We start from the raw sequence: 57,671 nt of genomic DNA, 5'->3' as shown, positions 1-57,671 counted from the left end.
ATCCGGAGAAGCCGAAGGACAAGGCGCACAACACGCAGCTGTGGCGGCCCTTCCTGGACCGGTTGGGGGCGCAGGTCGAGTTCACCTACGTCAACGACGTGACGGCGTCGACGCGCCCCTTCCTGGCCCGCACGGCCGTCGTGTCGCATGACGAGCTGTTGTCGGTGTTGGAGCAGTCGAGGTGGTGGGATCCCTCGCGGTTTGAACCGCATCTGGCGTATCTGCGGAGTCTCGACGCAAGCCAGATCGCCGACTGGGTGTTGCTGGTGCCGTCGCAGACCGCGACCGGCGCGTTGCAGGCCTCCGTCGGCGGCTCGGTGCCGTTGTCCCTGGCCCGCCGTCGCCGTCGCCGTCCCCCGTTGTTCGGTGCCGTGTCCGAGTCGTTCCACCGGCAGACCCCGAAGCGCATCGCGGGTTTGGCGGTGCCGGGGCCCGACCCGGCCGCGGAGGCGCTGCGGGGCCCGGGGCGGGGCGCTCTGGTGCTGTATCCGGTCGTGGAGGCGGATTCCGCCTCGGCGGCACGCGAGCTGGTGCGTGCGGACGGGTCGATCCGCCCGGAGGACCTGGTCATGGGCTTCCTGATGGTTCCGCCCCCGTCTGCGGAGGGGACCGGGCCGGCCCGGGTGCGCTTCCGCGCGCGCAATTCCGAGAAGGCGGGACAGGCCGTTGTCGACGTCGACGGGGCCGGCCGTTGACGGAGAATAGGAGGGTGGAGACCCTCGAAACGACGCCGCAGACGCGCGCCCGGATGAGCCGCCAGAAGAGCCGCGACACGCAGCTGGAGCTGAACCTGCGCAAGGCCCTCCACGCGTCGGGTCTGCGCTATCGCGTGCACCGGAGACCCCTGAAGGGCATACGCCGCGAGGCCGACGTCGTCTTCGGCCCGGCAAGGGTCGCCGTGTTCGTCGACGGCTGTTTCTGGCACGGCTGCCCGGAGCACGCCACCTGGCCCAAGAACAACGCCGAGTTCTGGCGCAACAAGATCGAAGGCAACCGCGTCCGCGACGCCGACACCGACGCCCGCCTCGCCGCCGCCGGCTGGCTCGCCGTCCGTATCTGGGAACACGAGTCCCCTGCGGAGGCGGCGGAAAGAGTCCGCACGGCAGTCGTGGCGCGGAGGACGTGACAGGCCGTCTGCCCGAGTGGCGTGGGAAGTTCACCCCGGGGCTGGGGAGTTGTCACGGGAGTGCGGGGGAGGGTGACGTACCGTTAGGTGATGGTGTCTGATGCGTTGCGGCGGGCGTTGGTGGATTCGGGGGATCCGGATCCGCGGCCCTTGCCGGTGTGGGTGGCGGAGTTGCTGTGTCGGGTGGAGGCGCCGCCTCGGCTTGCTGCGCATTTGCGGTTGGTGCACGACGTGGCGTGGCGGCTGGTGGGGTGGGTGGAACGGGCGTATCCCGGGTTGGAGTTCGACCGGGAGGCGGTGTTGTTCGGGGCGGCCACGCATGACATCGGCAAGGTGGTGCATCCGGAGGAGTTGTCGGGGCCGGGGCACGCGCACGAGTTGGGCGGGTACGAGCTGTTGTACGACAGCGGTGTCGCCGCGGAGATGGCGCGGTTCGCGTGTACGCACGGGACGTGGGCGCAACCCGGCTTGCCTGTCGAGGACTTGCTGGTGTGCTTGGCCGACAAGGTGTGGAAGGGCGTACGGGTCGAGCAGCTGGAGAACCTGGTCGTCGCCCGGCTGGTTGCGGCCGAGGGCGGGCGGCGGGAGCCGTGGGAGGTGTTCGCCGGGTTGGACGACGTGCTGACGGACCTGGCGGTGGATGCGGACATGCGGCTGGCGTTCCAGGCCCGGCATCCGGTGGCGGGGGATGCCGTTCCGCGTTGGTAGACGTCCCACCAGCCCCCACCCCACCCGACCCGACCCCCACCCGCCCCGGCATGATGCTTCAGACCGAAGTGGTCCTCACCTCCGGTCTGCCGTATGACCAGGCGGCCGACGACTACCTCGCGCACCATCACCTCGCGGCCGGCAACGGCTCGCTCATGCGGGCGGTCGCCGGGGCGCTGTACGGCGCCACGCTGCCGCGTCCGCGGAGTGCCGAGGTGGCGCGGGCGATCTCGCGGCTCACGCATGCGGATCCGGCGACGGGCGAGGGCTGCGTGATCTTCCACGAGCTGATCCGGGTGGCCTTGGGCGGTGGCAATCCGATCGCCGCCCTGCCGACGGCTCTTGCGCAGGTACAGGGAGAGGAACGCGACCGCTGGGCAACAGTGTTGGTCGACGACTGGCACCCCGACAAGGCCACCGAGTTCAACGGTGCGGTGTGGCCCGCGCTCGGGTCCGCCGTGTGGGCCTTGCGGCACACGCGCACGTTCCGCGACGCGGTGTGTGTCGCCGTGGACCTGGGTGGCGATACGGACACCGTCGCCGCCATCACCGGCGGGCTCGCCGGGGCCGTCTACGGGCTCCACGGCATTCCGGAGGCCTGGCGCGTGGCCGTCCACGTCCCGCTCCCCGGCGCCCGGCCCGGCGAACGAGCCGTCTGGTGCGCCGACGACTTGGCGCGCTTGGCGGACGCACTGGCCGGATGACGCTCCCCACGCGGTAGGGTCACGGCGTCCGCTGACGGCACACCACAGCGCGGACACCCAAGCCCGAGTTCCACCGCATCGAGCGAAGCATCACGCCGAAGAGCCGGCGGACCACAGAACCACCGCACCAGTGCACCACTACACCAGTGCACCAGCACCACCGCACCACCACGGACGACCGCACCATCGAACGACCGCACCACCTGTACGCACCACCGTAACCAGACGCGGCACACGGGGAGTCGGCCATGGGGCGCGAGGCGAGGCATCGTCTGCCGAAGGAACTGCGCGGGGAGCGCCCGAGGTCCGAGCGGCGCAAGTCCGAGCGTTCGGCTTCCGGGAATGCCGCCCCCGAGCCTCCGGCCCCCGAGCTTTCGGCCATCGAGCGCGTACGATCCGAGCGTCTCGCGCTCGAACGCCCGGAGCCCGAACGCGCAGCGCCCGAAATCCCAAGGTCCGAACGGCCGATCCGCGACCGAGAAGGCCGTCAACGGGTTTCCCCCCAAAGCGCGTTCCGTGAACGCGCAGCCTTGGAACGCCGTCCCGCCTCCGATCCCGCCAGGCCCGACAGTCCCACCCCGCCCCCACCGCCGCGCCGCCGCCGCTACCTCGTCTGGACCGTCTCCCTCCTCATCGTCGCCCTCACCCTCACGACCGGCACGCTCGTCGCGCTCTCGTACACCGACTCCGGACGGGACGGCCGCGACCGGTTCGGGCCCAAGTTCGACACGCTGCCGGCCGCGCCGCTCCCCAGCGAGACGTTCGGCTTCTACCGCGTGGACAAGGACGCGGACGGCCGCTGGGGGTTGCGCACGCCCGACGGGCGCCCGTTCTACTCGCTGGGCGTCGATGCGGTGCGGCCCGGCGAGGACACCGATCGTGCGACCGGCACCTGTACGTACTGCGCCGCCATGTCCGCCGCCTATCCCGATCCGGCGGACTGGATCTCCGCGACGACCAAGCGGCTCGGTACGTGGGGCTTCAACACGCTCGGGGCCGGGTCGGACTATGCGATGTTCGGGCCGAGCTTTGCGTACGTTCCCCAGCTGGACTTCGACGGCAGCTGGCAGCCCGGCGGCCAGTCCGGCACCACGCACGACTGGTTCGATCCCGCGTTCGCCGACCACGCCGCCGATGTGGTGCGTGCCAAAGTGGCGCCGCTTGCCGTCGACCCCTACCTGATGGGCTGGTACCTCGACGACAAGCCGAATTGGGGCTTGGGCCAGAGCGGCAGTACGACGCTGCTCGAGGCGTACCTCGCGCTCCCCGACGGCGCGCCGGGGCGGCTGATGGCCGAGCAGTACCGCGGCGATCCGCAGGGCTTCGTCCGGGCCGCCGCCCGGCGCTACTTCGAGGTGACGACGCGCGCGGTGCGCCAGGTCGACCGGCACCACCTCATCCTCGGGTTCCGCGCCTCGCTGCTGTCCACCCCGGTCGAGGTGGTGAAGGAAGCCGGTTCCTGGGTGGACGTCTTCAGTGTCGACGCCTTCCAAACGACGGATGAGGCAAAAGAGTTCGCCGCCACCCTCGGCGGATCGTCCGTGGTCGCCGCGGAACCCGATCTGCGGGCGTTCCACGAGCTGAGCGGACGCCCGGTCCTGGTGTCCGGCTTCACCGCCCTCGCCGCCGACGCCGGGCTGCCCAACACCGTGCCCGGCGCCCAGCTGGTCGACGCCGGCCAGAACCAGCGCGCCGAGCGCTACGCCCAAGTCGCGCAGACGTTCTTCGACGCGCCGTGGATCGTGGGCGTGCACTGGTTCCGGTACGTCGACCAGCCCGCCGGCGGACGTACCCCCGACGGCGCGGACGGCAACGTCGGCGTGGTCGGCCTCGACGACCAGCCCTGGTCCGTCCTGACCGACCGCATGTCCGCCGTGAACGCGAAGGCGCCGTATCACGACGGGTATGCCACACCGACGCCGTAAGTCGCCGGTAAGTCAGGCCGGCATGGTAGGCCGCCGGCACGCCACGTCGTCGGAAAGCCACGTCGCCGCCCGACCCGATCCGACCCGCCCCGTCCCGAGCGGGCGCGCGCCCGGCCCACGCCGCCTCGCCCCACCCGGCCCTAGGATCGCCCCATGTCATCTTCTGTACGTCATGTCACGATCGACTGCCGTGAGCCGTACACGCTGGCGCTGTTCTGGGCCGAGGCGCTCGGCGGAAAGCTCGGCGAAGGCGATGAGCCCGGGGACGACGAGGTACTCGTCGAGAACCCGGTCGTGGGGCTGCTGTTCGAGCGGGTGCCGGAGCCCAAGGAGATCAAGAACCGGGTGCACCTCGACCTCCAGCCGCGGGACCGCAGCCGCGACGCCGAGGTCGAGCGCCTGACCGCCCTGGGCGCGACCGTCGTCGACGACCGCCGGACGCCGGACGGCAGGGGCTGGGCCGTCATGGCGGATCCGGAAGGCAACGAGTTCTGCGTCGAACGCAGCGCCGCGGAGCTGGCAGCCACCGAGGGATCGACCGAAAGCGCCACCTGAAGCACACCCAAAGCGACACCCGGAGCGTCACCGAAAGCGCCGCCGAAAGCTCGACCCAAGCCTGAACGCGCCGGGGCCGGGCGGCACCAAGCCGCCCGGCCCCGGCGTCGAAACCTACCCCCGGCCGCGGTCGGAAACCCGGATCCGGATCACCGCGCCCGGTGCAGCACCTGCAGCTCCGTGAACCCGTACAGTCCCCAAGGCCCGTTCTCCACGCCGATGCCGCTCCACTTCGCGCCGCCGAAGGGCTGGTTCGGGGCGAGGGCGAGGTGGGTGTTGACCCAGGCGGTGCCGACGTCGAGGCGGGCGGCGACGTCCGCGGCGCGGTCCGGGTCGCCGGACCACACCGAGCCGCCGAGGCCGAAGCGGCCGGTGTTGACGTGGTCGACGGTCGCCTCGAGGTCGCGGTACGTGACCACGGGCAGCGCGGGCCCGAACTGCTCCTCGTCGACGATGCGCGAGCCGTTGCCGATCCCGGTGAGGATGGTCGGTGCGTAGAAGTAGCCGCCGCCGTCGCCGACCTCCAGGCGCTGCCCGCCCGCCACGACGACCGCGCCGCCGGCCAGCGCGTCCTCGACGAGTTCGTTCACACGCTCGAACTGGGGCTTGTTGTTGACCGGGCCGAGCTGCACGCCCTCGTCGGTGCCGACGCCGACGCGTACCGCCTTGGCCTGCGCCGCGAGGGCCTCCACCAGGTCGTCGTGCAGGGACTCGGGGACGTACACGCGCTTGACGGCGGCGCACACCTGGCCGCTGTTGGTGAACGCGCCCCAGAAGATGCGCTCGGCGATCTTCGCCGGGTCGGCGTCGTCGAGGACGATCGCGGCATCGTTGCCGCCGAGTTCCAGGGTGACGCGCTTGAGGTCGGGGGCGGCCGACGCGGCGACGTGCTTGCCGGTGGCGACCGAGCCGGTGAAGCTGATCTTGCGGGCGAGCGGGTGGGCCGTCATCCACGCGCCGAGTTCGTCGCCGCCGCTGACCGTGTTGACCACGCCCGCGGGCAGGACGTCGCGCAGGATCTCGCCGACGATCAGCGTGGACAGCGGAGTGTAGGGCGACGGCTTGATGACGACCGTGTTGCCCGCCCGCAGCGCCGGGGCGATCTTCCAGAACGCGAGGGTGAGCGGGAAGTTCCACGGGGTGATGGCGGCGACCACGCCGACCGGGCGGCGGACCACCTCGACCAGGCCGCGTTCGTCGTCCTGGATGACCTCGCGGGGCAGTTCGAGGCCCGCGTAGTAGTTCAACCACGCGGCGGCGGTGTAGACCTCGCGGACCGCGTCGCCCAGCGGCTTGCCCTGTTCGGCGGTGAGGACCGCGCCGATGTCGTTCGCGCGGGCGGTCAGCGCGGCGGCGCAGGCGCGCAGGGCGGTGCGGCGGGCGTCCTCGTCGCGGCGCCACGCGGCGAACGCGCGGTCGGCGGCGGCGAACGCGGCGTCGAGCTGGTCGCGCGAGCAGTCCGGGGCCTGCGCGAAGACCGCGCCGGTCGCCGGGTTGACGACGCCGACGGTCGCGGCGGTCTCGACCGCCGCGCCGTCGATGGTCATGGAGGGGGTGGCGGTCATGGACGGCTCCGTTCTCGTGGTTCGTGGTCCCGACCCTGACCGGGCGGCGCCGGTAAGTCCAGAGGGACAGCTGTGCACTCTCCCCGCGATCCCGACTCGACGGTCGGAAATCCGCCTTGTGCGTCGGTTCGATGCTTGACACCCCGAGCGAGGGCCGGGATAGGCTGGGCTTAGCGCCCGTTCAGTAACTCTGTGTGCCCATCACCGCCCCGGCGTCACACCGCGTCGCGGGCTGCCGATCGGCCGTGTCACCGCAGTTCGCCCACCTCGCCCACCACCGCGACGGGAGACCGCCCCATGACCACCGCAGTGATCGTCGACGCCGTCCGCAGCGCTTCCGGCAAAGGCAAGCCCGGCGGCGCGCTGTCCGGCACCCACCCGGTGGCCCTGCTCGGGGACGTGCTGCGCCAGTTGGTCGAGCGCAACGGCCTCGACCCGGCGCTCGTCGACGACGTCATCACCGGCTGCGTTTCGCAGGGAGGCGACCAGGCCCTCAACATCGCCCGCAGCGCGCTGCTCGCCGCGGGCTTCCCCGAGTCGGTGCCCGGCACCACCGTCGACCGGCAGTGCGGATCCAGCCAGCAGGCCGCGCATTTCGCCGCGCAGGGCGTGATCGCGGGCGCGTACGACATCGCCATCGCGGCGGGCGTCGAGTCCATGAGCCGGGTGCCGATGGGCTTCACCGCGCAGGGCCGCAACCCGTTCGAACCGCTCGCCGAGCGCTACCCCGACGGCCTGATCCCGCAGGGTTACTCCGCCGAACTCATCGCGGCACGCTGGAAGTTCGACCGCGAGGAACTCGACGCGTTCTCGGCCCGCTCGCACCGGCTCGCGGCCGAGGCCGCCGCCGCGGGCGCGTTCGACCGGGAGATCGTGCCGATCACGGTCACCGGGCCGGACGGGTCGGCGTACGAGCACCACGTCGACGAGACCGTGCGCGCGTCGACGACTCCGGAAGGGCTCGCCGGGCTGAAGCCGGCGTTCGTCCACGAGGCCATGGGCGCGCGCTTCCCGGAGATCGACTGGCGCATCACCCCGGGGAATTCGTCGCCGCTGACGGACGGCGCCTCGGCCGTTCTGATCATGAGCGAGGAGAAGGCGAACGCGCTCGGGCTGACCCCGCGGGCCCGGTTCCATGCGTTCGCGGTGACCGGTGACGACCCGCTGCTCATGCTCACCGGGGTGATCCCGGCGACCCGCAGGGTGCTGGAGCGCGGCGGGCTCGGCATCGACGACATCGACGCGTTCGAGGTCAACGAGGCGTTCGCCCCGGTGCCGCTGGCTTGGGCGAAGGACACCGGCGCCGACCTGGCGAAGACCAACATCCGCGGCGGCGCCATCGCGCTCGGCCACCCGCTCGGCGCGTCCGGCGGACGCCTCATGGCCACCCTGCTCGGCGTGCTGGAGGCCACCGGAGGACGCTACGGCCTCCAGACCATGTGCGAAGGCGGCGGCATGGCGAACGCCACCATCATCGAACGGCTCTGACGAAGCATCAGCGGTGACGGCGGGAGTCCCGTCCGACCCGGCCGGCCTCGACCCGAGGGACAGACACCATGCGTATCGAAGGAAACGTCGCCCTCGTCACCGGGGCCGCTTCGGGCCTCGGCCGGGCGACGGCGGAACTCCTGCACGCCAAGGGCGCGTCCGTCGTCCTGCTCGACCTGCCCGGCTCGGCAGGCAAGGACGCGGCTGCGGCGCTCGGCGACCGTGCGGTCTTCGCGGCCGCGGACGTGACGTCCGAGGAGGAGGTCGGCGCCGCGCTCGACATGGCGCAGACGATGGGCCGCCTCGCCATCACCGTCAACTGCGCGGGGATCGGCAGCGCCGCCCGCACGGTCGGCCGCAACGGCGCCTTCCCGCTCGACCTTTTCGAGCGGACGGTCCGCATCAACCTCGTCGGCACCTTCAACGTCATGCGGCTGGCCGCCGAGCGCATGGTCGGCAACGACCGGCTCGACGGCGACTGCGGCGTGATCGTCAACACCGCGTCGGTGGCCGCGTTCGACGGCCAGATCGGACAGGCCGCCTACAGCGCTTCCAAGGGCGGGATCGTCGCGCTGACGCTGCCCGCCGCCCGCGACCTCGCCGCCCGGGCGATCCGCGTGATGACCATCGCGCCCGGCACGTTCGAGACTCCGCTGCTCGGCTCGCTGCCGCAGGAGGCGAAGGACTCGCTGGGCAGCCAGGTGCCGCACCCGAGCCGCCTCGGGCAGCCGTCCGAATTCGCCGCACTCGTCGCGCACATCGTGGAGAACGGCATGCTCAACGGCGAAGTGATCCGCCTCGACGGGGCGATCCGGATGGCACCGAAGTAGTCCGGAGGCGAACGGGAGTCAGTCCTTCGTGCGGTGCCCGACGGCGGCAAGCGCGATTTCCACGTACCGGCCGGCGATCTCCTGCGGCGTCAGGCGACCGTACGGCCGGTACCAGTTCGCCACCGCCTGCGCCATCGTCAGCACCGCACGCCCGGCGTCCACCGGGTACGGGGTGGTGAAGTCGCCGCGGGCCACCGCATCGCGCACGCTGGTCTGCACGAGGGCTTCGAGTTCGTCGCGCATCGCGATGTACCGGGCCCGGTTGTCCGGTTCGAGGCTGCGCGTCTCGGTGTCCAGGAACGCCATCGGCGCCCGGTTGGCCATGTACAGCACGATGCACTCGACCAGCGCGCCGAACCGCTCCACCGGGTCCGGCCCGGCTTCCTCGACGGCCGAACGGCAGCGGCCCAGCACCGCGTTCATCGAGCCGAGGAGCAGCTCGACGAGCAGTGCCTGCTTGTTCTGGTAGTGGTAGTAGAGCGCGGGCACGGTGACGCCGACGCGGCGTGCGATGTCGCGTACGGTCGTGCCGTGGTAGCCGTGCTCGTCGAACGCGTCCAGTGACGCGGCGAGGATGGGCGGCAGCCGGACCGGCTCGTAGGCCCGCCAGTCCGTGTGGCCGTCCGGCCGCAGATCCGCCACCATGCCCGTACGTCCTCCGCCTTGCCGTGGCCCGCGCCGATGCGCAGGCGAAATCCGAGTCTAGCGAGCGCTCGATACGCCCAGCAGGTACATGAGACCAGCTGCGGCGCATTCTTGACGGTTAGTCAGGTGTCAGCCGCCGGACTGCGCCGCAGGCCCCAGGTCCGGGATCGCGGCAAGTTCGGTCCGGGAGAGAATGCCCAGCTTGGGATACGCCTTGTACAGGTGGTGCCCGACCGTGCGCGGGCTGAGGAACAGCTGCGCGGCGATGTCGCGGTTCGACAGACCCTGCGCGGCGAGCCGGGTGATCTGCAGTTCCTGCGGGGTGAGGACGGCGAGCGCGCCGGTCGGCGGGGCGCTCGCGCGGGCGGCCGACGCGGTGCCGGACGCGTCGAGTTCGCCGCGCGCCCGCTCGGCCCAGGGGCGGGCGCCGAGGCGTTCGAACTCTTCCAGTGCGGTGCGGAGTTGGGTGCGCGCGTCGGTCTTGCGGCGCATGCGGCGCAGCCATTCGCCGTACAGGAGTGCGGTGCGTGCGCGTTCCATCGGCCGCCGGTCGGGCTCGTGCCGGGCGAGGGCGGCGGTCCACAGATCTTCGGCGGCTTCGTCGTCGGCGAGGAGGGCCTGGCAGCGCAGCACCATGGCTTGGGCCCAGCGCTGGCGAGAGCGTTCGGCCCAGCGTTCGAAGCGCGCCAACTGATCGGCGGCGCGCTCGGGTTCACCGATCCGGACGGCGGATTCGACGAGGTCGGGCGCGCTGCGGGTGGCGCAGATGTGGTGGCGCAGGGGCTCCCGCGCGAGCTGTTCCAGGCGGGTGACAGCGGCGCCGGCACGGCCGAGGCCCAGGTCGAGGATGCCGAGTGCCCAGTAGGCCCACGGGGTGCCCGCGGCCATGGCGCCTCCGGTTCCGGTGGCCAGGGCGGCGTCGGCGGACCGGTGGCAGGCCTCTTCGTCGCCTTCGACCGCGCGCAGCAGCGCGAGCACGCTGTGGAACTGGCTGATCCACTGCTGCTGCCCGGTGTCTTCCGCGAAGCGGAGGGCTTCGGTGGCGGTGGCGAGGGCGTCGGTGTGCAGGTCTTGGAACTGTTCGGCTTCGACTTTGAAGAACAGCAGGGTGGGCAGCCGTCCGATGCCGCCGCGCTGCCGGCTGTCCTCGACGAGGCGTGCCGCGAGGTCGTGCGCGTCGGAGTCCTGGCCCTGGGTCAGGGCGAGCCCGCACAGCAATTGCAGGACGCGGGCGTCGACTTCGGCACCGGATGCGTCCTCGACGCGGCGCACGTCGGCGAGGACGTCGCCGAGCAGCGGGGGCGGCGCTCCGTCGGGGTCCTCGGCGGCGCGGCCGAGTGCCGCGACCAGGTACTGCGCGACCGGGGTGATCGGATCGTCCGCGGGCAGTTTGATCGCGGCCAACCGGTCGATGGTGGTGAGGAGTTCGGTTTCGCCGACGTACCACCCGGCGTGTGCGGCCTGGACGAGCAGACGGGCGGCCTGTCCGGGGACGGCGTCCGCGGTCTCGTCGGCGCCCGCGACCAGCAACTTGTGCGCGCTGGGGAAGGCCCCTTGCCAGAAGTCCGCGAGACCGTGCACCAAAGCGAGGGTGGCGCGGTCGGCGGGATCGTGGGCGCCCGCGGCGCTGCGGGCCGCGAAGTCGCGGGCGCGGTCGAGGTCGCCGGCTTCGGAAGCCCACTGGGCGGCTTGGGCGAGGCGGCGTACTCGGCGGTCGGGATCGACGGTCAGGCGGGCCGCGTACTCGTACGCGCGGGCCGCCGAGGCGTAGCCGCCGCGTTCGCGGGCGCGCCCGGCGGTCGCCTCCAGGGCATCGGCGACGTCTTCGTCGGGCCCGGTGGAGGCCGCGGCGAGCTGCCAGGCGCGCCGGTCGGCCTGGTCGGGTCCGTCGAGCGCGGACGCGAGGGCACGGTGCGCGGCCAACCGGCGGTCGAGGGGGGCGCGCTGGTGGACGGCGGCGCGGATCAGCGGGTGCCGGAAGCGCGGTACCCCGTCGGCGACGTGCAGCAAGTCGGCGGTACGTGCGGGCTCCAAGTCCGCGGCCCCGGCACCGAGCGTCTCGGCGGCCCGCATCACGACGCCGACGTCGCCGGTGTCGTCCAGCGCGGCGAGCAGCAGCAGCGCCTGGGTCGCCTCGGGCAGCCTGCTGACCTGGCCGTGGAAGGCGAGTTGGAGGCGGCTGGTGAGCGGCAGTTGGCCGGGCCGGAAGACCGCCGCCTTGTTCTCGCCCTCCAGCGCGACGGGCAGTTCGCGCAGCGCGAGCGGATTGCCGTGCGCTTCGGCGAGCACTCGGAACCGGGCGGCGGGGGACAGGCCGGCGGCGTGCGCGTCCAGCAGCGCTCCCGCGTCCGTCGCGGCCAGACCGGACAGCCGCAGTTCCGGCAGCCCCGGCGCGGGGAACGAGCCTTCGCCGTCGCGGGCGCCGAACAGCATCACGACACCCTCCGCGTGCAGGCGGCGCGCGGCGAACACCAGGGCGTCGGACGAGACCCGGTCGAGCCACTGGGCATCGTCGACGACGCACAGCAGCGGCCCGTCGCCCGCGTACTCCGACAACAGCGACAGCACGGCCAAGCCCACGAACATCGGCTCGGGGGCCTGCCCCGACGCCAAGCCGAGCGCGGCGTCCAACGCACGGCGCTGCGGCTCGGGGATCGCGGCCGCATGCCCGAGGGCGGGGCGCAGCAGCATGGTGAGGCCCGCGTACGGCAGGTCCGCCTCGAACTCGACCCCGGTGCCGCGCACCACGGGTACGCCGTCGGCGGCCGCGACCGCATGGTCGAGCAGCGTCGTCTTGCCGATGCCGGCTTCGCCGCGCACCACGAGGACTCCGCTTGTCCCGTCGCGTGCCGCGCCGATCAGCGACTCGACCGCGGCCTGTTCCTGCGCCCGCCCGTGGATCATGCTTCGCACCGTAGCGCCCCGCGCGGGTCGGCGTGCCGGGGGAGGCACGCGGGCGTGACTTACGCCGGACTAGCGGACGACTTACCCAAGTACTTATGCGTGACTGATTCCGCCTCCCGTGATCCTCCGTAACTTCTTGACCTGCGGAAAGCGCCCCGGAACACCGTGACCGGGGGCCGCGGACCGGCCCGGCGGACCCCCTCCGACCGCGGCCGGGAGAAACGGAAGGACACACCGCCATGACCACCACCCCCGCCGTCGACTTCGCCGCCGCCGTCGAGCGGTACCTCGCCGCCTGGAACGAGACCGAAGCCGTCAAGCGCCGCGCGCTCGTCGAAGCCGCCTACACCCCCGACGCCACCTACACCGACCCGCTCGCCGCGGTCGCCGGGCACGACGGCATCGACACGGTCATCGGTGCGGTCCAAGGCCAGTTCGCCGGGCTGGTGTTCACCCTCGGCGGCCCCGTCGACGGCCACCACGACATCGCCCGCTTCCCGTGGCACCTCGGCCCGGCAGGCGGCGAAGCCCTCGCCATCGGCTTCGACGTCGTCGCCCTCGACCCCACCGGCCGCATCACCACCGTCCACGGCTTCCTCGACAAGGTCCCCGCCGGACTGTGAGCCGCGGCTTACCGCAGCCTGCTTGCCGCTTGGCGAAGTCCGCCCGCCGCTCACCGAAGCCTGCCGCCCGCTTACCGCGGCCGGTCCGCTCGCCCAGGCCTGCCCGCCGACCGCCGGTCGGCCACCCGGAAAGGATCCGACCGTGTCGACCAGCACCACCACCCCGCGCGCCGCCGAGGCGGAGGCCGCCCCGCCGACGACCACGTCGTGGATGCCGCTCGCCGTCCTGCTCAGCGGCATCTTCATCACCACGCTCGACTTCTTCATCGTCAACGTCGCGATCCCCGCGACCCAGGCGGACCTCGGCGCGAGCGCCGCCGCGATCCAGTGGGTCGTCGCCGGCTACGGCTTGGCCCTCGCCGCCTCGCTGATCCTCGGCGGCCGCCTCGGCGACATGTTCGGCCGGCGCCGCATGTTCGGCACGGGCATGGCGCTGTTCACCGTCGCCTCCGCGGCCTGCGGGCTGGCGCAGAACTCCGAACAGCTCATCGTCGCCCGCGTCGTCCAGGGCGCCGCCGCGGCGCTGCTGATGCCGCAGGTCCTCGGCCTGGTGAACGTGGTCTACGACGGCGCCCGCAAGGCCAAGGCGTTCACCGCGTACGGCATGACCATCGGCTTCGCCGCGGTCTTCGGCCAGCTCATCGGCGGCGGTCTGATCGCGATCGACCTGTTCGGCCTCGACTGGCGGAGCATCTTCTGGATCAACGTGCCCGTCGGTATCGCCGCCATCTTCCTCGCCCCGCGCTGCATCCCGGAGAGCCGCGGCACCGGCGGCACGCGCCTCGACCTGGTCGGTGCGGACCTGGTGGTGCTCGGGCTGGTCGCCATCGTGCTGCCGCTGGTGCAGGGCCGCGAGCAGGGCTGGCCGCTGTGGACGTGGCTGTCGCTCGCCGCCGCCCCGGTGCTCCTCGGCATCTTCGTCGTCTACCAGCGCCGCCTGGCCACCCGCGGCGGGTCGCCGCTGATGGACGTGGCGATGTTCCGCGAGCGCTCCTTCTCCGCCGGACTCGCCGTCACGCTGTCCTACCAGATGGCCATGGCGTCCTTCTTCCTCGTACTGGCGCTCTACCTGCAAATGGGGCAGGGCATGACCGCGCTGCGCTCGGGCCTGCTGTTCACGATGCTCGGCGTCGGCTACTTCGTGGGCGCCGCCCAGGCCGGAAAGGTCGCGGCGAAGCTCGGCCGCCAGGTGCTCGCACTCGGTGGCGGACTGACCGCGATCGGCTACGCGATCATCGGCGACACCGTCCACATGATCGGCGTGAGCGGGTCCGTCGGCTGGCTGGTCCCGGGCTTCCTGATCGCCGGGTACGGCATGGGCTTCGCGCTCGTCCCGATGTCCCCGATCGTGCTCGCCGGGGTCAGCCCCCGGTATGCGGCCTCGGCGGCCGGCGTGCTCAACACCGCCCAGCAGGTAGGCGGCGCGCTCGGTGTTGCGGTGGTGGGGATTGTGTTCTACGACCGGCTCGGCGGCGGCCTGGCCGCCAACGACTACGCCCACGCCTTCACCTGGGCGATGATCCCGATGATCGCCTTCCCGCTGCTGACGGCGGCGCTGGTGCAGCTGCTGCCCAGGGCGGGGGCGAAGGCGGGGGCACGGGCAGGGGCGGGGGCACGGGCGGAAAGCACCGCGGATCGGAACACCGCGGATCGGGACACTGCGGATCAGCGCACTGCGAGCTGACGGTCGGACCGGATTTGCGCATGGATCGTGGCACCGATTGCGGCGCGGATCGTGGCCCGGATCGCGGCCTCGCGGCCCGGATTGCGGCCCGGTGTCCGCCCCCTCGGAGGGGGCGGACACCGGGCCGCTCTGCGTTGTCTGCATCTGCGTTTGTTGGTCCGTGCGGCGTCTCCGGGCGGATTCCCGGAGTTTTCCGGCCGGAAGGGTTCCCGTCGCCGTGCCGGGGCATGCTGAGGATCACCGCTGCGGCGGTCGATCATCGGTGGGTCGACGGCATCCAAGGGTGACCGATTGACTACCCAAAAGGACTTATCCCAGTCGAATAGGCATCGGGTTAGTCTGAATCCGATCGAAAATCCGAGCACACGGCCGACTTCGCGGCGGCTGTGTGGTTTTGCAAGTCGTTCCGTAAGTCGTTCTGGTCGTCGTTCGGGAAGTGGTCCTGGAACGCCCCTGGGAGGTCCGGCATGTCGAACACCGAAGTACGTCGACTGAGCCCGGTCTCCGGGTTCCCGTTCGCGGTCCGCGCGACATCCGGCGCGGAAGCCCGCGCCACCGAACTCGCCGCCCGCACCGAACGCGTCGTCACCTGGCTGACCGACGCCCTGCACTTCACCCCGAGCTTGCGGCTGAGCGTCGCGGGCGAGGCCGACTGGGCGGACGTCACCGACATGCCGCTGTACGGCATGCCCCACGCACATGCCGCGGAAATTGCCGTGCCGATCGGCGAAGCGCCGTTCTACGTCGACCAACTTGCTTCGTATGAGCCGTACTTGACGGACGCCACGCGTGCCAACCTGCGCGAGGAATTCGGCGAGCAGGGATCGCTTACGCCGTACTACGAAGCGATCCACGTCCACGAACTGGTGCACCTCTACCACCAGCAAGGCTGGGACAAATACCCCGACCTTTGGCTCGTCGAACTGCACGCCAACATGGGCATGATCGGCTATCTCAACGAGATGGAACCGGACATGCTTCCGGCGGTGCAGGCCCTCACCGCCGTCGGGTACGACCTGAACGCGGCCGATCTCCCGTACCGCGACCTCGCCGACCTGCCGAAGGCCCTCGACCGTGGCCTCTTCGACTACGCCTGGTACTTCTTCCACCTCACCGTCGCCGCCGACGAACTGTGGGAGACCGGCGGCACGCGCCTGTTCCGCCGCCTGTACGAGTACGTCCGGGCGCGGCAGCACGCCGCGAATCCGGGACCGGTGACAAGGGACGAGATGTGGGCGGTGCACCCGGCGCTGGCGCAGATGATGGAGGAATGGCCGCCGTGAGGCGGAGCCTGCCCTAGGCCGTGCCGGGCAGGCCCCGCCGTCGCGACGTGGTCAGTTGTTCCGGTTGTTCCGGTCGTTCCCGTCGTTCGGTCGTACCGGTTGTTCGGTTATAGAGGTGTGGTCAGCTGGTAGGCGTGGTCAGCTGTAGAGGCGCCCGGCGAAGCGGCGGGTGAAGCCGTCGCCGGAGTCCGCGGTGACCGTGATGTCGTAGCGTCCGGCCGCGGTGGCGGCCAGATCGGTCCGGTGCGTCTCGCCCGGCGCGACGCTGACCGTCGCCGCGGCCCCGCCCGACGCACCTTCCGCCGCGTTCGCCGCGATCGTGAACACGGCCGCCTTGCCGCCGGAGTTCGTGAGCGTGAGCGTGAGCCTGCGCCCCGGGCGGTCGACGACCGCCGCCTCCGGGTGGGCCTTTCCGGCGTCGCGCCACGTGCGGACGTCGCCCTTGAAGCCGCGCAGGTAGCCGTCCGGGCCGTGCGCGTCGATGTCGTACGGTCCGCCGCTCACGCCCAGCGCGCTGAAGTAGTCCTGCACGCTGCCGCCGGCCGGGACGGTGTACTGCCACGCGCCGAAGTTGCGGTGGTTGACCGTGTACATCGAGAATCCGGCGCCGAGCTGCCCGGTGTTGGCGACCTTGATCCAGAAGGTGCCGTTGTCGCTCTGCGTCCACGACGACGTCGCGAACCCGTAGGCGAGCGGTAGCCCTTCGCGGTCGCCGCTCTCCTGCCCGGGCTGGTGCTGGATGATCGGCGGGGTGAGCGGCGGCAACTTCCAGCGCTGACCGGCGAGATCGTCGAGCAGCTTCTTGGTGTCCGGCAGCGTCGGGAACGCCACGTTCGTGCCCGTGAACGCGAACGCGCTGAGCAGGTCGCCGCAGACGGTGCGGCGCCATTGGGAGATGTTGGTCTCGCGGACGCCCGTCCACCGTTCGAGGAAGCGCAGCACGGAGGTGTGGTCGAACACCTCCGAACACGTCCGCGCCCCGCGGCTCCACGGCGAGATCACGATCATCGGCACCCGCGCCCCGAGGCCGATCGGCTGCCCGTTGACGAATTCGTCCGGCGTGCCCGCCGGGGGAGTGGGCGGCACGACGTGGTCGAAGAAGCCGTCGTTCTCGTCGTAGTTGAGGAACACGACGGTCTTCGCCCACACGGCCGGGTTCTTGGCGAGCGCATCGAGCACGTACGAGGCGGTGAAGTCGGCCCCCTGCGCGGGCGCGTAGTTCGGGTGCTCGGACTGCGCCTCGGGCGCCACGACCCAACTGACCGCCGGCAGCCGCCCGGCGGCGACGTCGTCCGCGAACGCGGTGGCGCCGCGGCGGGTCATGCCGTTGACCCACAGCGACGAGTCCTGCGGCGCGTTCTGGAACTGCTTGAACCACGCGAGCGCGTTGTCGTCGTAGTTGTCCTGCTGCTGGTATACGCGCCAGGAAACCCCGGCGGCCTCAAGGCGCTCCGGGTACGTCGTCCACGTATACCCCTTCTCGCTGTTGTCCGTCACCGGCCCGCCGGCCTCGCCGCGCGGGTCGATCGTGCCGCTCCACAGGAACAGCCGGTTCGGGTTCGTGGACGTCATCGACGAGCAGAAGTACTGGTCGCAGACGGTGAAGTTGTCGGCGAGCGCGTACTGGAACGGGATGTCGGCGCGGGTGTAGTACCCCATCGTCATCCACGTCTTCGCGGGAATCCAGTTGCTGTACTGGCCGTTCGCCCAGGCGCTGTGCCCGCCGTCCCAACTGTGGTCGAGCCCGTTGACGCGCTGCGCGTTGGTCTTCGTCGTGTCGAGGTGCCAAGGCAGCAGCGTGGTACCGCCGTTCAGCCCCAGCAGGCGCTGGTGCAGGACATCACCGCCGTTGGCGAACCGGACGAGCGAACGGTCGTTGTACCCGCGCACGCCCGCCAAGGTGCCGAAGTAGTGGTCGAAGCTGCGGTTCTCCTGCATGAGGATGACGACGTGCTCGATGTCGTCCAAGGTGCCCGGCATACCGTCCGTCGCGGCCACCGCCTCCGCAACCACAGGAGACAAACCGGACCCGGCGAGCGCCACACCCGCACCGGAAGCCGCCGCGGCACCGATGAAGCCGCGGCGGGAAAGCGGAGACATACGAAGTCCTCCCAGACGTCGGCGCGCCCCGGCCGCCCCTGTCGGGGACGGTTGTGGTTCGTGGTCTGCAGTTCGTGGTCGGCGGTTCGGGTCCGTGGTTCGGAGGCGGTGGGCCGGTGGTGCCGGTCGAGCCTTGCGGCCCGGCCGTTCCCACCGTTCCTTCCGCTCCGCTTCCGTCCCTGCCGTTCCACCCGTCCCTACCGGCCGGTAACGCGATCGGGGCCATCGTTGCGGGTCGGCGGGTGTGCGTGCAGGGGGTTTCGGGGGGCCGGGGTGTTAAGTGCGAGGGAATTTTGGGGCGGGGCGGGAGGTGACACGTGTGGGAGTGGAGGTGACACGTGTGGAGTGCGGTGGGGGCGTGAGGTTGGGTGAGGTCGTGGGGTGGGGGTTGTCGTGCGACCCGGTCTGCTTTCGGGGCATCCCGGTCTGCTATCCCGGCATTCCGGTGTGTGCGAACCATCCGGGGCTGGGGCGCGTTCTCCTCCATGACAGGGGTGGCACGGAGGAAGACCGGCTCGGCTGGGGAGGGTGGCACATGCCAGGGAGCGTCAGCGGCGGAATGTGGGGGAGCAACGACATCGGGGGTGCTGATCTGACGCCCGGGGCGAACCGCGCACTCCCGACCGGGACGCTGACCATGGCCGTCCCCGGCCCCTTCGACCTCTCGCTCCTCATCACCGGTGACTCCGGCCGCGTCTCCGGCGACGCCGACTTCGTCTTCTTCAACCAGACCACCGCCCCCGGCGTCACCCTCCGCGACGCCACCGCCGCGGCAGTCGACCCACCCCGCCTCCGCGCCGGGGCAACCCGCGTCACGCTGGTCGTCAGCCCCGCCGACCCCAGCGCCCGCCTCGGCGCCCTTCCGACCCCCACCCTCACGGTCGCCACCTCCGCCACCGGCGTCGCGACCCGCTTCACCCCGCACCCGGTGACCCGCGAAACCGTCCTCCTCCTCGCCGAGCTGTACCACCGCAACGGCATCTGGAAGATCCGCGCCATCGGCCAGGGCTACGCCGACGGCCTGGCAGGCATCGCCCGCGACTTCGGCGTAGATGTCACAGAAGACACAGAGTCCCCAACAGCCCCTCCCACCTCCCCACCCCCCTCAACCTCGCCAGGCTCTCCCCACTTCTCCGCATTCGCCCCCGGGGTCCCTTCCTCCCCCCTGGCCCAATGGCGTACCGAGGTCATCGCCCTCACCAACGCCGAACGCACCCGCGCCGGCCTGGGCACCCTCACCGAAGAGGCCCGCCTCACCACCGCCGCCCAGTCCCACAGCGACGACATGGCCGGCCGCAACTACTTCGACCACACCGGCCTCGACGGCCGCCACCCCGCCGACCGCGTCACCGCCGCGGGCTACACCTACCGCCGCTGCGCCGAAAACATCGCCGCCGGCCAACAGACCCCCGCCGAAGTAGTCGACGGCTGGATGAACAGCCCAGGCCACCGCGCCAACATCCTCACCCCGGACCTCACCCAAATCGGCATCGGCATAGCCCACGGCGGCACCTACGGCATCTACTGGACCCAGGTCTTCGGAACGCCGATGGGAAGCGCGAATCCGTTTGGGGGGTGAGGGTGGTGCGGGTGCGGGTGCGGGTGCGGGCGTCGGTCGGGCGGCGGACGACTGTGGCTGCCTCGGGCGGCCTTGACACGGGGTCTCCGGCCGCGATGCCCGTCGGTTCGCCGGACGCCGAAGCTGCGAAACGCCGAGTCCCGGAGCCCGGGTGCCGGCCCCTTGACCCCTGATCTACTCGTCAGTGCCCACCCCCTGCGGCACTCCCACACCCCCCGCCGCTCAAAGCCCCTTGGCCACTCCCGCCTGGTCGGCCCTTCGCCCCCGCTTCCCCCTCCGCGGTCTCGCAGCGGTCGCCTTGATGGGTTGTCCCCACCCGCACCACCTCTCACCAGCGCCCCACCCCGATACCGCGTCGCAGGCACCTCCCGAACCTTGGTAAGGTTGTCCCAGACAACGCGGCCACGCCGCGGTCACCGGTCCGGGTGGCGGAATAGGCAGACGCGCTAGCTTGAGGTGCTAGTGCCCGAAAGGGCATGGGGGTTCAAGTCCCCCCTCGGACACGACGAGATCTCCATATTGCGGGATTCGGATCCCTCCCGAATCCCGCAATGTGGAGTTTTTCGGCTTAAGCGAGTGTTTTGCTGGGCGATAGTAGAAGTCCTTTTTTGCGCTTTCGTTGGCGTCGCAACGTCTGATCCCGTCGGTTGTGATGATGGCGGCGTCGGCTGGGGCTGATCGTCTCATGGCACTTTGTGGGGCATAGGTGCGCTTCGCCCCTGTCGCCGAACGGCGCTGCACCATCAGCCCAGCGTTCGGCTGGGGAATCTTGCCGAGGTGCTCGGCGGGAAGCCCGGAATCGTCGACGGCACCGATCCGCGTGCGACGGCCCGCTGTCGGTCCCCCAAGGGCTGCGAGCGGTTCACCTCCAGCAAGAGCAGGGAGGACGCGGTCAAGGCCATGGTCTTCACCGGCGAAGCCGACCGCGCACTGTTCTGCAGCCAGAGCACGGCAGACCGCTGCGTGGACATCGCCCACGCCCGCCGATTAAGAACTTGGCTGGCTCCTCGCCGACGAGCCACTGTTTGACATCCCGGCCGATGCCGCGACGGACGTGGCGCCCGGCCTGACTGACGTGCGGTGACCCCGCCGCACCGCAAGTCCGAGAAGAACGCCTCCAACTGGCACGAGAAGATTCACGAACGTTGGCTGGCCGGCCCAGATGCGCCCCGCAACACTTGATCAACCATCCAGCCAATCCCGCATCGAAACGGCTGCCGTGTCAGACATATTGGCCCGAACCTGAGTCAGCTTCGACAGTACGCGGCGGAGCGTTGCCTTTCGGCGATAATCTTCAAAATCACCCTGGCCCAATGCCACCCTAGCTACATCCTCCGGCCTGTCGGGCGTTGAAGCAGTGATGAAAAGTGCCACTATGGAATCAACCTCCGAAGCGGCATCCTCAACATCCCCCGAAAACTTAAGCAGGTAGTTCACACGAAACCTCACCACCCGCTCAAGCCATTCAAGGTCGTCGATAGAGGCATGGCGCCGTGCAGCATCCATGGCCAGTAGTGCGGCGTCGCGGTAGTCCCGACGCTCCGCACAGCTATCCGCCCGGAAACTGGCCGCGACGCCCACGTCAATAAGCCGCCGCCACTCGTTCCCGCCACGCTTATCGGCGCCCGGGGAATTCTCCGCCAGGCGGCGGAGATCGCCGGCACTCCTTCCCGAGAAGCCCATCGCTCACCCTCCTGCTGAGTTTTTCACTAAAAATCAAATCCGCTTTTATCTATCACCCTAATTCCATACTCTTCAAATATCCTTTGGGCGTAATCGAGGGATTTTTCATCCGGCTGGTAGTGGCCGCTGTAATTAGTGATTGCAGCCTCGTACCCCCCGCTGCCCTTCGCTATCTCTGCGGTGCCCGCCGCCCAAAGATAATCCTGGCTCTTGGAGACTCGCCCGGTAAGCACTGAGTGAAATATCTCTACGCCGCCCCAATCGACCGGTACGGCAACAAGAACCCCATCGAGACGGACGCCCCATTTCACCTCGCCGGCAGCGATATATTCGTCGAATCGCGGTGTTCCGGGAATGGCTGGTGCGACCCCCACTTCTTCGGCTTCGGACATGTCAAGCTCTTTCTTGTCATCATACTCAAGGTTGGCGAAAGGCCCGAAATCCACATCGCAGACGAGGCCGGCTCCGGATGTTCCGGCGCATGGAGCGTGCCGTACCCCGTCGGGTAGCGCGCCAGACAAGCCTGGGTCAACACCGCATTCCTGATAAGCGTCTTGCCCTTGGACGTTTGAGCACTCGCCAATGGTGTGAGGCTGAAACGGGTCGATCTGCCCGTTCTGGGGGTTGGCTTGCTCTTGCGCGTCGATGCGTCCTTGCTGCGACGCGTCGGTTCCCGAGCCGGTCTGCTGTGGTCCATTACCCGACCCGCTGGGACGGTTGTTGTTCGCCTTGTTCGCGGCATCTGTGGGCCCCGGGGGGCGCGGGATGTCGCAGCTGACACGGGAAGCGGCAAGGCCCCACAAAGTCTTTGCGGCTTTTATCGCCGTTGTGGCCTTTCGTGCGCGGCCAACGATGGTCAAGTTTAGGGCAATTTCGGCAGGACTGTCGCCAAAGGCGTATGTCAGGAATCCCTTGAATGACTTTCCATCACCGTTAATTTCTACGCCCCACCCGCGGCCGGACTGGTAGCCCCACCCGGAGAAAGCCCCACCCGAGTCGGGAACTACGCCCGCCGGGAGGTCCGGGAAGGGGGACCAAGCCCACGAGCTTCGTGTGTGCTGCCCGGAGACCGTGTGCGCCGGCTGCGGTTGAGGTTGCGGCCCAGGCCGAGGCCGCCACGGCCCTCGGCAGTCGACATCAACTGAGTTGTGCCCCGTTGGGTCCGCATTCGCCAGCGGGTCGTCGTTGGCGTAGGTGTACGGGTTGCCGTTGACCGACGGTGTCGGGTTTTGGGCGATGGTGTCGGCGCTGGTGAAGCTGCCGGTGGTGGTGAGGACTTGGCCGTAGGGGTCGTAGGCGGTGGAGCCGGTGAGGCCGGAGCCGTCGGCGGCGAAGGTGGCGAGGAGATCGCCGTGGGGGTTGGTGAGGGCCAGGGCCGAGTTGGTGCCGGTGGCGACGGCGGTGAGGTTGCCGGACGGCCCGCGGCTGTAGGTTTCGGGTCCGTCGCTGACGATGGCGGTGCTGGTGCCGGCGTAGGAGAAGGTGCGGCCGGGGGCGGTGGCCATGCGGCCGAGGGCGTCGTAGGTGTAGGTCGACGTTCCGGCGGTGGTGAGTTGGTCGAACGCGTCGTAGGTGGAGGTGCGTTGGACGTTGCCGGTGGTGCGCTGGGTCTGGGCGCCGCGGGCGTTGTAGGTGTAGGTGCTGGTGCCGGCCGAGGTCAGTTGGTTGCGTTCGTTGTAGGTGGCGGTGACGTTGCCGGCGCTGGTGCGGTTGCCCGCGTTGTCGTAGCCGTACGGGGTGTTCGTGGTCCCGTCGTTCGCCGAGGTGATGCGGCCCGCTTGGTCGTAGGTGTAGGTCTGCGTTCCGGCGCCGGCGAGGCCGTTGGTGGAGCGGACGGTGATGCGGCCGTCGAGGTCGCGGGTGTAGGTGCTTTGGGCTTGGACTGCGCCACCGGGTGCAGTGAGGGTGTCGGAGGCGAGTTGGTGGCGGTTGTCGTAGGTGAGGGCGCGTTGTGAGCCGGTGCCGTACTTGACCGAGGTGACTTGGCCGACGCCGTCGTAGCCGTAGGTGAGCGTGGTGCCGGTCTCGGGTTCGTAGGCGGTGGACAGTTGTCCGGCCGGGTCCCAGGTGAAGGTGGCGGTTCCGGCTTTGTCGGTGCGGGTCGCCAGGTCGGCGTCTGGGGTGTAGGTGAGGGCGGCATTGCCGCCTGGGCCGGTGGCGGTGAGGAGTTTCGCGCGGTCGTCGTAGGTGTAGGTGTTGGTGCCGCCGGGTGCGGACGCCGAGGTGAGGCGGCCGGTGAGGTCGTAGCCGAACGTGCGGTTCGTGGTGGCGGCTTCGGCGCCGGTGCCTGCTTGGGTAGTGAGGCGTCCGAGGTCGTCGTAGCCGGAGGTGATGGTGACTCCGCCGGGGCGGACCACCTTCACCGGACGGCTGTTCGCGTCATAGCTGGTGACCGTCGCCCGGTCACCGACCGAGGTGAAGCCGGTCACCGCGGGGACGGTGGTCGATTCGGGCAGGCCGAGGGTGTTGTAGCCGTAGTAGGTCGGGTTGCCGTTGCCGTCCGTGTAGCGGGTGTTGCGGCCGAGTGCGTCATACCCGAACGACGTGGTGATGGAACTGCCTGCGGTGACGGGCTCGACCTGGCCGGTCTTGTTGCCGAGCGCGTTGTAGGTGTAGGTCGACGTCGCGCCGCCGGGGTCGGTTGCGGAGGTCAGCTGACCGACCGGGTCGTAGCCGAACTTGGTGGTGGCCAGCACGGTTCCCGCGGGGTCGAGTTCGGAGGTCTCGGTGCGGTTGCCGGCCAGGTCGTATGTGGTGGTGGTGGCTGTGGAGTCCGGTGCGGTGACGCGCGAGACGCGGCCGATGCCGTCGTAGGCGGTCTTGACCGTGCGGCCTATGGGGTCGGTGGCCGTCGTGGGTTGCCCGGCCGCGTTGTACGTCCATGTCGACAGCGATCCGCCGGCGGTGCGCGTGGTCAGCACGTTCCCGGCGTCGTCGTAGCCGAACGACATCGTGTACGCCTGCGCTGTCGGCTGCCGCACGATCTGCGTCGCGGTGACCGGCCGCCCGAGGTCGTCGTACGTCTGCTCGGTCCGCGCGCCGGTCGGGTCGGTGGCCGACAGCCGCTCTCCTGCGGTGTCGTACGTGTACCGCCACGTCGGCGTCGTGGTCCCCAGCACGGGGAGCTGCGTGCGTGTCAGGTTGCCGAGTTGGTCGTAGGTGAGCTTCGTGACCTTCGTCCGCGGATCCGTCACCGATGTCGGCCGTCCGAGTTTGTCGTAGCCGGTGGACGTGGTCGGGGTGATGGGTGTGTTCGTCCCCGGCGCGGTGTATGCGGGTTCGGACACGGCGGTGCGCTCGCCGTCCGCGTTGTAGGTGAACGAGGTGATGTTGCCGACCGGGTTGTCGACGGCGGTCGCTTCGCCGAAGGTGTTGTAGCCGGTCAGCGTCATCGGGTGGACGTTCTGCGGAGCCCCTCCGCCGCTTTCCACGGCGATGGTCGGTGCGATGGCCTGTGTTTGCTGTCCGGCTTGGTCGTACACGAACTGGGTGGTGAAGTCCGCGGCCGGCGCCCCCGCAACGTTTCCACGCGGATCCGTTATGGCGGTGCGGAGGCCACGCTTGTCGTATGCGTATGTGGTGGTGAGTCGGGTCCCGGCCTGCGCTAGACCAGGGCTGGTCATTAGTGAGGTGACGTCGGCCGCGGTCAGGGGCCGGTCGAAGATCTCGACATCGGATATGCCGCCGTGGAACAGGTCGGTGTCGTTCTTTGCCTTGCCGATGGTGAGGCGGCCGGTAGCGGACCACGGGCTGGGGTTCGCCACGTCGGCTTGCAGGACGCCGTTGACGTAGAGCCGAAGGTGGTTGTTGGAGGCGTCGAAGACGCCGACGAGGTGCGTCCATACGCCGACCTGCGGTGGGGTCGTGCTCGTCGCCGCCGGCCACGTCTGTGGGTTGTTCGTGTTGTCGCCGGGCCAGATGAAGGCCCAGGCGTTCAACGACTTCGAGTACTGCAGGTAAAAGCCGCTGTAGCTGTTCGGGCCGTCCTGCGCCACGATCGTGTTGTACGAGGTGGTGTCCGTGAGCTTCGCCCACGCAGAGACGCTGAAGCTCTTCGTCGTGTTGACCACCGCGCTGGGTGTGGCGATGCCGCCGGTGCCGTTGAGCGCGACGCTGCCGCCGTGTTCGCTCGACCAATTTACGCCCGAGCTGAGCGTCGCGGCCTGCCGACCTGCGGAGTCTGTTGCGGTTACGCCGCTGGTCTCGTTGAGCTTCCACCAGCCGATGGGGCCGGGCGGGCCATACGGTCCGGTGCGGACGCTCTGCGACGTCACCTTCCCCATGGAGTCGTAGGTGAAGTCCGTCTGTTCCGCAATGCTGTCGCTCGTTCGGGCAACGGACGTGAGGCGGTCGGCGGCGTCGTAGGTGTAGTTGGTGATGCGGTCCAGGCCGCCGGGGTCGACTGTGGTTGACGTCGTGCGGCCCGCTGCGTCGAGGAGTGCCGTGGTCGTGGTTTTGCCGCCGCCGGTGACCTTGCGGACGGCTTGGCCGGCTGCGTCGTAGTACGTCTGCTCGAGTACGACGGTGCGCATCGAGCCGTCGGTGTTGTGGAAGGCGTCGAGGTCGATCTCGGCGAGGGTGTTGTCGTCGTTGTAGTAGTTGTGCTTGGTGCGCCCCATCGAGTCGGTGACCGTGGCGAGCCGCCCGGCAGGGTCGTACGCGCGGGACTCCAGCACCAACGCGGAGGCTGTCTGCGGGGAGACGGGGTCTCCGGTGTAGTTCGTCAGTGTCGTCGTGGCGAGTTGACCGGCGTCGGTGTAGGCGTATGCGTAGACCGCGTTGGTCGGGTCGGTTTTGGTCGCCGGGTGTCCGAAGGCGTCGTAGGTGTACTTGGTCAGCCGCAGCATCGGGTCCTTGATCGACGCGACCTGGTTGTGGCCGTTGTACGTCCGCGTCGTTACGCGTGCGATATCGCCGCCCGTGGTGTCGGACACGGTGATGGTGAGCGTATTGCCGTCGGAGTCGTATGTGTTCGTCGTCAGCGGCGTGTGCGTCGTGCCGGTGACCGCGTCGGTCGTCGCGGGCGCCTGCGTGGTGAGGACACGGCTTGCCTTGTCGTACGTGGTGGATGTGGTCACGCCTGCCGGGTAGGTGTCCGACTTCTGGGTGGCGGCTGTCCGGCGTCCGAGGTTGTCGTAGGTGTAGGTGGTCGTCAGGCCGTTCGGCGCGACGACCCGTGCCAGGTCGCCGTTTTTGTTGTACTTGTACGCGAATTCCTGGCCGGTCGCGTCGCGGGTCCAGGCCAGCAAGCCCTTGGGCGTTGTGCCCCCGTTTTCCGAGGTCTCGGTGCCAGTTGTGAACCCGGATCGTGCGGTACGGCCTCCGGGGAAGTCGGCGGTGGCCGGCACGGTCGTGCTGATCCGGTCGCCCCACTGCGAATACGTGTAGGTGGTCGCGTACGTGAGGTCGTTCGGCCCGGACGACCGGGCGTCCGAGGTGGTCAGCGGCAGGGAGTTGCGCACGTCTCCGTCGGGATACGTGCCGACGGCCGGGTAGGTCGCGTACGAGGTCTGGCAGTCGCCGGCTTGGCGGCAGGTCGTCGTCGAGACGGTGTTGCCGCGGGAGTCGCGTCCGGTGGTGACGGTGTGGCCGTTCGGGTCGGTGACGGTGATGAGGAAGCCGGCGGTCCTTGGGGGGCGGGTGGTCCCTGTTGCGGGTCAGAGCCGTCGATCTCCTGGGCAGCGCCTTCGCTGACTCTGGCGTGGACACCGCCGTGCTCGCGCAACGCCTTGATCGCCGTGCCGATGAAGCGTGCGCCCTCCTCGTCCAGGTTGAACTCCACATCGCATCGCTTGCCGTCAGCTGGGCGGCCGGTCCGCGAGGTGATGATGAGGTAGGGCACTGCGTTGGGCCGGCGCTGCGTTGTCGGTTGAGGGTCGAAGACCGCGACATCGTCGAACCAGAAGTCGACGTGTCCGGTAGACAACCGCGAGTCGAAGACGTCGTCGGGACCGGCTTCATACATCAGCAACCGGCGGTCGGTCATGTAGAACCGCACTGGTATCGACCGGTAGTCAGGCGGATACCACGTCCCGCGGCACGTCACCCACTGCACTTCCCCCTCAGCAAGGTCTGGCCGCGGTATCTCCCAAAGGGCCATCTCCGCTATCACTGCATCCCGTTGCTCCGGCGACGCAGACAACACAGACCCAAACCGCACATCCAGCGGTTCCACCGCACGCTCGGTCACATCGTGCACGGTGCCCACGCCCGCTCGGGATCGACGTCGGCCAAACAGGCCCACAGCACACCTCGGCTCTACGGGATCAGCTGATGACACCGAATTGGACCACGTAGCCAGCTCCCGCGGGAGCTCAAGTGCCCCAGGGAATACCGCTGGTGTCGAATACCGACACTCCCCCAGTCCGGGCGGCGGCGGTGCTGGCCGACGGCAGCGAACCGGGGCCGGTGTACCTGGACATCGGCAGCGGCACCCACGTGCCCCGCAGCAGCCACTGGAGCCTCTACACCGGCGAATCCCCGCGCCGCCCGCGCGCCGTCGCGGTCCGCGGGGCGTGCGCGTGCGGCTGGCGCTCGAACCGCACGCACCCGCTCGACCAGGACGACGCCGACCACACCACCGTCGGCGTCGAGGCCGGGCCCTACCGAGACTGGGCGGACCACCTCACCGCCGTCGAAGCCGCCGCCGCACCGATCCCCGAGCCTGTCGCCGCCACCCTCGCCGCCTTGGAGGAGCAGCTTGCGGCGCTGGAGCGCCTGGCGGACGACGTCGCCCGCCGAGCGCTCACCGCGATCGACATCGGCGACGACCCCGACGTCGGCGAGCACACCTGGGCCGCTCTGGCCATCGGCCTTGGTCTGACCGAGCCTGAGGCCCGGACCCGCCTGCTGCGCTGGATCCGCTGACCCGGCGCTGCGTGGCTCACGCCAGGTAGCGGGCGCCGGTGGCGAGGATGTCGTCGTAGAGAGCGGGCGGCGGGTCCGCCGCCTGGAGGTGCTCGGCTGCCAGGCGCATGTGCGTGTGGTTCTGGGCGACGGCCCACGCCCGGCCGCCGCACCGGTCGATCAGGTCGGCGACGGCGGCGACTTCCTCGTCCCCGGGCTCGCCGCGGCCGCCGTAGTAGGCGGCGAGGCGTTGGCTGTCAGGGTGCCCGGATGCGAGGGCGACCGTGACCATGGGTGTCATCTTGCGGCGGCGGATGTCGCCGCCGGGGGCGCGGCCTCGGTCGAGTGTGGGCCACAGGTCCGTCACGTCGTTGTGGTACTGCGCGGCCATGCCGAAGTGGAAGCCGTACCGGCCGACGGCCTCGACCTGCTCGCTGGTGGCGTCGGTGAACAGGACGGGCAGGCGGAACACGCCGCGCAGGCCTTCGGCGGTCTTGGCCTGGTTCACCGCGACGGCCTGTTCGAGGGATGTCCCGGTCTGGCCCTCCAGGCCGGTGTCGCACGCTTGGCCCGCGCACAGCCTGACCCAGCTGTCGCTCATCATCCGCAACGCCTGGTGGGTGCGGGGGTGGTCCTGCTCGCCCAGGACGGAGAAGGCCAGCCCGAGGAGGGCGTCGCCGGCCATGAGTGCGCAGTCGGTGCCGTAGGCCGCCCACAGGGCAGGCCGGCCGCGGCGCACCGGATCCCGGTCGAGGACGTCGTCGTGGATGATCGAGGTGTTCACCAGCAGGTCGCCGACGACGGTTGCGGCGAGGCCGCGTTCGGGGGGACCTCCGTCGACGCCCGCGCACAGCAGGGGAAGCACCAGGCCTCGGCGTCCCACTCCGCCGCGTTGGCCGGTGACCGGGCCGCCGTCCTTGCCGGCCCAGCCGTAGTGGTAGCGGACGGGGTCCAGAAGCGGCGCGGGCAGCCGCTCCACCACGCTCCTGACGGCCGGGTCGATGATCTTCCCGCCCGCGTCGAAGATCTCCTCGGCGGTGCGGCCACCGGTACGCAGGCCGGAAAGCACGCCGTGCTCCTCTCAGTCGGCGGCGCGTTGGACTGCGGCCGGCGCCGTCGGGGTCAGCGTGCGCGGACGCCGGTGACCTCCGTATCCGGGCATGCGGCGGCCTGGTCGGCGATGGCGGCTTGCTCGGCCGGGTCGACGGACAGGCGCCAGCGGGCTTTCACGGACACCCAGTCGGCCAGGTACTGGCAGTCGTAGGCCTTGTACGGGGGGAGCCATTCCCGCACGTCCTTGTCCGCCTTCGACCTGTTCGAAGCGGTGGACACCGCGATCAGGTGCCGGTCGTCGTCGAGGTCGTTCGCGTACAGCTCGCGCTCCTTCGCCGTCCACCCGCTCGCGCCGGGTGGCGGGGCGCGCTGTTCGGAGTGAGCGGTATTGCGGCGGGCTTAAGTCGCCTGTGGTGTGGTCACAACTTTAGACAACCTTCGGGTTGATCTTGCGGTGTGCACGTGTCGCCGAACTACCCTCCGCCAAAGTCATTGCGTGCCGGCACGTCAAATGGGGGAAGCTTGAGGATCTCGAAGCGTTTGACGATTTTCGCTGTTTCGTCGCTCCTTGCGTTTGTGGCCGCCGGAGCCCCGGTCAGGGCCGAAACAAATGAATCGCTGACTGTGGAGCAAGTGGCGGCCATGGCTCCGGAGGAGCAGGCGAAGGTGTTGAATCCCCTCCGGGTTGTCGCCGAGGCGGCGATCCAGGTCGGAAGAAACGTTTTCCCGGACATCTATACGTCGACAGCATTGGGGTCCGGATATCGGTCTGTTGATGTTTACATCACCGATCTTGGTCGGAGTGCAGCCTTCGAGCAGGCGCTCGAAAAATTCCGACCCGGGCTGGATATGGGAATCCTGAGATTTGTTCAGGCGAAAGCATCCGAGAAAGCTCAGGCTGCCGCCATTCAGGCACTCTACGATCAAGTCGGTCGGCCGTTTTCCATTTACAGCGCCGGCATCGCCGCCGATGGCGGTCTGCAGCTTTCGGTGGATGACGCAGCGACTGCCGAGCGGTATCTCTCTTCGGCTGAGGCGCGCAGCAGAATCTCAGGGATCGAGGTGGGTGTCCAAATCGATTCCGGCCGCCCGGTGAAGCAGACGAGCAGGGAGAATGACACGACGCCGTTCTGGGGCGGGGCGGCCCTCGGCCCGTCCCCCTCGGGTTCCCCGGGCGTCTCGCAATGTACTAGCGGGATACCGGCGGTAAGCACCTGGGACGGGCTCGAATGGCTGGTTACAGCCGCTCACTGCTATCCGCTCTTTTATTCGGTTTCCACGATGGGTGGAAACCCGATAGGCAACGTGACCTACGAGAACCAGCAGTTCGACGCTGCACTTATCGCGGCTCCAACCGGGAAGAGTGTCTGGGACTGCTGTGTGCCGGGAGTCGAGTATCGGCCGTTGAACGGACCCGCATCCAAGCCCCTCGGCGATTTGGTGTGCCAAATGGGGTACAACTCTCGGGTAGTCTGCGGCCTCTGGATTACCAACACCTACAAAACATATCCGCAGAACGGTACGACGGTCGTCGGGATCGGGGCCGTACAGCTTGACTTCCAAACGGCCGCCCGAGGTGGCGACAGCGGCGGCTCGGTGATTACCGTCAACGATCCGGACAGTCGTCAAATAAACGGCATCGTCTCCGGTATAGAATGGTGCTCCGGGTCTAGCAACTATTGTACGCTGATCTATATCGACGTCATGAATATCTTCAACACATTCGCATTGTCGCTGCACTGACGGCGAGCACACTTTCAGCCTGGAAGCGTGGCCAAAGGTGCTTCCGCGACCAGGACAGGCCGCGTGACGGTCCCGAACCCGGCGAACTCGGGTTCGGGACCGACGGTCGGCGTGGTCATCACTACCGCCAGCGTGTACTCGTCGGGGTGGGTCCAGACTTGTTGCCAGGTCGTCTTGCCGCACAACCACGACTGGGCCTTTACCTCGACCTGGATACGCCCTGATGGCTCGGGCAGCCAGACGGTGCCAGCAGGCTGCTTCACACGGATCAACCCGCCGACCGGCACTGGCCCGCCGACGACGACGCCGTTACGGAGGAGGACAACAGTGGGAGGGATCTCGGTGGGGCTGAGGCCCTGCACGTGAGGCTGATTGATGTCGAATCCGATCCACGGTGCGGCGTCCGTGTCCTTGCGGTGGGACGTCAGGGTGAGACTGAAGCCGTCGGCTTCGGTCACCGTTGCAAACGGAACCGGACGGTTGCAGGTGAAGAACCCTGGCTCTTGGCCCTCACCGGGCTCAGGGCGGCTCGCAGGAGCATCGGAATGTGACGTCGGCTCCGGAGTGCCCGCGACGGCGTCTGAGCCTCCGGTTGGAGCCGAAGCGCGTAGGGAGGCTGTCAGCAGTCCTGCGGCAAGCACGCTCGCGACTGCGGCCGATGCGGCGCGAGCGTTCCGGGCGCGGCGCGCCCGCGTCACCCGAGTGGTGACCTCGTCCTCGAATCCTTGCGGCAGCGACGACGCGCGCTCGGCTTCTGCGCCCAGCATCCGCTGAATCTCTTGCTCGGTCACGAAAGCGCTCCGTTCTGTTCGGGGCGTGCGATCAGCTCGGGGGAGGCGCCTTCGCTCGCATTCGCACCGGCGCCTTCGCGGTTCAGGGCGGCGAGCCGGCGGAGAGCATCGTGCAGCTGGCTTTTGACCGTGCCCTGACTACACCCGAGAGCATCGGCAATCCCCGCAACCGGCAGGTCTTCGAAGTACCGCAACACCACCGCAGCACGTTGCCGGGGAGGGAGACTCGACAGCATGTCGCGGATCCACATCCGGTCGCATGTCTCGTCTTCGGCGCTCTGGCTACAGACGCGGTCAAACGACGCAGCGACAGCGGGTTGAAGGCGGTCCCACCGTGTCGTGCGGCGCCCTTCGTCGATCACGAGGTTGACCAGTACCCGGCGTACGTATCGTTCCAGTTCGCCCAGGTCTCGCGGATGGCGTCGGGACAGCACGCGGACCATGGCTTCCTGAACCAAGTCGTCCGCGCGGTCGTCATCACCGCAGAGGAGGAACGCGTACCGCTTCAGCGAGGAGCCGCGAGCCTGGACTAGTTCCCGGACTATCCCCCCAATACCCGGCATCTGCCAAGCCTCCCGCCACGAGACCACACCTATGGACTCTCCTGTCAAAGTTCAACGAACCAGCGGGCAGGAACGTTGGGGCGTCAGCGGGTCCGGCTGTTCGAGACGTGTTCAACGACGTTCTTCCATCGCACCGCGCAGCGCTGCCGAGTCCGTGGTCTGGCCCGGCTACCGCGGGCCGGGCGTCTGGCCGCGGCGGGTCTGCAGGTAGGCGGCCCAGTCGGTGGAGGCGCGCTGGCGCCAGCGGTTGGCGGTGACGGGGTGCATGCCGAGCAGGTCGGCGAGTACGGCCGGCGGGAGGTCCTGGGCGAGGTGGACCAATGCGGTGGCGCGGGCAGGAAGGACCTTGATGCCGTGGGCCTTGAGGTCGCAGCGCAGGGTCGGCGCCGAGCGGTGTTCGCCGGGGTGGGTGCCCGGGAAGAGCCAGCGCTGCCCGGTCGGCGGCAAGGCCCAGCCGGTCCGTACGGCGGTGTTTGCGAGGGTGTTGAGCAGCACTCCGAGCATCGGCGGAACATGGATCGGGATCCGGTCGAGGATCAGTCGTGGTTCCGGCGCCTCGACAAGATGGTCGGTCGTGAGGGCGGCGATGCGGGTGAGGCGTTGTCCGAACAGCAGCACCACGGCGCCCGCGACGCGGACGGCGGTGGGTAGTTCGTCGTCGTGCAGGCACTGCTGGAGCAGTTCCCAGTGGCTGTGGTCGTCGAGCGGCGCGACGGGCTTCTTTGTGCGGACCGGGACGTCGAGACCACGGCTGCGGTCGTGGCGGTTGGTCCAGGTGAGGAAGTCCCGTAGTTCGTAGCGGGTGCTGGCGCCTTCGGTGAGCCATCGGTCGACGTGGTCCTGGGTGACCTGCTCCAGGAGCATGCCGTGCCGGCCGGTCCAGGACAAGAAGGCCGCGGCCGTGTCAATGCGGGTGTAGGCGGCTCGGGCGGCCTGGGCGGCGGTGGGCCCGCGGTCGGCGGCTCGGCGGCGCATGCGCGGCAGGACCGACCACCGCACCCATGGCCGCAGCAGCAGAGCGTGTTCGGGATGCCGGGCAAGCAGCCGGTCCAGATGGCGGGCGACGCGGGTGAGGTGTTCGTCGCGTGGAGGCAGGACGGCGGCGGTGACGAGGATCTTGCGCAGGTAGTCCACCGTCGCGGTCGGGGCGGTGCCGGTGGCGGTGTCCAGGTCGTCATGGCCGAGCGGTCTGCCCGTGGCCGCGAGGCGGCCGAGCAAGGGCGCCGACGCGGACAGTTGCAGCCAGGCCAGCACCGCGGCCGGGCGGTCGCTGGACGCCAGAGCCTCGCGCAGTGGCCGTAGTTCCGCGGCCGCTGCGGCGGGGAGCGGGTCAAAGAGGGCGGCGAGGCGGTCGTCGACCGCGCAGCGGTCGCACAGGCCGCGGACCCGGGTACGGCGGGTGTCCCCGCAGCGGCGACAGCGATAGGGGTCGCGGTGCCCCGCGCATTCCGCGCACGTGCGGCGGTGGTCGAGGACAGCGATCAGCGCCCGAACCGTGCCGCAGCCGGGGCACGGTCCGGGGTTGCTGCGGGTGCCGCGATAGCAGGGTTTGCAGACTGGCCCGAGCGGCCAGCGCGCGCAGCACGTGGCCCGGGTGCCGCACAGCGCGCACACGACCAGGGGCCGAGGGCGGCATGTGTGGCACGGGTCCAGGTCCGCGGGTTTGCCGCACTGCGTGCAGGTGCGGTGGGCGGCGGTGGCGCGGGCGCGGCACCGCCGGCAGGTCGTCCCGTCGGGCCTGGGGCGGGTCTCGCCGCAGGCGCCGCAGATTCCCGGATTCCGGTGGGCGGCGAGGGTTCCCTCGCAGCCGCGGCACACCCGGCCCTGCGTCGTGGCGTGCTTCAGAGGGCGGGTGCGGCCGCACCGCGGGCAGTCCGGGACGCGGACGCCGGCGACGCCGGTGTCGTGCAGGTGTCGGATCAGGCGCTGAACGGCCGGTGGGGCCAGCGGCGAGCCGGTGACCAGGGCGTCGGGGTGCCGGCTGAGGTGGCCGCGGATGACCGTACGCGTCATCGGCGCCATTCCGGCGACCAGGCCGTCCGCAGTGTCCGGGGTCAGGTCGGGCACGAACGCGCGGATCGCGTCGGCGAGTCGCCGCCACGCGGCACGGCCGTCCGAGGGGGTCACAGGCCGCCGGGCCTGCGGACGCGGGTGCGGCGGGTGGGCGGTGCGGTGGCCGGGCCGGTGTCGCCGGTCGCGGTGGGCTTGGCGACCTGGGCGCGGACCTCGATGACTTCGATCAGGTCCCCGGGCGTGCACGAAAGGATCGCGCACAGCGCGGCGAGGGTGTCCATGGACAGACGCTGCGGGGGCTGGGTGACCAGCCGGAAGACCTGCTCGCGCGACAGGTGGACGCCGTGCTCGGCCAGCAGCGGGACCAGGTCGGTGGTCTGGAACAACTCGCGTTCGGCCATCAGCCGACGAAGATGCCACCGGTAGCCCATCGTCTTCGTCATCGCTCACCCCTCGGTCGGCCGGCCGGATTGTCGCGGTCGGGTGCGGCACGTTCCCCGGGTGGTCGGGCGCGGCGGGCAAGGGAATCTTCGAGCAGGCGGTTGCGGAACTCGTCGGAAACCCAGGTGTACAAGGCGGTGGTCGATCCCCAACGGTGTCCGACCTGCTCTTGGACGAACCGCTCGGGATAGCCGAACTCGACCAGGTGCGTGACGTAGGAGTGCCGCAGCGCATGCAGTTCGAGCACCTCGGGAAGGCCAGCGCGCTCCCGTAGGGACGCGAAGACCTCGTCCAGGCGCCGCAGCGAGATCCGCCCACACCGCTCGGTCACCCACAGCGCCGGATGCGCGCCCGGCTCCAGCTGCGGACGGGCGTCGTCGACCCACGCGGCCAGCAGCGGCACGATCCAGTCCATGTCCGGCACCGTCAGGACCGTGCGGCGCTTCGGCGGGCTGCCGCGCGACGCCTTGCCGAACCGGACCTCCAACGCACCGAACCGGCCGTAGTCCGCCGCCCTCGGGTTGTGCCGCAGGTCGGACAGGTCCAGCATCGCCGCCTCGCGGCGCCGCAGCCCGTAGGCGTAGACCGTCTTGATCAGCAGCGCGTCCCGCCACGCGGTCAACGTGCCCTTCCGCCCCGACGCACGGACTTCCTCGGTCCGGTCGTCCGCCGCGTCGAACAACGCCTGCAACTCGTCGTAGGTCAACGCCCGTCGGCCCGGCCGCCCCTCGTACGCGGCGACGTGCGCCGCGGTGTTCCACGGGTGGCACACCTGGACCGGCACCTCGCCGAACTCTTCCAGGCACGCACTCGCCCACCCGTACCGGGCATCGGCGACGAACGCGCAGAACACCTGCAGGTCGCCCTGCTGCCCGCGGACCGTCGAATGCGCCAGCGGCCGATCCCCCGACACCGCCGACGCGAAGTACGCCTCCACGTCCTCCGGCGTCCACTGCCACGGCCACGTCCCGCAATACGCAGCGAAACGACGCACCAACCCCAGCCGTTCGCGGATCGTCTTTAGTCCCAGGCACCGGCTTCGCTGCTGCCGCGCCCACCCTTCGAGCATGGCGTCGAACATCGCCGCCGCAGGATCCAGCGCCACCACATTCGGCACACGGACCAACGCCGCCGCCCCTGGCGCACCGTCGTCCACCCCATGCCTCCTCGCGTTGCATCCAACGCAACTTTGAGGCGTCCACTCCGGCCGCGCAGGCCTTCTGCACCTCGTCACCCATTCGAGTGCACGGCCGCGTCCCGGCGGCGGCATTCCCACCACGAAGGGGTGAAGCAGCCTGCGACCACCTCGACTTCGCGCGGTACCGGACGGTACGACTACGGGTCCAACGAATCGTATGGATAGGGAGTCGCATGCGTCCGTCAACGCGCTGCTGGTCCGCTGCCGCCGCGGCCGCTCTGTCCGCCGTCGTGTGCACCGCGCCGGCGTCCGCCGCGGCGCAGCGCGAACACCGCGCTGCAGGCGAGGCATTCGCCTTCACTCTGCACGGGGCGGCGCAGTGGCTGCCCGTCGCCGAAGAGGACCGCACCGGGTACGAACGCACGAAGTTCCGCCACTGGGTGGACGCGGACAAGAACGGCTGCAACACCCGCAAAGAGGTTTTGCTCTCCGAGGCCGTGGACGCGCCCGAGGTCGGCTCGGGGTGCACGCTGACGGGCGGCCGCTGGTACTCCGCCTACGACGACCGCACCCTCGACAGCGCGACCGCGCTCGATGTGGATCACCTGGTATCTGCACCTGCGACGCCATGACTTCGTCATCAAGCAGCTCACGGCGTCAGCGGCATGCCGCTGACGCTTCTTCATGTGTGGCGATCGCGGCATGACCCGGTCTCCTTCTCCTCCTCGATGGACGGCTTGTCAGGCCGCGCTGCTACCGTTCCCGGCCAACTAGTGCGCAGGGAGCATGGCGTGGGTTCTTTCAGTGAATTGATGGTCGTGCGCGCGGATCAGTCGGCGCTGGAGTTGAAGACGCTGCGGCCTCACTTGATCTGTGCCTGCGCGGCGGATACATCCTGCTGGCACAAGTGGCATATAGCCGGCGGCGGTTGGCAGATCGTCGATGTTTCCGGCGCCCATCCGGGCGCCAGTGGCTTGTTGGCTCCGCTCGTAGCGGAGACCGGTGCTCCCGTGCTGGTTGCGCACCTGGTTGACAGCGACACCGCGTATCTGGAGGCACTCGGCCCTGAGTCCGGCGCATGGGAGGGCTGGATAGAGGCGTATTTTGCGCCCGAGTATGCGGCTGACCGGCTGGTGGGCGACGCCCTGAACGAACTTGCCGATCGGCTGGCCGCCGAGCTTCCGGAGCGTGCGAAGCGGGCCGTCGCGTGGGCGGTCGAGGCAGGCTGGGCACCGGACTACGACCAGGTGTTGGCGGCGATGCGAGCAAAAGAGACCTTCGCCGAAGATCAGCTCATGAACGTGCTGAACGCCATGGGTATGCCTGCGGCTGGATGAGTCGGATTGCTGCGTGCAGCATTAGGCGGTTGGCCGCCCCGACGATGACGGAAAGCTGCATCCTGAACTTCGCGCCACAGTCGAATTCAGTCGGCTTCATGCCGTGCCAGGCGCCTGCGGAGGTCAAGGTTCTCACCCTGGGCGACTTCCAGGGCCAAGCGCAACCTTGCCACCTCCTGGTGATGGGTGCGCTGCTGATGCGCAAGGCGGGCGCTGAGCGCCCTTACGGCGGCCGAGGTCGACGAGTCGACCGGCGGGTCCGGCGGAGTGGACCCGGATTTCGTGCGGTGCCGTTCAATCTGGGTGCGCAGTCCCGGACTGCGGTAGAGGAAGTCGGTGCTCACGCCACCACGTCGGGCGACCGCGGCGAACGTGACGGGCGTCCCGGCCTTGACCAGTTCGGCGAGCGCGGTGCGGGCCCGTGCCTCGGCGAGTTGGGATCGGGAGCGGGCGGCTTGCCGAAGGTGTTCAGGCAAGGGGGTCATGCGATCGATTCCTGGTGACGGAGGGCGGCGGTTCGGGGCGGTCGGCTGTGCCGGCTCCGCGGACGGCTCGGAAACGGCTGTGCTCGCGGACGGCCACCTGGTCCAGGGCCACGAGGACCTTGGTCAGGGCGCGGCTCTCGGCAAGGCGGCCGCCGAGCCAGATGTTGTCCTCCCTCATCGGCTCGCCGTGGCGGGCGGTGAACTGGGCCTGCCGGTGGGCGATCAGTGCCTCGGTCTGGGCGAGCTGGTGGCGGAGGTCGTCGCGGTGGCTGGCGTCGGTGACGAACTTGTCGCACGTCAGGCAGGCGTTCCCCTTGCTGCAGACCTGCCGCGGCGGGAGCATGCACCAGCCGTTGGGGAGCACCCGATCGGCGCGCTGGTCGAGATGGAGCATGTCGTAGAGGTCGCTCGGTTCGATGCCCGCCGTCCTCCCGTCGGCGGTGACCTTCTTGTAGCGCAGGAACTCGCGCTCGGCGGTGGTCGAGAGAGTCTTGGCGTAGTGCATGGTCATGGTGGGGCTCAGGTGCCCCAGGTAGCGCATGACGACATGGACGGGGACCCCGGCGTTGATCAGGTCCGTAGCACGGGTGTGTCGGAAGGTATGGGTCTTGGACACCGCGACCTGGCGGCCCGCGCTGTCGGTCACCGCCATCAGTTTGGTCAGGACGCCGAGCCTGTGGTGGAAGGTCGCCGACGCGTAGGGCCGCAGGCCGAGCCGGTTCTGCCGGGTCTGCACGAACAGGTAGACCGGATCGGTGCCCTCCGGCGCGCCTTGGGACGCAATGAACTCACGCGCCCACGTCTGCTGGACGCGGACGATGTCCACGATCTCCTGGTCGACCGGGATGACCGCCGGCCCCCCGCCGGTCACCTTCGTCTGCTGGTACTTGAGCCGGGCGACGAAGCCGGCCCCGTCCGCCTCGCTGGCCGGCCCGGTGCCCGCAAGCGGGAGAAGCGGGTCGAAGTCCATCATCAGGACCTCGTTCATGCGCCGCCCAGTGCGGATCAGCAGCATCAGCGCGTGGAACGCCTGCCGATCGTTCAGACCGCCCTCGGTCTTCGGCGCCGCCAGCAGTCCGGATCCGGCGGCGATTCGGTGCACGACCTCGTCCTCCAGCGCCATGTCTTCTGGCAGCTGGTTGGTGAGCCGGGGCTTGTCGTCCAACCGGAACAGCACGCTGTAGGACGCGTCGAGCCTGCCCCAGCGCGGATCCCCGAGCACAGAGGCCGCCTCGGCCCGGTGGTCGTACATCCAGCGGAAGAACGCCTCGACGGCGACCAGGGTCGAACGGCGGCTGTTCTTGGCGAGCCGCCCGCCCTTGTCCGCACCAGAGAGCGCCGAGTAGCCGTTGAGATGGTCCACGAACCCGCGGACCCACGGAGAGGAGACCAGCAGCGGCCCGGTGCATCCAACCCGGTCGATGTACGCCTGGAAGCGCTTCATGGTGTCCATTCGGCTCTTCACCGACGACCAGACGTACCTCTCCGTCGACAACTGCACCGACAGCCACCACTTAACCGCCTCTCTGAGCCAATCCGCCCTCAGATGCACGAAGTTGGCTACGTGCCGGCCACTGGGCTCGTGGTCCCGCTGCAGGATCCTCCTGTCCAGCGCCGGATTCCACAGGTTCAGCCGCCACCACTCGCCATCGTGGTAGGCATACGCGAGCCGGTCCTGGATGTGCTTCACGCTGTGCAGGACAACCGTCGCGATGTTCTCCCCGGACGACAGGCCCGCACGCACGCCGGCGGCACGAACCTCCCCAGCCCATTCCTCATTTGACAAGGCCGTGATCGAGCGTGCCGACCGCGCCGGCGGTCCGCCGTGCTCGAGGGCGAGGGCGAGCCCGCGGCGCAGGCGGTTCAACCGAGCCGGATTGACGGCGTACCCGTCCCCCACCTGCTGGTCCACGAACCAGGCCAGCTCCCAAATCATCGGCTCAGGGAGACCCACGAAGCTGACGGCCTGAGTGAACCAGCCCCTCGCCTTGTCGATCGCCTGCTCCGCAAACGCCTGCCGGTAGTCGTCGGGCATGTTGGAGTCGAAGCGGTCTCGCCGATGCCCGTCCGGCAGGCTGTCCCAAAGCCGACGGGCCCGCTCCTCGCTGAACAGATCGGCGATCGGCAACCGCGGGTCCCGCTTGTCCTGAGTCTTACGGCCGTCCGGACCTCCGCCGGGGAGCCTCCCCGCAGCCTGGGCCGGGACGAGTGCCAGGTTCGCCTTCATTCCGGCCTTCCCCAGGATTGCGTGATCCTCTGCCAGTCGGCGCATGCCCGAAGGTCCGCATCCTCGGTCACGTGGGCGTAGGTGTTGATCGTGGTCTGCACGTCGCGGTGCCCGAGTCTGCGGCTGACCACGTGCATCGGCACACCCGCCAGCAGGAGCGCCGTAGCGTGTGTATGCCGGTACCAGTGCGGCGTCATCTCCCTTGGCAAAGAGGGAAGTTGCCCCCTTCTCGCACCTAGGTGCTTGTAGACGCTCTCGGGCCTCAACGGAGCGAACCTGCGGCCGCGGTGCAGGTTGCAGAAGATGTACGCGTCGTCCCAGTCCTCCACCTCCACGTCCGCGCCCGCCTCGCACAGCGCCCACACCCAGTCGCCGTACAGGCGGTCCAGCGCCGAACCGACGAAGATCCGCCGGTAGCCGCTCTTGGCCCGCACACCGTGGGGGTGGTCCGGCCGGTGGACCACCTCGATCCGCGCGGTCGTACCCGTCCCGGCCTGCCAATCGCGGTGGCGCAGCCCGAGGGCCTCGCCCAGCCGCATACCGGTCTCCTCCAGCAGCGTCCACAACAGCCGGTAGCGCAACTCTCCGGACCAGACGCCCTCGTCCGGCACCCAGGCCGCCTCCGCGTTCCGCAGCACGGTCATTTGCCCGGGGAGCAGCACCGGAGTCGGCTTCGGGCGAACCCTGACGTTCACCACGCTCGAACGCCGACCGAGCTTGCGCGCCACGTGCTCCAGAAACGGCAAGTATCCGCCCGGCCGACTGTTCACCGTCTCGTAGAGCCGGTCTGCGACCTCGACCCCACACGCGGCGTGGTAACGGTAGAAGCCCATCACCGCTCGGACCCGGCTCGCGACCGTGGCATCCGCCGCCCGTCCGCCGCCGTCGATCGCGACGGCCTCCGCCGCCACACAGCCGCGGCGCAACTGTCCCACGAACGTTCCGAGGTCGGTCACGCCGATGGCGTTCCATGCCTGCGACCGCCCCTCCAGGAAGGACCACCACAGCGCCAGCCCCCGCGCGTACGCCTTGACCGTGTTGGGCGAGGAGTCGACCGAGCGCAGGTACTCCAAATACCGCTCCACCGGCCCCACCACGCTGAAGTCGTCCGCGAGCACCGTCCACGTGCAGCCGCCCTCGCCCCGCACACGCTGGCTGGAGGTCACCACCCCTCCCCACCGTGTCGACAGCGTCAGCGGCACACACCGCTCCACCGGATAACGCGACGCTGACACGAGAGACACGGACCGAGATGTGTCTGTCGCTGACGTCGAAGACGCTCTCGCCCAGGTACGGATAACACCTGGTTCCGCTCGCTGAGGCCTGAGACAGCGAGTGAGCATAATTGCGTCACCCGCAACTGGTCCTTGACGGCGTCTTTGGGTGTCGTCATTGCACGGCTCCACCCTCCGCGGTGCTACCGCCGCTTGGCGAACCAGGCAGCGGTGGGCGGAGTCTGCGTTGCTCGCCCTATCAGGGCGTGGCCGCATCGGCTGCCGACGGACGGTGACGCCCACGCCGAGGGGGTTGAGCCGCAGCGTGGCGCGGTGACGAGCACGTCGAAGCCGTAGGCGCGGTAGAAACGCCTCGGGTCTTCTGCGACGGAGAACTGCCCGTAGAACCAGTGCCACGGCAGCTGCGCGCGTAGTACTCCACCACGATCTCATCTGGTCTCGGAGTCCGGTCGCCTTCACCCCGGCCGAGGGACGAGGTGTGGAGCGAGGTGCCAGGGATGGGCATCCTCCACCGGCACCGACTAACGCTCATCGCGTACGAGCAAGGTCTCGGCCGCGCGCAGCGGCGCCCCCGCGGCCTTGACCGACTCACCGGTTTACGCCGGCTCCAGAGGCCGGGCCTATTGCGGGTCCGTCATGTGGGGCGGGTGGCGGCTAGGAGTCCTGCGTGGGCGACGACTCGGTCGACGCGGGTGGGGCAGTAGAGCTCTTTGCCGGTCCACAGATGGCAGTCGCATCTCGGGTCGGATTGTTGCCAGTTGGTGAGCCAGTCGGCGGCGCGGCGGAGGGCTGTGGTCAGGTTCTGCCGCGGGCGGGGTCCGGTGTGGGCGGCAAGAGCCAGGACGGCATAGCCGGTCTCGCCTGCGGTTGCCTGTTGGCGGGTGCCCCAGCCGCCGTCGGGTGTCTGGGCGCGCAGGAGGGCCTTGATGCCTCGGTGGGCGGCGGGGGTGTGGTGGAGCGCGATGACGATCTGGGTTGTGGTGTAGATCCAGGAGGTGTGCCATTTGTCGCCGGTCCACCGCCCGTCCGGGTGCTGATACCCCACGCACTGGGAGTCGTCCTGGCTCAGGTTCGGAACCGTCAACGTCGGCGGGACGATTCTGCTGTTCGTCGTCGAGCACGTGCAGGGCACGCTCACGACGCTGGGCGTAGTCCTGGTGCTCGTGGCCCTGGTGCTCAGGCTGGGATTCGTCGCATTTCTCGGGTGCATGGGCGACGATCACCCGTTGGGCTGGTATAGCTGGGGGCATCGGCCGCGGCGCAAGCTCCTGCACAAGGTCCCGTCGGCGGCACGGATGCCCCCCGAGACGGTCTGGCGGCCGGGGGTCTCCGTCTACCGTTGGCGGTGACGTAAACCGCACGCGCAGGTGGGTACGTCATCAACGGATGCCGGGGGCGGAACCCGGTGCTATCGGGGACGTGCGGCCCGTCCCTGACAATGTCGACGCGTGCCGAGCCGCCGGCGCCCGAGAACCTGTCAATCGACCTGGCCGGCCACGAGGAGCGCCCCCTCTTCCCCCATGCGTCTGGGCGACTCCTCGTCGCCGAGGGTCAGGCAGTTTCGTCGTGAGGCGGCACGACGACGAAGTGAGCGTTGCTGGGGTCGGTCAGCGCGGTGAGCTGGAAGGCGTCCCACCCCTCGCGGACCTCGCCGTAGGCGCGGGTGAGGTTCCAGGCGTCGACGGTGACCCAGCCGCGGACCTGGACGTCGAACTTCTTCGTCTCGGCGTTCCACACGAGACGGGACTGCCCGTCGTGCGAGACGTGCGTGACGTCGCCGTGCTGATGCTTGCTGTAGACGTGGGCCTTCGGGGCCTTCTTCGGCATGTTCGTCCCCCTTGCTGCTGGTCATCGATATCTGGCAGCTGATCTGGAAGCCCCCACGAGTGCCGCGGGGTCGTAGCGCGTGCTCAGTCCTCTGCGGCGGGCAGTTCCTCGTACCAGTCGAGGAATCGGCTGACGGAGCCGCCGAAGTCGTCGTTGACGAGCTGATGAAGCGCCCGCTGGTCGTGCCCTTGTACCCAGTCCCCGGAGGGAACAGGCTCGTTGCAGCCGCACCGGCAGATCCCGGCCTCGAGTTCATGCCGGAAGTACGCGACAGGGTTGCGGCTGGTCGTGGGCGCCGGGTCGTCGCTGCCGATGAGTGCATCGTGGATCGGTTGGCCGGGCTGCAGCAAGATTCCGGCGAACCCGCGGCGGTCCCCGTTGGTGGCCCACTCGCCGATCTGAACGACCATGCGGACCACACCGTCGCCGACGATCACGGCGTATTGTTCGCGCTCCGCCCGCTCGCTGAGCTTCCACCAGCCGCGGGCCGCGTCGTACACATCCTGCTCGGTCATCGTGGGGTCCCAGCCGGTCAACTGCCGGACGAGGAACGGGTGCAACGGAGTCTTCTCTCCGCCGTTGCCGACGTACTTGCGCTTGCCCAGGCGGATACGGATCATCTTCCGCCTCCTGAAAACCCTAATTGGGACCGTCACGCAAGACAAGGAAACGTCATCCATCGTGAAGTGTCAATGCTACAAACACGCGAACGGATAGCGAGTTTAAAGCAATCTGCCTGGCGCGATGGCGAGGTTCTGCCCAAGCTGTGCAACCGGTGCGTGGACGATGGTCGCCGACGGCAGCGAGCTGGGATGCAGGTGTCCGTGACCAGTCCGCGGTCCATGCCCAGGACGTACGGTGCGACGGCGAGCGGCTGGTCGCCTCCTGCCTGCAGGAGCACATGCAGACATTGGTCGAGGAACACGCCGAGGAAGCGCACGGTGTCGAGCTGGACGCCGCAGCCGATCAGCGACCGCGCGTCGCCTGGCACCGCACTGAACGTGCGTAGGTGCTGCTCATTCGAGAACATGCCCGGCATGGCGGTTCCCCGGTTGTGGCGTACGTGCCCGACCGCCGTCGTCCTACGGCTGAGCGGCGCGGCGCGCGGCGCGAGTCTGTAGCCGCCGATAACGTCCGTGCAGGTCAAGCGGGCATGTTGGTACTCGCGGATGGTGCCGCCGAGTCGGTCGTGTCTGCGTATCCGCAGGCGCTCGATCTCGTCGGGTTCGGTCATCGATTCGGGCAACGGCCGCAGTGGCGCGGCTTGGTGGAGCGCGGCGTCAATGGAGGCCCGTCGGTCCTGAAGAAGATCGTGACGGCGTGGCGACAGCTGACCCAAGACCGCCAAAGCATCGAGTTGGTCCTCGTGACCAACAGGGCCCCGACCCCGATGACGTCCTTGTGTCCGTCCGGGACGCACGCACCCGACTCTTGATGTCCGAAGGCGGGAGGAGACGGACCGCGGTCAGGACTCGGCCAAGCGCGCGGCCGCTGGGCCCACAACTCCGGTCTGAACGAGGACGAACTGCGCAAGCTGCTATGCGTCTTGCGCTTCGATCTCGCACGAGACATGGTGCGTGCTGAGGAGCACCTCCGGCTGCTCATGGCCGCCACCGGCTTGCGCCACGACGCACAGGCAATGAAGAGCGGCGCCAACTGGTTGCGGAAGACGTGCGAGAGGGCCACCGCGCGCTGACCCAGGAGATGGTCAGGTCCGCCGTTGACGCCTTGGACCTCAAGGTCGGCCCCGCCCGGGCCGTCCTCTCGATTGCCACCCTCAAGCCAGGCCCACTGGTCGACGCGGCCGACCACAGGCTCGACTGGATCGACGGCGACTCTGACTTCGCCAAGCGCCGCCCCTCCAACCGCACACCATGGCGGCAGCTCCAGGCGGACATCGAGGCCGCCCCAGGGCGTCTCCCCGTCGGCACCACGGCCGTCTCGATCACAGGCGGCCTCCGGCTAGCGCCGGCCTTCCTGGTCGGCACAGCCTTCCGCATGGTGACCGGCGCGGACCTCGCCATCATGCAAGGCGTACAGCTCTGGTCCACCAAAGACCCGTACGACTCCGCGCTCGTTCCCGGCCCCGAGGAGCACAGTGTCGGCCAGCGTGACGAACTCGCCGTCGCCATGGCCACCGACCCCACCGAGGACGTTCTCACCTACCTGCACGAGCAGACACAGGCCCGTCACGAAAGATCGAGGTTAGGCCGCGCCGGTCAAAATCCGCCGCTGAGTCACTAGGTAGCGACGCAAATCGACAATAGAGCAATTTGCCGGGTTTGCCGTCGTCTCTCCGGGATGGATCGGATCGACGGAGTTCGCTTCGGCAAGCTTGTTTGTATAGTCAGCCACAAGGTTGACCAGAGCCTCGGACTCCTCGACAGAGAACTCGAGAGCGATCACGCCACGGTCGGAGTTCTCCTTCACGGCATCCAAAGCGGAGATCAACTGCGAGAGCAGATCCGAGTTCACACTTCCGCTGCTAATGGCCTCCAAGTAGGCAGCGAGCGCGGCATTGTAGCTCTGAACACACTCCGGAACTTCGGGCTTCGCTGGCTGTTGCTTTCGCTTCGCAACCCAGCCGACCACCCCGCCACCTACGGCTAGGGCAACGACTCCCAGGCCGATGACGACGACCTTGGGTTTCCTGAGTCCCTTCGCGAACGCTGCGCCTACGGCGGAGTCTTGGTTGCCGACTACCCTTGAGACTTCCCGGATATGAGCAGTAATGCCGGTGCTGTCGCGAATCGCGGCGGTGCCGAGCGTCCTGAGTTCGCCCGTCGCCAGCCCCTTGGCGATCTCAACGGGTACGTCGTACGTGATCTGTATGAACGTCATGATTCCTCTTTGCATGGGCTATTACGTCCGGGGACATGACTATAGATCCGTGTACCGAAAAAATCCGGGGTTCCACACGATCGACGCGGAAGCCCTGGCCGTGACAACGAGGATCACGATGATGCCGCGGCGCTGATCCCTTCGGGCCGAGATCCTGCCGACCGGCGAAGCCCTGGGGATCGCATGCTTCCGGACCTCATGGATGGAATGTTCGGCCCACAGCGAGGTCGTGCGGACGAGCGGTCGGCCGTCGACGCGCACCCGGGCACGGACGACCTCGCGTTTGCTGATGATGTCCAGCAACACCATCAGTTCGTCGTGTGCCGCGACATCCGGGTCGACTGCGCCGCCGAGTTCGGGCAGCCCTACGGAGACGCCGTAGTGCGCGAAGCGCGGTGCCATCGTCACGACCTGCCCCCGGAGCGTTCGCTGGATCTGATGACGATCGCGTTGGATCCGACGAAGTGCCGCGCAGGCGGAGATACGGTTGTCCGCCAAGCAGTTTCTGTGGTGGCGCAGTGGGTGAACGGGGCTTGGAGGCGTATCCGGTCTGGGCTGCGTCAGCCGCGCCCGTCGCCTGCCATGCCGAGGCGCGCTTGTTCTTCTTCGACGATCTGGCGGGCCAGTTCGGTGTTCGAGACGTCGACGGCGTCCGGGGTGGCTTCGGCTACGGCGCTGCGGCGGGCGTAGGCGTCGAACAGGCGGGTTTTGTCCGCGAGCATCTTCACCATGCGTTCGTCGACGCCTCCGGTGGCGAGGAGGCGGTGCACGCGGACCGGTCTGACCTGGCCCATGCGGTGGGCGCGGGCTACTGCCTGGTGCTCGATGGTCGGTTTGATCTGGGGTTCGCAGATGATGATCACGGAGGCGGCCTGCATGTTGAGGCCGACGCCGGCCGCTTGGATCTGCGCCAGGAGCACTGCGGGTCCCGAGACGGCGCTGAAGTCGTCGACGAGCTGCTGTCTCCTCCCGGCCGGGACGCTGCCGGTGAGCGGGCCGAGCACCGGCGTCCCGCCGGTGGGACCCGCAGTGAGTGTGTCCTTCACTACGCCCAGGACGTCCTTGAAGTAGGAGAAGACCACGGTCTTCTGCCCGTTCTCGCCGGCCTCGCGAACGATCTCGCGGAGCCGACCCAGCTTGGCGGATTCCGCAGGGCGCATGTACGCGGCTCTGCGCATCGCCATGAAGTTGCCGGCACGCACGGCTTCCCGGTACGCCTCCTCGTCCGATGCGCTCAGCTTTTCCCACTCGTCGGTCTGCTGGAGGCTGGGTAGTTCCGTCAGCACATCCTCCTGGTTGCGCCGCAGGTAGACCGGGGCGACGGCTTTGCGGAAGGCCACCGATCCGACCGGCGCGTCCCGCGCGCCCAAGGAGTCCGCGACGCCGCGGTCGAGCATCCCGACCAGGTTGCGGAACTCCACCACCCTGTTTTCCATAGGGGTTCCGGTCATGAAGAGGCTGCGCTCACACCGCTCCGTCCACTCGGCGATGGCCTGGGACCGCCTGGCCTTCGGGTTCTTCACCGAGTGAGCTTCGTCGACGACGAGCAGTCCGACCTCCCCGCCGCCCGGCGTCGGGAACCCACGCATCGCGTCGAACGTCGTCACCCCGACCCCGCCCCGGCCCTTCCAGTCGGCGAACGCGTCGTGCCGATCGGGGCCGTGAAGCACCATGACGCGCAGGGCGCTGCGTGCCTCGATCTCCCTGGTCCAGTTCACGATGACGCTCGCCGGGCAGACGACCATGAAGTGCGTCTGCCCCTCGGCAGCCAGGTGTGCCAGCACGGCGATCGCCTGGATGGTCTTCCCGAGGCCCATCTCGTCGCCGAGTATCACCCTGCGCTGCGCAAGGACGAACCTCGCGCCGAACGCCTGGTAACCACGCAGCGAGACCCGTCGGTGCGCGTCGTCGAGTTGTTGGGCCCGTACGCGCTCGGCGATCTCCTCCGGCAAGAATCCCTCGGCGGCGGCCGCGTCCGGCAGCCGTCCGGAGATCTCGGCAAGCAGGCTGTAGTACTCGGCGGAGCGGATCTCGAAGTCCACCCATGCCGCGATGTCGGATGAGGATCCGCGGAGCAGGTCCACCGACGCCTGGGCAAGCAGCTCGGGGAGGCCCGCCTGCTTCGCTTCGTCTACGAGCGAACGGATCTCGCCTACGGCCGCCAGGGCGCGCGACCTCTTCTCCTGACCAGCCAGAAGCATGCGGAAACGCCCTGCGGCGGGCCTCGCGTCGGCCAGCAACGGACCAAGCCGTCCCGACAGAGCGGCGGCCGTGTCCACCGCCCGCCGGGCGTCCGGGCCCGCCTCCACCAGTACGTGCAAGGCCATGACGAGCGCCGTGGTGTTCGGTTCCGGCCGGTCCACGTCAATGTGGACGGTCACTGTCTCGTGCGCAGCCTCGGAAAGCCGACGGGCGGCGGCAAGCACCTGGTCGACGGTGCGCTGCCCGACACCGGAGACCTGCCGCAACCGATAGGGACCCGCTTCGAGGACTCGGCCCACTGTGGTGAGTCCGCTCTTCTCGAGGTTCCCCAGCCGCAGGCGTCCTTCAGTGAGGTCCTGCAGTCGGGCGACGGGGATGGCGTCAAGCTCCCGCTTGGCCGCGGCGTCGTGGATCGGCTTCAACGCCGCGCGTACAGCCTCCACCGCCCGACTGTGGTCACCGGCCACTGCCTGCGCCGCCTCGTACAGTCGCGCTCCCCCCGCGACCGTGTCCCGCTCACCACGCCCCACGCGTCCCCACCCCTTAATCGCCGTCCGCGCATCCTCCCACCGCACCCGGCCCACTCCGGTCGCCCCCGAGCAGGCTGCCGACGTCCGGACATGCGCAGACCGCCTCACCCGGTCCGCCGCAAGACAGCAGACCGTCTTCCGAGGGGCGTCGCCCACCACGCTCACCCCGACCTGGACCAAGCCCGGCCACCTCTGATTGCGTCCGTCCCGGACTCGTCAGCGACGCACACCACGCAGCGACCCTGCATGCTCAAGCTCGCCTTTCTGTACGGGACTTCCTCGATGGCGCCGTGTTGGCGCGGGCGTTCCGCGCCGTCGGGGCGGGAGGAGACGCATCCGCAATGACGGTCTACGGCTGTTCGTGGCTTGCCGGCCGGGCTGCGCCCCGTAGTTCGTGCGGGTGAATTGGTCGCAGTGCGCCACCCTTTCGAGGGCTGTAGCTCGCGTCTGGCCCAACCAGGAAGTAGACAGATGTGTCGAACCCCTACCTCCAGGCCGTTGCAGAGGGATAACGTTGCGGAGGCCGACGTCGTGTATCGGCCCATCCATGGCAATGAGGAACTGACCTGCATGGCGCCTGTGGAGAACGGCCCGGTCGACGTCGAGCAGTTGCGTGAGCGCGAGCGATTGCGGCGTGCCGAACGTGCGTTGGCACGAGCCCGTGGAGAGTTGCCGCCGCTCGATGCGGAACGCCGTGCCGGCAAGACCGCCAGGATTTTGGCACCGCCTGCTGCGCCGCCGGTCGCCGTTTTCTCCCACGCTCGGCCGTCGGCAACGGCAGCGATCCCGGCACGCTTGGTCGCGGTGTTGCAGCGTTTGGCCACAGATGTCGGAGACTCCGACGTTTTCGGTGATCTCGGGTCCGCCACCGACGAACCGCGTTTGGTGGACGTGGTGTCCTGCATCGAGTTGCTTCCGCCGCTGCACGGCGTCGAGTATCTGATCGAACTGACCCATGCCGGCCTACCAGTCCTGGACACAGGCACGCTGACGCGCGCCGAGGGATTGACGGCCGGTCGCGCGGACTTCGACGGTGTCGAATCCACGTCCGCTTGGGCGTTGTTCACGGCGTGGCTCGCAGCCCGCGGAGGCGAGGCGCTCCCTACGTGGGCGTGCCTCAGGCTGGCGGGCGAACTGCCGCTGAACCTCCTCGACGATCTCGTGGAGGCTGATTGGCTGCACCCGGATGACGCACGAACTCTGGTACAGAAAGGGACAGAGGCCCTCCCAGCCGACCGCGCCGTGTATCTGACCGCTCGAATCGCCCCCGCGTTGCTGAGTGACACCGACGTTGCCGACCTGGGCTGGGACGACGAGACACGCCGCCGCCGCTTCACGTCGGGAGAACGACTAGCCCCACCGTCCGAAGGCCACGACACGTGGAGCATCCTCTCGTCCTTCCGGGACGGCGAGACGTCCGTGCTTCGAAGCGAGCCGACGGCCGCGCTCAGGCCCGGCGTTGCCGACTTGGTCGGCAGATTGCGCCGATGCACGTCGAACTGCAGCGTGCTCTCCGACCTAGCCGCCGACAAAGGGCTCTGGGGCCTCCTGGAAAAGCTGCTGCCGCCCGGTCAGGTGCTGTCCGCCGACTCCGAGTTCACCGCGTGGGCGGCTGTCCGGCGGATGTACCGGATCCTTGCCGACGCACATGTGGATGCGCTTCTGGCGGCCGATGGGGGTGCCGCCGCATTCGGCGCGGCATCCGTACAAGCCATGGCCCTGCGTTCGGAAAGCACCAGGTGGTGGCAGCAGCGGGCCGATCGCGAAGCCCGTTGTGTCCAGGCCTATCTCGGCTATCTCGACGCTACGTCGGACAACGGAGAACGGCTCAGGCACGCCAAAACGCAACTCGACCAGATCCGGCCCAAGCGTCGACCACGGGAACGCCCTGGCAGGCAGCGCGGCGCACCGCCCGAGTACCTGGCCCGCGTGTCCGCGAACGTAGACCTGCTGGACCATTTGCAACATGTCGGCAGGCCTCGCGACGTACTCAACCCCTACCTGGCTCTCGGGGTCCCCCACGACTCCGACGCCTCGGATTGGCGGTCCGCCTGGCGGTTTCTGCGCCAGACCGTTCCCACGGAGTGGATCGAAGAGATCAACGCTGCCAAGGACCGCATCCAGCGGCGTGAGGACGCCCGGCGCAAGAACGAATCCGCGCCAGAGCTTTACGCGTTCCCGCTGGAGCCGTTCCGGTGGCGGGCCCCGTCCGTCGTCTCCCCGTGGTTTCGGCCCCAGGCCGAACCGCTGCGTCGGCGCAGCGGCGTGTCGACGGGCGCGGACGTGCGGCGTCTTGCGGAGGATGCGGCGCACGAGATCATCCACGAGGCCGCGCAGCGCTGCGCGCCGTGACCGGCGAGCGGACGCCGTGCGGGACTGGGCGTCCCCCGCTGCCCAATGGGACGACGACAAGGAACATCCGGTAGATCATGGTTAAGAACAAGGACGCCAAACGTGCCGCTCAGATTTCGGATAAGCGCGAAAGGCGGGCTGCCGACGCGACAAAGCTCCCGCAAGGCGGCGGATCTCCGGTGCCGCGGCGGGAGGCCGCGTCCGGCGGGCAGCAAGGCGCCCGCCGGAGGCCGAGCCGCCCCGCAGCCGCGAACCGGCAACCCGAGCAGACGGACGGTTCCAGTCCGTGCGCGGCGTCCGATACCGATGTCGCCTTCTCGGCAGTGAACGAACTCACGGATGCCTCGGCGCTGTTCCGGAAGCTGTCCGTCCAACTCGGTCCCCGGGTGGAGAAGGCCGCCGTCAAGGCGGGGACGACTGCCGCGCAACAGTTGCAGAGCAAACTGGTGCAGGAGCTGGACGAGGCGATCAGTCAGGCCATGTCGACCGCCGGACAGCTGGGCAGCCTGGTCCAGCGGCATGTGCAAGCTGCGATCGACGACGCGTTGCGCACCGCTGTGCTGCAGGCCACGCGCGTCTACGAGCAGCATCTTGCTCAACTGGTGCTCATCGACCGCACGGTCAGCCAGGCGCGCGACCTCACGACTGTGCGGGCACGGGTGGATGCCGAACTGCGGCGGGCGGGAGTGCAGCGCATTGAGACCTGGGATGATCTGACGCTCTTCGACATCGCTGCGGATCCCGGCAGCGAAGGCATGTCGGCTGAGCCCGCCGGCTACCGGCTCGTAGCGCCCGCGTACGTGGAGTCGGCGACCGGACGGGTCGTGCAGCGGGGCAAGTTGATGCCGGCGGGAGGCGCGGAGGCTTCGGTGCGTCCGGCCTCGGCAGCCGACAAGACCGGGACGCAGGACAGAGTAGGACGTGTCGGAGCCGGGCACGTCGCGGCGCCGACTTTGGAGGAAGGGCGATGACGTTCGGCATCGACTTCGGCACCAGCAACTCGGTCGTGGCGCGCTGGACAGGCAGCGGCACCGAGGTCGTGCCGGTGGACGGCGGCAACTTGCCTGCCGAGTGGAATCGGCCTGGTTTCGACATGCTCTTCCCATCCGTGGCCGCGCTGCGCGATGTCCAGCGGACTCTCTGCTTTGGCTGGACCGCGAAGTGCGGGCCGTCGGAACCGGTCGACGCGGTCAAGCGCATGCTGGCTTCCCACCCGAGGACTGCCGCGGGCGGCGGTCGACGCGACGCCCCGGGCAGTGGGCTGCCCGCCGTCGGGGAGCACGAAGTCTGGTTCGGCGACGAGCCGTACCGCAGCACAGCCGTTGCCGCCGCGTTGTTCGACCGCATGCGCGACGGGGTACGTCGCAATCTCCGGGATCTCGACGAGGCTGTGGTCACGATCCCGGCGAACGCTTCGGGCGCGGCCCGGTACCGTACCCGGGCGGCGGCCCGGTTGGCTGGCATCAACGTGAAAGCCCTCGTCAACGAACCCACCGCGGCCGCCATCAGTTACGCCCATGACTTCCCCGGCGAGGGCCGCTTCCTGGTCTTTGACTGGGGCGGCGGGACGATCGACGTGACCGTCCTAGAGCACTACGACGGGATTTTCGACGAGCGTGCCTCGCGTGGCATCACCGCGCTCGGCGGCCTGGAGTTCGACGAGGCGCTGGCGACGCTGGTCCTCCGGAAGCTGGGCCGGATACCGGAACACCTCACTCGGAGGGAACGGCGCGGCTGGCGCCGCGATGTCGAGCTGACCAAGATCGCTCTGGCGCAGCCGGGCGTCGAGGAGGTGCTGTTCGAGACTCCGGACGGTAGCCAGTCGGTGGTCGTGCGGCGGGAGGAGTTCGAGCAGGCTGTCGCGCACTTGGTCCGCGACGCGTTGCGCCCGGTCGAGGAGTGCCTCGGTGACCTGGGGCTTGGCCCGGAGGTGTTGGACGCGGTGCTCCTGATCGGCGGGACGTCCCAGATACCGCTGGTTCGCCGCGAGGTCGAGGAACTCTTGGGGATCGACGTGGTCGACTCGGCCCTCTGCCACCCAATGACGGCAGTCGCCCGGGGCGCGGCGATCGCCGCCGCCGAGATCGACGGGCTGGTCGACGACGCCTGTATCTCGGTGGCCACGACCCACGATCTCGGCCTCGCCTTCCCGGCCGGCGACCAGATAGGTTTCGCCCCGGTCATCCCGCGCTATTCGACGCTCCCGGCCCGGGGCAGCCGGAGCGCGCAGCCGGCGGTGCAGGGCGCGTCCAAGGTCCTCCTCGACATTGTGGAAGGCGACAGCAGCCGAGCCGCGGACGATGAACGCACGTTTCCTCTCGCCCGACTCGAACTCTCCATTCCCAGACCTTCGTTGGCGCCGGACGAGAACCGCTTCGATGTCGACTACCGGTATGACCGCAGCGGGATCCTCAAGGTCCGTGCCACGCTCCGGAACAACGGTGCCGTCGTGCTGGACAAGGAACTCGACTGCTTCGGGCCGGATGGGACACCACTGGCACATGGCCTCGACCGCGACATGGCCAAGCTGCTGTCGCGGATCATCGAACCCGCGCAGCGCCGTGAACCCCCGGGCACGCCGACGGTGCCCGCACCCCGCCCCCCCGCAGGTCGCCCTGCCGAGGTGCGGCCGACTGCCGCGGCTCCGGCCGAAGCACTGCCGACGTTGCTATTGGACGGGACCTCAATCGCCTACGCCGGGCGCCGCGACGCTGGCAAACGTCCGCCCGACTTCGCCCTCGTCTCCAGCGCGATGGCGGCGCTCCGCCGGGATTACCCGCAGCACCGGGTCATCTGCGTCGTGGGCGACCACTTGCTCGACCTGATGGAGGACCAGGACCCTGCAGCGATAGAGGCGGCACGGGACACTAGCGGGGACTTTGTCATCCTCCCCGATCCATCAGGCCCGGCGAGCATGACCGGGCTCATGGAAGTGGCGGAACGGAAGAACGGCGCGGTCGTCTCGATGGACAGCCTGACCCGCTTCGTTCAGGCGTACCCATGGCTCCGCACCCCCGGGCGACTGGTCACCGCGATCCGCGTCGACGACGACTGGATTTTCATGGCCGGCAAACCCGCGTGACCCTGGCAGAAGGCGGGCGCGATACCGGTTCCCGGCAGCAGCCAGGAACCAAATTTCAGCCGTTTACTGGACACGCCCGCGCAGTGCGGTGCTCGCAGACGCAACCGACGCACCTGGGGGATTCGATGCCGGAGTTCGAGGACGCAGACCTTGATGAGATCCAGACCCCAGTACCTCTATGCACAGTGACCGGGGGCGGCTGGCGAGTTGGCGGTCCACGAGGCAAGGTTCTTCATTACACGCGCGACCGTGAACGGCGAACGACGCAAGTACCCGTCGGTGGATTTGCGGCTTGACGCGTGCAGTGCTCACGCAAGTCTGCGTAAGCCGCGTCGCTGGAGCACGTCGTACTACGTCGACGACCTGGAAGACGCAGACCGGCAGACCGCGGAGCAGCTCGACCGCGCCATGTTCTTGATCCAGGACCCTGCCGACGCCTTGGGAAAGAAGTTGGCGAAGCGCGCAAGCGTCAGCGAGATCGTCCTGCAGCGTTACGCGAGCACATGCTCGAATGCCTGGGGATGGCGTGTCCGTATCCGGGCCTACCTCAAGGTGAGCTACGACGGTCGGCGGCGACCAGCGCCGCGGCGTCCGGCCGACGGGCCCAGGGCAGCACGTGGGTGTGCCCGACGTCGAAGAACTCCGCGACGATCCGGCCGTGCCCCGACGTCAGCGCGTGGGCGTTGAACAACTGCCAGCCCTTCGACGTCGCCGGATCCTGATGGTCCTCGGTCGACACCCGTCCGTAGAAGGCGAACCGCAGGCCTGTCGGAGCCGGCTGCCGGGCGGTGTTGCTCGGGGATTCGGTTGCCCAGGCTGCCAGGCCGGTTCCGGCGGCGGGTGCTTGTTTCGTCGCGGCCATGGCGGTTCGGGTCTCCCGGCCCGAAGGGCGTTCGCGTATGCGCTCCGTCCGATCGTGGACTGGGGTCCCGCGGTGCTGCTACGGCGCGAGGAGGCGACTGCCGCTGCCGGGCGCCGGCCGGCGCGCTGAAGGACGGCAGTCATGCGCGGGCCTGGAGGCGCATGCGCCGGGCTCATGTCTCTGTCACATCCGGGGGCGTTCGGCTGGTGGGCCGGATGGTGCGCGTGGCTTCCGCCTCCATGAATTGCCGTGCCCCCGGCCGCCCTGGCCGAGCAGGTCGTGGACGTGGTGCCGGCGCTCGCGGTTGGTCCGGGCGCGTTGCCTTCGCGCGGTGGCGGCCCGGCCTTGGCCCAGCAAGTGCTGTGCGCGGCAACCTCCTTCCGTGTCACGGACCAGGCCGTGTACCGGCTTCGCAGAGATCACCCACTCATCCGGGGTGTTGCGGCGCGTCACGTGGAAGTCATGTGATGTCGTGGCGATCCCAGCCCGGGGGGACTTTGGGGAGGCTGATGAGGACGTCCAGGCCGAGGTGCTCGGCGAGCATGGCTTTGAGGCCGCGGCCGTCGATGAGTTCGATGCGGCCGTGGCGCTGGACGAAGTCACGGCTTGCCTTGCCGAACCATGAGGTGGTGACGAGGATCGCCTTACCGGCGTTCTTGTCCTCCATGACACCGGCCAGAGCATGGGCCGCTTCCAGGCCGACGACCTTGCTGTAGCGCTTGGCCTGGATGACGCAGGTGAAGCTCATGAGCGGGTCTTCGACCACGGCGACGGCGTCGACGCCTTCGTCCTTGGATTGCTGGGTGACCCAGGCCTTCATGCCTGCGGCTTCGAACAGTCGGCGAATCAGATGTTCGAACTCTCCCGGGGAGACGGTAAGCAGGTCGTGGCGAGCGTCCATCCCGGCGACGACATCGACCTCATCGACGAACTTGTACCGGGACAGGTCGAATTGGATCACCGGGCGCACGGCTTCGAGGTCGAAGGGGTGCGGGGACACGATCGCGTTCAGTGATCGTAGGCACAAGACCGAGTCCAACTCGGCTTCGTCCAGCTCCAGTTCATCGAGCCTGTCACGAGAGGCCTCGACGCTGATCAGGCACGGACGGATCGGTCTGCCTGTGGCGCGGTCCTTCGCGGAGACATGGCCGTTGAAGACCACGGTGTCGACCAGCTGCGGCGGGGTGGTACGGAAGGACTGGTCGAGGATCCGGAGGGCTGTCCGGGCGACCAGCCGACCGTAGATGGCCTTCACCTCGGCCTCCTTGCGGGGCTGAGGGGCGATCTCGTTACGGGCCTTGACGTATCGGTACCCCGAGGCGGTCGGGACCACGGTCTGCCGGGGAAGCTCGAACTCCACCACGAGCTGCCGTTGTTCGGGGGCATAGGTGGCACGGCACTGCTCCCGCTCGCCCGCTTCGTGGATCGGATGGGCGAGTACCTCGCACACCGACCACGCCATATCTTCCGGCCCACCGACATCGAAGTTGCGGCCGACTGCGCGTCGGTGATCGGAGAGGTCCAGGCATCGACGGGTCAACAGCGTTTCGAACCCCGCGACCCGAGCCGCAGCCTGCTGGGTTGATTCCTCCGCGAGGCTCATCATCCGCTCCACGGCCAGGCGTTGTGCTTCCTTGGCCGACTCGGACACGACTCGCTGCTTGTCACGCTCGCGTGCGGCCTCTCGGCGCTCGGCGTCTTGGCGGATGCGCGCGAGTTCCTGCTTGGCCTTTTGCTCGGCCGTGTCGATGCGCTTCTGCTCGCGGCGTCGTTCGGTCTCGTCCCGCAGGCGTTTGCGCTCGGCGGCCGCTTGCTTCTGCTGCTTCGCCTTGCTCCTCAGCCCTGGCCTGCCGCGCGGACTCGGCCGCAACGCGGGCCTCCTCGGCCGCGATGCGGCGCTGTTCCTGCTCGCGGACCTTCTGGCGCTGTTGGTACGCATCGAGCAAATGAGACGTGATCGACTTACGACGAGCCATGAGCCCCCACCTCTGCCCCAACCGCCGTCGCCCGGCGGCCTCGCGGTCACCTCGTCTCAAGGCTAGACAAAGCAACCGACACGGACAGGAGAAGACGGAGAAATCCGCCTACATCAGGGCCTACCCCTGAGACGCCAGCGGGTCCCGGTCCTCGGCCGACGCTTGGCCGTAGATCGCGAACCTCGCCACTTCGTCTCGCCCGTGGTCGGCGGACACGCAACCGTCTCGTCCCCGGCGCCGATCCGAAGGGCTTGCGGCAACCCGGGACGGAAGGACTGAGACGGAGTACCAGGTGCGGTTCAGGCGATCCGGGCTCGGTCCCAGCACGGGTGAGCCACGGACTTGAGGCGGTACACGTCGGACTCGTCGACGGTGAAGAGCACCGGCGCGTCCGGGATGTCGTTTGCCCCCGCGGTCGACGTACCTGACACGACCAGCCGTACGTGCGCTCTCAGCCGCCTCCTGCCCACCCAGGGGTAGGGGGACGGCCGGCGGTAGAGTCGGGCCATGCGAGCACCAGACCGGGACGCCTTGCACGCGATGGTGGCCGAGGCCACCGTCGACTGCTACAACGAAGACGAACAGCTCACCGGTCTGTTCACGATGCTCGAAGAGCACCTCGCGGTGCCGTTCACCACCGAGGTACTCGGCGTCCCGGTCGTCGTCAGGAAAGTCGACGTCGGCGTGGACGGCGGCATCGTCGCGGTGTGCGTGGCGGGTCGGCA

At 69.1% G+C, this 57,671-nt stretch carries 47 protein-coding genes, 1 tRNA gene and 1 pseudogene (1 of these 49 running past the window's edge); 23 read left to right on the top strand and 26 right to left on the bottom strand.

What is annotated here, in order from left to right; translation table 11 throughout:
* The 6 genes from ABEA93_RS36555 to ABEA93_RS36530 all read left to right on the top strand — a co-directional run.
* Window positions 1-695 carry the end of a Z1 domain-containing protein gene (locus tag ABEA93_RS36555; protein ID WP_345680261.1) on the top strand. It extends 2,281 nt beyond the left edge of the window, so only the last 695 of its 2,976 coding nucleotides appear in the window; its start codon lies beyond the left edge, outside the window; its stop codon occupies window positions 693-695.
* A gap of 14 nt (window positions 696-709) precedes the next feature.
* Window positions 710-1,126, top strand: a complete 417-nt coding sequence (locus ABEA93_RS36550; RefSeq protein ID WP_345680256.1) for a very short patch repair endonuclease — start codon at window positions 710-712, stop codon at window positions 1,124-1,126.
* 90 nt (window positions 1,127-1,216) lie between these two features.
* Entirely contained in the window at window positions 1,217-1,834 is a 618-nt protein-coding gene (locus ABEA93_RS36545) for an HD domain-containing protein (protein ID WP_345680255.1), read from the top strand.
* 50 nt (window positions 1,835-1,884) lie between these two features.
* Entirely contained in the window at window positions 1,885-2,538 is a 654-nt protein-coding gene (locus ABEA93_RS36540; RefSeq protein WP_345680254.1) for an ADP-ribosylglycohydrolase family protein, read from the top strand.
* A gap of 530 nt (window positions 2,539-3,068) precedes the next feature.
* The gene (locus ABEA93_RS36535) at window positions 3,069-4,463 is read left to right on the top strand and encodes a hypothetical protein (protein ID WP_345680253.1); all 1,395 of its coding nucleotides are present in this window, start codon (window positions 3,069-3,071) and stop codon (window positions 4,461-4,463) included.
* A 153-nt stretch (window positions 4,464-4,616) separates the two neighbouring features.
* The gene (locus ABEA93_RS36530) at window positions 4,617-5,018 is read left to right on the top strand and encodes a VOC family protein (RefSeq protein ID WP_345680252.1); all 402 of its coding nucleotides are present in this window, start codon (window positions 4,617-4,619) and stop codon (window positions 5,016-5,018) included.
* 149 nt (window positions 5,019-5,167) lie between these two features.
* Here ABEA93_RS36530 and ABEA93_RS36525 read toward each other — a convergent pair whose 3' ends face one another.
* Window positions 5,168-6,583: an aldehyde dehydrogenase family protein gene (locus ABEA93_RS36525; RefSeq protein WP_345680251.1), complete on the bottom strand. Its 1,416-nt coding sequence runs from the start codon at window positions 6,581-6,583 to the stop codon at window positions 5,168-5,170.
* A gap of 297 nt (window positions 6,584-6,880) precedes the next feature.
* On the opposite strand from ABEA93_RS36525, the gene ABEA93_RS36520 reads away from it, so the two are divergent.
* Window positions 6,881-8,071, top strand: coding sequence for a thiolase family protein (locus ABEA93_RS36520; RefSeq protein WP_345680250.1), 1,191 nt, complete (start codon window positions 6,881-6,883; stop codon window positions 8,069-8,071).
* Window positions 8,072-8,139: 68 nt separating this feature from the next.
* Window positions 8,140-8,901 carry a 3-hydroxyacyl-CoA dehydrogenase gene (locus tag ABEA93_RS36515; RefSeq protein WP_345680249.1) on the top strand — a complete coding sequence of 254 codons (762 nt, stop codon included), beginning with the start codon at window positions 8,140-8,142 and terminating at the stop codon, window positions 8,899-8,901.
* 18 nt (window positions 8,902-8,919) lie between these two features.
* Here the strand turns inward: ABEA93_RS36515 and ABEA93_RS36510 are convergent, their stop codons facing one another.
* Together ABEA93_RS36510 and ABEA93_RS36505 are read right to left on the bottom strand one after the other, a co-directional pair.
* Window positions 8,920-9,546, bottom strand: a complete 627-nt coding sequence (locus ABEA93_RS36510; protein ID WP_345680248.1) for a TetR/AcrR family transcriptional regulator — start codon at window positions 9,544-9,546, stop codon at window positions 8,920-8,922.
* A gap of 129 nt (window positions 9,547-9,675) precedes the next feature.
* Entirely contained in the window at window positions 9,676-12,450 is a 2,775-nt protein-coding gene (locus ABEA93_RS36505; protein WP_345680247.1) for an ATP-binding protein, read from the bottom strand.
* Between the two features lie 239 nt (window positions 12,451-12,689).
* Between ABEA93_RS36505 and ABEA93_RS36500 the strand changes: the two genes are divergently transcribed.
* The 3 genes from ABEA93_RS36500 to ABEA93_RS36490 all read left to right on the top strand — a co-directional run bounded on the left by ABEA93_RS36500 (window position 12,690) and on the right by ABEA93_RS36490 (window position 16,040).
* A complete protein-coding gene (locus ABEA93_RS36500) occupies window positions 12,690-13,073 on the top strand; it encodes a nuclear transport factor 2 family protein (protein ID WP_345680246.1) in 384 nt (127 codons plus the stop codon).
* Window positions 13,074-13,215: 142 nt separating this feature from the next.
* Window positions 13,216-14,757, top strand: coding sequence for an MFS transporter (locus tag ABEA93_RS36495; RefSeq protein WP_345680245.1), 1,542 nt, complete (start codon window positions 13,216-13,218; stop codon window positions 14,755-14,757).
* 467 nt (window positions 14,758-15,224) lie between these two features.
* Window positions 15,225-16,040 carry a hypothetical protein gene (locus ABEA93_RS36490; RefSeq protein WP_345680244.1) on the top strand — a complete coding sequence of 272 codons (816 nt, stop codon included), beginning with the start codon at window positions 15,225-15,227 and terminating at the stop codon, window positions 16,038-16,040.
* A gap of 138 nt (window positions 16,041-16,178) precedes the next feature.
* Here the strand turns inward: ABEA93_RS36490 and ABEA93_RS36485 are convergent, their stop codons facing one another.
* On the bottom strand, window positions 16,179-18,140 hold the full coding sequence (locus ABEA93_RS36485; protein WP_345680243.1) for a phosphocholine-specific phospholipase C: 1,962 nt from the start codon (window positions 18,138-18,140) through the stop codon (window positions 16,179-16,181).
* A gap of 535 nt (window positions 18,141-18,675) precedes the next feature.
* Here ABEA93_RS36485 and ABEA93_RS36480 point away from each other — a divergent pair.
* From ABEA93_RS36480 to ABEA93_RS36470, 3 genes are all read left to right on the top strand, one after another.
* Entirely contained in the window at window positions 18,676-19,719 is a 1,044-nt protein-coding gene (locus ABEA93_RS36480) for a CAP domain-containing protein (RefSeq protein WP_345680242.1), read from the top strand.
* A gap of 419 nt (window positions 19,720-20,138) precedes the next feature.
* Window positions 20,139-20,222, top strand: a tRNA-Leu gene (locus ABEA93_RS36475).
* 274 nt (window positions 20,223-20,496) lie between these two features.
* The gene (locus tag ABEA93_RS36470) at window positions 20,497-20,748 is read left to right on the top strand and encodes a hypothetical protein (RefSeq protein ID WP_345680241.1); all 252 of its coding nucleotides are present in this window, start codon (window positions 20,497-20,499) and stop codon (window positions 20,746-20,748) included.
* A 153-nt stretch (window positions 20,749-20,901) separates the two neighbouring features.
* Here the strand turns inward: ABEA93_RS36470 and ABEA93_RS36465 are convergent, their stop codons facing one another.
* Together ABEA93_RS36465 and ABEA93_RS36460 are read right to left on the bottom strand one after the other, a co-directional pair.
* Window positions 20,902-21,402 (bottom strand): hypothetical protein, encoded by a 501-nt coding sequence (locus ABEA93_RS36465; protein ID WP_345680240.1) that lies wholly within the window; start codon window positions 21,400-21,402, stop codon window positions 20,902-20,904.
* 26 nt (window positions 21,403-21,428) lie between these two features.
* Window positions 21,429-26,864: a LamG-like jellyroll fold domain-containing protein gene (locus ABEA93_RS36460; protein ID WP_345680239.1), complete on the bottom strand. Its 5,436-nt coding sequence runs from the start codon at window positions 26,862-26,864 to the stop codon at window positions 21,429-21,431.
* An 877-nt stretch (window positions 26,865-27,741) separates the two neighbouring features.
* Here ABEA93_RS36460 and ABEA93_RS36455 point away from each other — a divergent pair.
* Window positions 27,742-28,269 (top strand): hypothetical protein, encoded by a 528-nt coding sequence (locus tag ABEA93_RS36455; protein ID WP_345680238.1) that lies wholly within the window; start codon window positions 27,742-27,744, stop codon window positions 28,267-28,269.
* Window positions 28,270-28,285: 16 nt separating this feature from the next.
* Here ABEA93_RS36455 and ABEA93_RS36450 read toward each other — a convergent pair whose 3' ends face one another.
* Window positions 28,286-29,317 carry a polyprenyl synthetase family protein gene (locus ABEA93_RS36450; RefSeq protein WP_345680237.1) on the bottom strand — a complete coding sequence of 344 codons (1,032 nt, stop codon included), beginning with the start codon at window positions 29,315-29,317 and terminating at the stop codon, window positions 28,286-28,288.
* Between the two features lie 53 nt (window positions 29,318-29,370).
* A pseudogene (locus ABEA93_RS36445) lies at window positions 29,371-29,658 on the bottom strand (GmrSD restriction endonuclease domain-containing protein); the annotation flags it as partial.
* A gap of 183 nt (window positions 29,659-29,841) precedes the next feature.
* Between ABEA93_RS36445 and ABEA93_RS36440 the strand changes: the two are divergent.
* Window positions 29,842-31,044 carry a chymotrypsin family serine protease gene (locus ABEA93_RS36440; protein ID WP_345680236.1) on the top strand — a complete coding sequence of 401 codons (1,203 nt, stop codon included), beginning with the start codon at window positions 29,842-29,844 and terminating at the stop codon, window positions 31,042-31,044.
* A 14-nt stretch (window positions 31,045-31,058) separates the two neighbouring features.
* Here ABEA93_RS36440 and ABEA93_RS36435 read toward each other — a convergent pair whose 3' ends face one another.
* The 5 genes from ABEA93_RS36435 to ABEA93_RS36415 form a co-directional block, all read right to left on the bottom strand.
* On the bottom strand, window positions 31,059-31,835 hold the full coding sequence (locus ABEA93_RS36435) for a hypothetical protein (protein WP_345680235.1): 777 nt from the start codon (window positions 31,833-31,835) through the stop codon (window positions 31,059-31,061).
* Window positions 31,832-32,398: an RNA polymerase sigma factor gene (locus ABEA93_RS36430; RefSeq protein ID WP_345680234.1), complete on the bottom strand. Its 567-nt coding sequence runs from the start codon at window positions 32,396-32,398 to the stop codon at window positions 31,832-31,834. The genes ABEA93_RS36435 and ABEA93_RS36430 overlap by 4 nt, the downstream gene beginning before the upstream one ends.
* A gap of 168 nt (window positions 32,399-32,566) precedes the next feature.
* Complete coding sequence (locus ABEA93_RS36425; protein WP_345680233.1) at window positions 32,567-34,525, bottom strand: hypothetical protein; 1,959 nt, start codon at window positions 34,523-34,525, stop codon at window positions 32,567-32,569.
* Entirely contained in the window at window positions 34,522-34,854 is a 333-nt protein-coding gene (locus tag ABEA93_RS36420; protein ID WP_345680232.1) for a helix-turn-helix domain-containing protein, read from the bottom strand. The genes ABEA93_RS36425 and ABEA93_RS36420 overlap by 4 nt, the downstream gene beginning before the upstream one ends.
* Window positions 34,851-36,008, bottom strand: coding sequence for a tyrosine-type recombinase/integrase (locus tag ABEA93_RS36415; protein WP_345680231.1), 1,158 nt, complete (start codon window positions 36,006-36,008; stop codon window positions 34,851-34,853). Before ABEA93_RS36415 ends, ABEA93_RS36420 begins: the two co-directional genes overlap by 4 nt.
* Window positions 36,009-36,223: 215 nt before the next feature.
* On the opposite strand from ABEA93_RS36415, the gene ABEA93_RS36410 reads away from it, so the two are divergent.
* Together ABEA93_RS36410 and ABEA93_RS36405 are read left to right on the top strand one after the other, a co-directional pair.
* A complete protein-coding gene (locus tag ABEA93_RS36410; protein WP_345680230.1) occupies window positions 36,224-36,622 on the top strand; it encodes a hypothetical protein in 399 nt (132 codons plus the stop codon).
* Window positions 36,623-36,781: 159 nt separating this feature from the next.
* Window positions 36,782-37,327 carry a hypothetical protein gene (locus tag ABEA93_RS36405; RefSeq protein WP_345680229.1) on the top strand — a complete coding sequence of 182 codons (546 nt, stop codon included), beginning with the start codon at window positions 36,782-36,784 and terminating at the stop codon, window positions 37,325-37,327.
* Between the two features lie 86 nt (window positions 37,328-37,413).
* Here ABEA93_RS36405 and ABEA93_RS36400 read toward each other — a convergent pair whose 3' ends face one another.
* The 7 genes from ABEA93_RS36400 to ABEA93_RS36370 form a co-directional block, all read right to left on the bottom strand.
* A complete protein-coding gene (locus ABEA93_RS36400) occupies window positions 37,414-37,812 on the bottom strand; it encodes a DUF6262 family protein (protein WP_345680228.1) in 399 nt (132 codons plus the stop codon).
* On the bottom strand, window positions 37,796-40,039 hold the full coding sequence (locus ABEA93_RS36395; RefSeq protein WP_345680227.1) for a tyrosine-type recombinase/integrase: 2,244 nt from the start codon (window positions 40,037-40,039) through the stop codon (window positions 37,796-37,798). The genes ABEA93_RS36400 and ABEA93_RS36395 overlap by 17 nt, the downstream gene beginning before the upstream one ends.
* Entirely contained in the window at window positions 40,036-41,205 is a 1,170-nt protein-coding gene (locus ABEA93_RS36390) for a tyrosine-type recombinase/integrase (protein ID WP_345680226.1), read from the bottom strand. Before ABEA93_RS36390 ends, ABEA93_RS36395 begins: the two co-directional genes overlap by 4 nt.
* 703 nt (window positions 41,206-41,908) lie before the next feature.
* Window positions 41,909-42,358 (bottom strand): hypothetical protein, encoded by a 450-nt coding sequence (locus tag ABEA93_RS36385; RefSeq protein ID WP_345680225.1) that lies wholly within the window; start codon window positions 42,356-42,358, stop codon window positions 41,909-41,911.
* Window positions 42,359-42,825: 467 nt separating this feature from the next.
* On the bottom strand, window positions 42,826-43,101 hold the full coding sequence (locus ABEA93_RS36380; protein WP_345680224.1) for a hypothetical protein: 276 nt from the start codon (window positions 43,099-43,101) through the stop codon (window positions 42,826-42,828).
* An 83-nt stretch (window positions 43,102-43,184) separates the two neighbouring features.
* Window positions 43,185-43,721: a hypothetical protein gene (locus ABEA93_RS36375; RefSeq protein ID WP_345680223.1), complete on the bottom strand. Its 537-nt coding sequence runs from the start codon at window positions 43,719-43,721 to the stop codon at window positions 43,185-43,187.
* Between the two features lie 32 nt (window positions 43,722-43,753).
* Window positions 43,754-44,335, bottom strand: a complete 582-nt coding sequence (locus ABEA93_RS36370; RefSeq protein ID WP_345680222.1) for a hypothetical protein — start codon at window positions 44,333-44,335, stop codon at window positions 43,754-43,756.
* Between the two features lie 437 nt (window positions 44,336-44,772).
* Between ABEA93_RS36370 and ABEA93_RS36365 the strand changes: the two genes are divergently transcribed.
* Window positions 44,773-45,345, top strand: coding sequence for a hypothetical protein (locus ABEA93_RS36365; protein ID WP_345680221.1), 573 nt, complete (start codon window positions 44,773-44,775; stop codon window positions 45,343-45,345).
* On the opposite strand, the gene ABEA93_RS36360 is transcribed toward ABEA93_RS36365, so the two are convergent.
* The 3 genes from ABEA93_RS36360 to ABEA93_RS36350 all read right to left on the bottom strand — a co-directional run bounded on the left by ABEA93_RS36360 (window position 45,307) and on the right by ABEA93_RS36350 (window position 48,674).
* On the bottom strand, window positions 45,307-45,942 hold the full coding sequence (locus ABEA93_RS36360; RefSeq protein WP_345680220.1) for a hypothetical protein: 636 nt from the start codon (window positions 45,940-45,942) through the stop codon (window positions 45,307-45,309). The genes ABEA93_RS36365 and ABEA93_RS36360 overlap by 39 nt on opposite strands.
* Window positions 45,943-45,981: 39 nt before the next feature.
* The gene (locus ABEA93_RS36355; RefSeq protein ID WP_345680219.1) at window positions 45,982-46,440 is read right to left on the bottom strand and encodes a hypothetical protein; all 459 of its coding nucleotides are present in this window, start codon (window positions 46,438-46,440) and stop codon (window positions 45,982-45,984) included.
* A gap of 62 nt (window positions 46,441-46,502) precedes the next feature.
* Window positions 46,503-48,674, bottom strand: coding sequence for a DEAD/DEAH box helicase (locus ABEA93_RS36350; protein ID WP_345680260.1), 2,172 nt, complete (start codon window positions 48,672-48,674; stop codon window positions 46,503-46,505).
* A 531-nt stretch (window positions 48,675-49,205) separates the two neighbouring features.
* Here ABEA93_RS36350 and ABEA93_RS36345 point away from each other — a divergent pair.
* From ABEA93_RS36345 to ABEA93_RS36335, 3 genes are all read left to right on the top strand, one after another.
* Window positions 49,206-51,026 (top strand): hypothetical protein, encoded by a 1,821-nt coding sequence (locus ABEA93_RS36345; protein ID WP_345680218.1) that lies wholly within the window; start codon window positions 49,206-49,208, stop codon window positions 51,024-51,026.
* 77 nt (window positions 51,027-51,103) lie between these two features.
* Complete coding sequence (locus tag ABEA93_RS36340; protein WP_345680217.1) at window positions 51,104-51,997, top strand: hypothetical protein; 894 nt, start codon at window positions 51,104-51,106, stop codon at window positions 51,995-51,997.
* Entirely contained in the window at window positions 51,994-54,108 is a 2,115-nt protein-coding gene (locus ABEA93_RS36335; protein WP_345680216.1) for an Hsp70 family protein, read from the top strand. Before ABEA93_RS36340 ends, ABEA93_RS36335 begins: the two co-directional genes overlap by 4 nt.
* A gap of 547 nt (window positions 54,109-54,655) precedes the next feature.
* Here the strand turns inward: ABEA93_RS36335 and ABEA93_RS36330 are convergent.
* The 3 genes from ABEA93_RS36330 to ABEA93_RS36320 all read right to left on the bottom strand — a co-directional run bounded on the left by ABEA93_RS36330 (window position 54,656) and on the right by ABEA93_RS36320 (window position 57,455).
* Entirely contained in the window at window positions 54,656-54,970 is a 315-nt protein-coding gene (locus ABEA93_RS36330) for a hypothetical protein (protein ID WP_345680215.1), read from the bottom strand.
* A gap of 460 nt (window positions 54,971-55,430) precedes the next feature.
* Complete coding sequence (locus ABEA93_RS36325) at window positions 55,431-56,909, bottom strand: restriction endonuclease (protein ID WP_345680214.1); 1,479 nt, start codon at window positions 56,907-56,909, stop codon at window positions 55,431-55,433.
* A 336-nt stretch (window positions 56,910-57,245) separates the two neighbouring features.
* The gene (locus ABEA93_RS36320; protein ID WP_345680213.1) at window positions 57,246-57,455 is read right to left on the bottom strand and encodes a hypothetical protein; all 210 of its coding nucleotides are present in this window, start codon (window positions 57,453-57,455) and stop codon (window positions 57,246-57,248) included.
* On the opposite strand from ABEA93_RS36320, the gene ABEA93_RS36315 reads away from it, so the two are divergent.
* Window positions 57,454-57,671, top strand: a 218-nt coding sequence (locus ABEA93_RS36315; protein WP_345680212.1) for a calcium-binding protein, incomplete at its 3' end; no start/stop codon positions are given. The two genes, ABEA93_RS36320 and ABEA93_RS36315, sit on opposite strands and share 2 nt — an antisense overlap.

Source organism: Yinghuangia aomiensis (assembly GCF_039542225.1).
In the GTDB taxonomy this organism is placed as follows: Bacteria; Actinomycetota; Actinomycetes; order Streptomycetales; family Streptomycetaceae; genus Yinghuangia; species Yinghuangia aomiensis.
The sequence above is the reverse complement of the archived record's forward strand: the minus strand, read 5'-3'. Positions and strand labels throughout refer to the sequence as shown.

Coding starts and splice junctions, on each gene's coding strand:
- ABEA93_RS36545 (WP_345680255.1), top strand. CDS start 1,217: ATGGTGTCTGATGCGTTGCGGCGGGCGTTGGTGGATTCGGGGGATCCG.
- ABEA93_RS36540 (WP_345680254.1), top strand. CDS start 1,885: ATGATGCTTCAGACCGAAGTGGTCCTCACCTCCGGTCTGCCGTATGAC.
- ABEA93_RS36530 (WP_345680252.1), top strand. CDS start 4,617: ATGTCATCTTCTGTACGTCATGTCACGATCGACTGCCGTGAGCCGTAC.
- ABEA93_RS36525 (WP_345680251.1), bottom strand. CDS start 6,583: ATGACCGCCACCCCCTCCATGACCATCGACGGCGCGGCGGTCGAGACC.
- ABEA93_RS36520 (WP_345680250.1), top strand. CDS start 6,881: ATGACCACCGCAGTGATCGTCGACGCCGTCCGCAGCGCTTCCGGCAAA.
- ABEA93_RS36515 (WP_345680249.1), top strand. CDS start 8,140: ATGCGTATCGAAGGAAACGTCGCCCTCGTCACCGGGGCCGCTTCGGGC.
- ABEA93_RS36510 (WP_345680248.1), bottom strand. CDS start 9,546: ATGGTGGCGGATCTGCGGCCGGACGGCCACACGGACTGGCGGGCCTAC.
- ABEA93_RS36505 (WP_345680247.1), bottom strand. CDS start 12,450: ATGATCCACGGGCGGGCGCAGGAACAGGCCGCGGTCGAGTCGCTGATC.
- ABEA93_RS36500 (WP_345680246.1), top strand. CDS start 12,690: ATGACCACCACCCCCGCCGTCGACTTCGCCGCCGCCGTCGAGCGGTAC.
- ABEA93_RS36490 (WP_345680244.1), top strand. CDS start 15,225: ATGTCGAACACCGAAGTACGTCGACTGAGCCCGGTCTCCGGGTTCCCG.
- ABEA93_RS36485 (WP_345680243.1), bottom strand. CDS start 18,140: ATGTCTCCGCTTTCCCGCCGCGGCTTCATCGGTGCCGCGGCGGCTTCC.
- ABEA93_RS36480 (WP_345680242.1), top strand. CDS start 18,676: ATGCCAGGGAGCGTCAGCGGCGGAATGTGGGGGAGCAACGACATCGGG.
- ABEA93_RS36465 (WP_345680240.1), bottom strand. CDS start 21,402: ATGGGCTTCTCGGGAAGGAGTGCCGGCGATCTCCGCCGCCTGGCGGAG.
- ABEA93_RS36430 (WP_345680234.1), bottom strand. CDS start 32,398: ATGCCGGGTATTGGGGGGATAGTCCGGGAACTAGTCCAGGCTCGCGGC.
- ABEA93_RS36420 (WP_345680232.1), bottom strand. CDS start 34,854: ATGACGAAGACGATGGGCTACCGGTGGCATCTTCGTCGGCTGATGGCC.
- ABEA93_RS36410 (WP_345680230.1), top strand. CDS start 36,224: ATGCGTCCGTCAACGCGCTGCTGGTCCGCTGCCGCCGCGGCCGCTCTG.
- ABEA93_RS36400 (WP_345680228.1), bottom strand. CDS start 37,812: ATGACCCCCTTGCCTGAACACCTTCGGCAAGCCGCCCGCTCCCGATCC.
- ABEA93_RS36395 (WP_345680227.1), bottom strand. CDS start 40,039: ATGAAGGCGAACCTGGCACTCGTCCCGGCCCAGGCTGCGGGGAGGCTC.
- ABEA93_RS36380 (WP_345680224.1), bottom strand. CDS start 43,101: ATGCCGAAGAAGGCCCCGAAGGCCCACGTCTACAGCAAGCATCAGCAC.
- ABEA93_RS36375 (WP_345680223.1), bottom strand. CDS start 43,721: ATGATCCGTATCCGCCTGGGCAAGCGCAAGTACGTCGGCAACGGCGGA.
- ABEA93_RS36370 (WP_345680222.1), bottom strand. CDS start 44,335: ATGACCGAACCCGACGAGATCGAGCGCCTGCGGATACGCAGACACGAC.
- ABEA93_RS36360 (WP_345680220.1), bottom strand. CDS start 45,942: ATGACGTTCATACAGATCACGTACGACGTACCCGTTGAGATCGCCAAG.
- ABEA93_RS36340 (WP_345680217.1), top strand. CDS start 51,104: ATGGTTAAGAACAAGGACGCCAAACGTGCCGCTCAGATTTCGGATAAG.
- ABEA93_RS36335 (WP_345680216.1), top strand. CDS start 51,994: ATGACGTTCGGCATCGACTTCGGCACCAGCAACTCGGTCGTGGCGCGC.
- ABEA93_RS36330 (WP_345680215.1), bottom strand. CDS start 54,970: ATGGCCGCGACGAAACAAGCACCCGCCGCCGGAACCGGCCTGGCAGCC.
- ABEA93_RS36325 (WP_345680214.1), bottom strand. CDS start 56,909: ATGCGTACCAACAGCGCCAGAAGGTCCGCGAGCAGGAACAGCGCCGCA.
- ABEA93_RS36320 (WP_345680213.1), bottom strand. CDS start 57,455: ATGGCCCGACTCTACCGCCGGCCGTCCCCCTACCCCTGGGTGGGCAGG.